We start from the raw sequence: 57671 nt of genomic DNA, 5'->3' as shown, positions 1-57671 counted from the left end.
TGGCAATCGCTGCGCAGTCAGGGTTACGCTCGTGTTCGCATCGACGGACAAACCGTTGATCTGGAAGACGCCCCGGCATTGGACCCGCGACGACGCCAGACCGTCGAAGTCGTCGTCGACCGCATGGTGATCAAGCCCGACGAACGGTCGCGAATCAGCGACAGTATCGAGCAAGCATTGTCGCTTGGGATCGGTGTCGCGACGGTCGCCGTCGCCGACCCTGATCGCGAAGAACGTCACTGGGACACGATCACACACAGCCAGCACCTCGTGTGCGGAAGTTGTGGGCGATCCTTCCCCACGCTGACGCCACACCACTTTTCATTCAACAGCGCCGTCGGCTGGTGCCCCCAGTGCGAAGGCCTTGGCAAACAGCGTGGAACCAACCCCACAGCACTGCTCGATTCACAGCGGATGACGCTTTCCGAAGGCGTGTCGCTTTTGTGGCCCAACGTCGAACACGAAGTCTCGCTCTGGTTGCTTCGAGCTTTATCACGGCAAACAGGGATTCCGATCAATGTCCCTTACGACGAACTGACCTCGACTCATCGACGGATTCTGTTCCACGGACTCGGCAGCCGCTGGATCGAAGTCACTCATCGCGACGCGAAACCGGAATCCGATTCGTCGCAGCGACTGTTCCGGTTTCAATTCAAAGGCTTTTATCCGGCGTTGGAGGAAGCGTCACGTTTGACACCGGGGCTCCGCGGCAAACTGGAACAGTTCGTCGACGAGATCGATTGCAGTTCCTGCCATGGCGCACGACTTCGCGAAGAGTCGGCAGCATGCCGTTTCCGTGGCATGACGATCGCGGACCTGGTTCATATGCCACTGGAGCGGTTGGAAGAAACCGTCAAAACCTGGAAACTCGACCGGCGTGAGAAGAAAATCGCCGGCGAATTGATCCGCGAAGTGACTTCGCGCGTCAAGTTCCTGTTGGACGTCGGCTTGAACTACCTGACGTTGCACCGCGGTGCCGCGACACTGTCGGGCGGTGAAGCCCAACGGATTCGTTTGGCAGCCCAACTCGGCAGCGGCTTGTGCGGGGTGTTGTATGTCTTGGACGAACCGACGATCGGATTGCACCCACGTGACAACCTGCGACTGCTTTCGGCACTGCATCGTCTGCGTGACCTAGGCAACACGTTGCTGGTTGTCGAACACGACCGTGACGTGATCGCGGGCAGTGATTACCTGTGTGACTTTGGCCCACGCGCGGGACGACACGGCGGACGCATCGTCGCGTCAGGCGCCCCCGATGCGCTGACTCCGGCCAACGAAAGCGTCACCGGCGGCTACATCCAAGGCACCAAACACATCCCCATTCCTTCGGCCCGTCGCCCGGTCTATACCGCTGGCGGCCAACCGATGGTCAGCTTCCTGTCGCTTTACGGGGCATCCGATCACAACTTGCAAGACGTCGACTTGAAGTTGCCAATTGGTGTGATGACCGCCGTAACAGGACCCAGCGGCAGCGGCAAAAGCACGCTGATCGAAGGCACGCTGTATCCGATTTTGGCGAAACGTCTGCACCGATCCAGCGAAAAGCCCGGTCGCTTTGACCGCATCGAAGGCATGCGTCACATCGACAAAATCATTCGCGTCGATCAGTCGCCCATTGGCAACACGCCCAGCAGCAACCCCGCGACCTACACCGGCGTTTTTGATCTGATCCGGAACCTGTTCGCGTCGATCCCCGAAGCAAAAGAACGCCGCTTCACCGCGCGAACGTTCAGTTTCAATGTGAGCGGCGGACGATGCGAAACCTGCGAAGGCAGCGGTCAACGCAAAATCGAAATGCACTTCTTGCCTGACGTCTGGGTCCCCTGCGAAGAATGCGACGCGAAGCGTTACAACGAAGACGTCTTGGAGATCAAGTACCACGGCAAATCGATCGCTGACGTGCTGGAAATGTCCTGCGGCGATGCCGTCGAACTGTTCGCATCGGAACCGAGGATCGTTCGCATCTTGCAAACGTTGTGCGATGTGGGGCTGGACTACGTCACCATCGGTCAATCCGCGCCGACACTCTCCGGTGGCGAAGCCCAACGGGTGAAACTGGCCGCCGAACTCTCACGTCCCGGAACAGGTCGTACGCTGTATCTGCTGGACGAACCGACGACCGGGTTGCATTTTGACGATATCGCCAAACTGCTGGAAGTGATTCAGCGTCTGGTCGAACTCGGCAACACCTGCGTCGTGATCGAACACAACTTGGACGTGATCAAGTGCGCCGACTGGGTCATCGACATGGGGCCAGGTGCGGGCGTCAATGGTGGCCAAATCGTCTTCGAAGGCACGCCAGAACAACTCGCCGCCACCGCCAAAGGACGCAAGCCGGACAAGGTTTCCGTCACCGCACCTTTTGTGGCAGACGCGCTAAAAACATCACCATCATCCGACGCCATCGATGATGTCGATTCGGATGATATGGAAGATGACGTCGAAGAAACATCGGCCGCATCCGATCCGCAGGAACCCGCCACGGTCACTGCTGCCAAAGAATCCTCTCCTGGAAGCGAAGTTTGGAAAGTGCTCGGTCGCAAGTGGCATTCGATGCACAAAGGATTCGAGAACAACGCCAAGCCGGATTGGCCGATCAACTTGCCCGATCGGCTGTTCAATCAGATCGAAAAAATCGTCGGTGACGAACGAATCAAGATGGCGGCTTCCAATCGCGTCGACGTGGTCGATGACGACGGCAAGGTCCGATTGTCGATCCGCACTCGTGATCTCGATGCGGTCAAAATTGTTTCCACGGAGACGCTCGATCCGAGCGAAACCGATGAGTTGAACCAAGTCAAAATCACGGTTCACGACAGCGACGACGAAACGATTCTGGCAATCAACCGCCTCGGCCAAGCAACCAAACCGGCACTCCGGAGGTTCCTGCAAAAGACCCTAGAATCCTGATCACAAGCAAGCAAACCAGCGGTACCGCAACATGTTTTGGGCCGAAGCCCCGGTCCGTTACCCAAACGGCCGATCGCAAAACAAACCGCTTCCAGCATCACAAACGCGTTCAAACCGCCGAGGCCGCAGGGAACCGCAGAGCTCAATCCCTAAAACCCTCTGCGTCACTCCGCATCCTCTGCGGTAATCATCCCGGCATCGTTTTTTGGGCCGAAGGTCCAGCCTATTACCTAGCCCGGTCCGCAGGGCCGGGAACCCAAACCGATCAATCAAGCTGAGGGCCGAAGGTCCGGTCCATTACCCAAACGACCGATCGCAAAACGAACCTCGTCCAGCACCCAAGAAGAGTTCACACCGCAGAGTCCAATCCCCAAACCCTCTGCGTCACTCCGCGTCCTCTGCGGTAATCATCCCGGCATCAACTTCTTGGGCCGAAGGTCCAGCCCATTACCTAACCCGGTCCGCAGGGCCTGGAAACCTCGAATCCAAGTTTCCAACCACTCTCTAGCGGAGTGTGACGTAACCTTTTCTAACGAACAGCCTGCGTTTGGGATCACCGCAGTGCCTCTTATGCCTCGTTACGAAAAGACGTTCCCAAATGCGCAGCTCTACACATTGGATTGTCATCGCATTGACGATCGTCTTCTACGCACTCAACGAGTCCACCACGGCAATCGGTTCAAACACTCGAACTGCCTCTGCGACAAATTCGGCCCAACACTTTGCTGAACGCGCCGTGAGCAGTACAGCGGCTTCCTCTGAGCCAACAGCGCCGGAAGCGGATGGTGGAAAACTCAACCAAGTAGAAGACGATCCGGAATCAGCGTTGGATCGCGTCCTTCTTGACTACCACGAAAGCATCAACAAGCTGATCGGGCTGGCACACACGCCGTACAGCGACGAAGCCGCTGCAAGACTCGTTCAAATCTCCGCCGACCAGGGACATGCGTGGGCCCAGGTAGTCATGGGCTGCTTGCACGTGAAGGGAAAAGGTGTCTCACAAGACTTTGTGAAGGCCGCAAAATGGTTTCGCTTGGCTGCGGAACAAGAACGTGCAGATGCGCAAAACTGCCTTGGGATCATGCACCAAAGAGGAATCGGCATCAAATATGATCCTGTTTTGGCTGTCTCGTTGTTTCAAAAAGCCGCCGATCAAGGCCTCGCCGACGCACAATACAATCTTGGAAGAGCTTATCGACGTGGCGAGGGCATCAGCCAAAACCATTACGCTGCGGTCGATTGCTTCCGACTCGCTGCCGCAGACGATCACCGCTCGGCTCAATTCGAACTTGGATGGATGTGTCACCATCGACTTGGTGAAGCCGGAGACGATGCCGACGCCGTCCAATGGTATCGACTCGCCGCCGCCAATGGCTCCGTTTCAGCGCAGTACAACCTTGGGTACATGTACGACCACGGATATGGCGTCGACGCTGACATCGACCGAGCGATCTCACTGTACCGACAATCGGCTGCCAAACAGGACGCCTATGCGGAAAGGGCACTTGGGTTGGCGTATCGTGATGGCGAGGGCGTGCCGCAGGACGATGTCATCGCTGTTGAATGGTTTCGCAAGTCTGCAGAACATGGCTACTCGTTCGGCCAAGGTTCTTTTGCCGAGATGTACCTCGACGGGCGCGGCGTCCCACAAAGTGATCAAGAAGCTGCGAATTGGTTTGAAGCTGCGGCGGTCCAAGGTCACACATGGTCTCAGACGAATCTCGCTTGGATGTATCTAGTAGGTCGCGGCGTCCCTCAAAATACCACCCGTGCACTCCTGTGGCTGCAGAGGGCTGCGAACAAAGAAAACGTATGGTCCCAACGAGAACTCGGCCACCTGTTTTTCTGGGGCAAGCTTGTACCACAAAACGATACCGAATCGCTCAAATGGTATCGCAGGGCAGCAGAAAATGGCGATCCAACCGCTCGGTACATGATGGGGTTGATGCTTGCCGAGGGACGCGGCGTCAACGCAGATGATAGCGAAGCGATCAAGTGGTACCGACTCGCCGCCGAAGACTCATTCCCTGCCGCGTTGAACAATCTCGGCATGATGTATCAAACAGGCAGAGGCGTCCCGCAAAACGCATTGACCGCAAGTGAATGGTATCGCAAGGCCGCCGACCAACAATTTAGCCTGGGGCAGACGAACTTAGGATTGATGTACCTGTATGGCAAAGGCATCGAAGCCAACGAGAAGCTCGCCGTTGAACTATTGCAAAAAGCCGCAGACGCCGGAGAAGAAACAGCCCAACTGGCACTCGAGCAACATGCCGAAATGCAGGGCGCCATCGGCAAACAACAACAGCGTTCACTGTTGATCGGGGCCGTCGCACTCTTGGCTTTGTTCTACATGATCGGTCGCACCGTTCTCCGGCAACCAGACGCAGAATTCACGCCGGTTATGCAATAATCGCCACAGCACATGATCGATCTTTTGGGCCGAAGGTCCAGCCTATTACCTAGCCCGGTCCGCAGGGCCGGGAAACCAAGCCGATCAATCAAGCTGAGGGCCGAAGGTCCGGTCCGTTACCCAAACGACCGATCGCAAAACGAACCTCGTCCAACATCCCAAAAGAGTTCAAACCGCAGAGATCAATCTCCAATCCCCTCTGCATCACTCCGCGTCCCCTGCGGTTTACCATCTGCGTCAACTTCAATCTTGGAACACGAACTTTGTGTACGGCTCGGTGCCTGATTTCATGATCGCCCGGCTCAACTGTTTGACTTGCCAAACTTGCTGCCCGTCATAGGTTGCGCTGGTCGCCAAAAAGTTCGACCGCGCGAGCGAATAATAAAGCTTGTTGACGCCGCCTTCGTCACGAAACTCCAGCAACAACAAGGCTTCGGGATCGGTCCCGCGGGCGAACGCAAACAAGGCTCCTTGAACCGCATCGCCAACCGGTTCCTGGAAACGATAAAGTGGCTGGGAGAGCATTCGCAATCGATCCACCGACCCGTCTTTATTCACCATCTCCAAGGCAAATTTTTTTGCGATCAAACGCATCTGGGTCAAACGGATTGCGGTGTTTTGTCCGCCAGGCGGAGACATTGGAACGGGTTTCCACTGCACGCCTGGCTTAGCACACGTCCAATCGCTCTGATCGTCGCGAGTCCCGTGGATTGGCTGCGTGACTAGCGATTGAAACTCGTGGGTGCTGTGCGTGTAAGGACGGTACCACTTGTAGATCGACGCGATCGCCGCCGGTCGCCCCTGATCCGTCCAGACATACACGTCGCCATAAACCTCTCCATGCTCGGGATCGGTCCACGTGAGAACCGGCTCCCGTCGCAGCTCAAGCACCCGCCCTTCCACCTCAAGCGTGTACGACTCGGCAATCTCGGCCGCAAGGCTGCTGAACTGGGCAGCCGAGTCCGCATCTTCAGCCGCGAGGATGCCGCAACAATAAACGGCAGCGACTGCCGCAATCACGAGACGATCGATCATCGAACCACCATGAGGATCAAAGGGCGAATCAGACGAAGCCATCATAAGACGTCATGTCTGATTTCTCAAGGTTTTGACCGCCCGATGTTGATCACTGCCCATTTTCCGGTGCCGGCAGCCCTTCGTTTTAATCGGCGGGTGTTATGCCTGCAGTGGCTCGCGTCCTAGCATTCGTCGCGAATCGGCAAGTTGCCCGTAGTGCATCATCGGGTGCATGGTCAAGATTTGGCAGCACGCACCGATCGTTCCCATGACCTGCTCGCGCCCTTCGGGACAATTCTTGCTAGGCGTTTCGAGATCGGCGTCGGTCAAGCCTTCGAGAAACTTCAACGTATTCGCACGCACTTCATCCGACTTTGCGCGGACTTCGTCCCATGACGGGTAGTCGGCCAAGTCGGTTGACGGTTCTTGGCGTGCGCCGAACGCGTCTTTCCAATGCGCGAGCGGGTTGTCGTTTCCTTGGATCACAAACTCGACGATGCTGGCTTCGCCAAACGCCAAATGCCCCAAAATCCACAGCGGCGGGTTGCCACCTTTCGATGTGGGCGACTGCATCGGGGCGTCTTTCAAATCATCAATCAATGCCAACGTCATGGCACGACTGACTTCTAATCCATGACGAATGTAGGCAAGCGTTGACATAGAAACTCTCCTAGAACTTGGACAGCAACAGGGGACGAACAAAAGAACTAAACAGCCGGCTGCATCAACGATTCGACGTAGCCGCGGAAGTGATTCACGCACTGCGGGATCAACGAAGGATCACGGCGTGCTTTGGCGAGCAAGATCGCGCCTTCGAGTGACGCGATAAAGTGATTGGCAAGCGAGCTGACGAAGGTGTCGTCTCGATCCGGCATCGCATCGCCGATCAAACGAGAGACTCCGTCGCTCCACACTTGGAAATAGCCGGACGCTTTGTCCCGCACATCAGGATGCGTCTCCGAAAGCTCCAGCGCCAGTGCCCCCAGTAAACAACCGTGGGGCGCACCTCCGGAGTCAGGCAACGCGGCCATGAAATCCAAATAGGTCATCAACCGCTCGCGAGGATCCGGCTGGTCGGCAAATCCAGACTGCCGCGCACGCTCCTGCACGGCGGTCATCCAGTGGTCCAACGACGAACACGCGGCGTCCTGTTTGGACTGAAAATGATGGAAGAAGCTGCCCTTGGAAACCGAGGCACGATCGCAAATCGCGCCGACTGATGTCCCGCCATATCCACGTTCAAGGATCAGCTGACAGACAGCAGAAATCAGATTTTCACGGGCACTTTCGACCATTCTCTCCTCCAGACCGACCGGTTGGTACGCTGAAAAGATACCGACCGATCGGTATGGCCGTCAAGAGGTTCTGGTTCGGCTGACCGCGCGACGAGATTTCCCACACGGGCTTCGTCAGCCATTAAGATCAATCGCTCCCCACCAAACTCCCGCCGACACAGAGTTCACCATGCACCGATTGCTTTTCCGAAGACACCTGATCGCGATTTCGATAGCCGTCGCTGCTTGCTGTAGCTCTGCATCCGCAGACGACCACGCGCTGCACGAGTTCACCACAGAGGCAATCTCTGACACGTATTTCTCCGAAGGCGCTGGTGCGGGCGACATCAACGGCGACAGAATCATCGACGTTGTTTATGGCCCGTACTGGTTTGCGGGTCCGGACTTTCAAGCCAAACACGAGATTTACCCGCCGAAGCCTCAAGACCGAAACGGCTACGCGGATCACTTCTTCGCTTGGGTCGATGACTTCAGCGGCGACGGGCACCAAGACGTTTTCGTCGTCGGATTCCCCGGCACACCGGCTTACGTTTACGAAAATCCTGGCCCGCAACACACATCTTCTGACGGCGCTGGCGACAAGCATTGGGAAAAACACCAAGTCATCGACTGGGTCAGCAACGAGTCGCCTCAATTGGTCGACATGGTGGGTGACGAACGAGTCGAGTTGCTTTGTACTCGAGATGGCATGTTCGGTTTTGCCACGATCGAGTGGGGGCCTGGGATTCAAACCTGGGAATTCCATCCGGTGTCGCCGCAGATGACCGCCACGCGATTTGGCCATGGATTGGGTGCAGGCGACATCAATGGCGACGGACTCAGCGACATCTTGCACCCGGGCGGCTGGTTCGAGCAGCCAGCGGAAAACGCATTGACGTCGCGTTGGAAACATCACCCGGCCAAACTGACATCGTCATACGGTGGTGCCGAGATGTACGCGTACGATGTCGACGGCGATGGTGACAACGACATCATCACCAGCGAGGCGGCTCATGATTTTGGGCTGTCGTGGTACGAACAAATTCGCGACGGCGAGTCGATCCGGTTTGAACGCCATCCGATCATGGGATCACACCCATCGGACAACGCTTTTGGAGTACTGTTCAGCGAACTTCATTCGGTCGCCTTGGTTGACATTGATGGTGACGGACTGAAAGACATCGTGACCGGAAAAACGTATTGGTCACACCATCGCCAAAGTCCGATGTGGGATGCCGGTGCAGTGGTGTATTGGTTCAAGCTGCAACGCAAGCAAGATGCGGGTCAACAAGTCGCTGTCGAGTGGCTTCCTTATCAAGCCGCCGCCGATCCAGGCATCGGACGCCAAATCACGATCACCGACCTGAACGCGGATGGCCAATCGGACATCGTCCTAGGCGGGATGAAAGGCGCCCATGTGTTAACGCACCAAGTCCGACAGGTTAACGAGTCCGAGTGGTTAGCAGCACAACCCAAACGCTACAGCGGGCCAACGATTCCACCGATTGATAACGCTAAGCAAACGCGTGGTCCAAAAACCAAGTTTGATGACGCGACAAACAGTGCGGGCGATGTCATCGAAGCGGAAACGCTAGCGGTGGAAGTCACCAGCGGCGCGGCCCGACCACAAGCAATGAATGGTTTCCAAGGCGATCGCTGGAGCGGCGACACGCAGCTTTTTTGGTCGGGTGCCAAACGTGGCGACACGATGACGATTCGGTTGCCGAAGACGAAGCATGATGCTGAAAGCGATGGCAAGATGGAACTCGCCGCTGTCATGACCTGCGCTCGAGACTATGGCATTGTCCAGTTTTACTTTGATGGCGAGAAGCTTGGCGAACCGATCGACTTGTTCGATGCAAACGTGGTGACCAGTGGCCTGGTCACGCTCGGAACGGTTGAGATCGAGAACGATCGACCGCATACGGTGACAGTCCAAATCGTGGGTGCGAACCCAAAGGCCGCGAAAGCCTGGATGTTCGGCCTGGACTACATCAAATTAACGCCGACGAAGAAATGACATTGCGGTGTGCAGGGGCAAATCGATTGACCAGAGATGACGCGGCCGAATTGGACGCGGCCATCGGTAAATGAAACGTTGAACGCCGTCGGCCCCTCCGGGGCGAATGCGTCTTTGCGCGTTCGCTCTCTTGGGGCTCCCGCCCCAAGCTACCGACGAAGACTCCTCCGGAGCCAAGACAGCAAGGCATCAAATCCAAACAACAATCGATCGTCGTGCAATTCCCGCATTGATCGATCGCTCCGGTGGCCCGAGTCTCAGCAACGCGATCGCCCCGGAGGGGCCGACTTGGATAGCTCGGGGTGGAAGCCCCGAGATGGCGTCCCCAACCAAACGCAAACGCCCCGGAGGGGCCGGCGTCGGTTGGGCAATCCCATCAACGTCGGCCCCTCCGGGGCGAATGCATCTTTGCGCGTTCGTTCTCTTGGGGCTCCCGCCCCAAGCTACCGACGAAGACTCCTCCGGAGCCGAAGAAATTTAGGACGTCAGTCCAATATTGAATGAAGGTGTCGCCGAGGGGAACGTGATGCGTGTGATTGGGCGAATGAAACGTTGAGTTTGATGAGGCCGAATCTCCGACCGACGCCAACCCCAACCGACAATGACGTTGGTCGTTTGCACGACGAATAACCAGCGATGACATCGACGATCGCCCCGGAGGGGCCGACTTAGATAGCTCGGGGCGGAAGCCTCGAGATGGCGTCCCCAACCAAACGCAAACGCCCCGGAGGGGCCGGCGTTGGTTGGGCAATCCCATCAACGTCGGCCCCTCCGGGGCGAATGCATCTTTGTACGTTCGTTCTCTTGGGGCTCCCGCCCCAAGCTACCAACGAAGGCTCCTCCGGAGCCGACGAGACATCGAACGTCGCCCATACATCAGACGTCGGACACACATCAACGCATACCAAACATCAACGTCGGACCATCCGATGCCGAATCCAAATTTGCGTTTCGAGGGCTCGAGGTTTTCACCCTGAGACACCGTCAAAAGCTCTTCTGGAGCCGAAACAATTTCGGCTTCAGCCAAACATCAACGCGATTAGACGCCAGCCAACTTGTTAGCCATGACTGGATCGTTGGCAGCGACACGCATTGGGTCGGCGCCCAAGGTGCCTCGCAGACGATCGACGTAGTCTTCCGACTCGGCGTCAGCCAATTGCTCGGTCGCGTATTTCAAGCGCGCTTCCAAATTCAGTTGAGCCATCGGCGGATGCTCACCCAAAGATTCGGTGTAGTGCTTGATTCGCTTGATGCAATCTTTCCAGTGCTGCACGTCGCGGTCACGTTGTTCCACCAAACGTCGTTTGTACCAATCGCTGTTCAACATGTTTTCGAGCGTAAACAGATCGCGAACTTCCGGATCGGCAATCGTTTTGCCTTCGTAAGTTCCCTTGACCAAGATGCTCAGGATTGCACGCAGCGGCGGGCAAGCGAGTTCGTAGCCGCCGTCTTCGAAATAACGTTTGGCGACACGCTGTTGTGCTTCGGCGATGTGCAGAATCCCGTCGGCGTAAGACTCCATGTCTTGCAATTCCGGCTTCAGGATCTCTTCGCTGAACACCTTGCTGGGGTTATCAAACACCCGCGCCATGTACTTGCGAACGAAGCGGTTGGTGATGCGGTATCCCAATCGGCTGGCGGGGATCGATTGGCCTTCGTGTTCGAAGTCCTCGACCTTTTCCAGCATGCCGTCTTCGATCATCCTGTCGGGGCGGCGTTCCTCTGGTGTCAAACGGCACCAGATCTCCGGAATCAACAGCGAGATATCGTGCCCGACTTCATAGCGAGGCCCGACGTGACCGGCAGCGGTGCTGAACCCGCCCAGTTCGGTCAAGATCATCGCGACGATCATGTTGTTCAAATCGGTGGACGGCATCAACGCGTTGAACGGGCCCTTGGTCAGAGCGCCTTCGCTGCCCGCACCGGTCGTGCTGGGGCTTTTGCCGGTCAACGAGCACAGGTAGTCCATCACCAACTCGGGCAGCTCTTGATAGTGCAGCGGCGAGTACACGGCCAATGAACGGATACCGGTTTCCTTGTCTGGTGGGTTGTTGCGACGTCCGCCCAGGACAGCGCCCACGGGAATATGGATCGGCTCGTCGGCTTTGAGTCCACGATGGAACTGGATCCCGCGCCGAGCCACATAGGTATCGCGTGCGTTGACCAAGTCAGGACGGTCTTGCAGGTACCGTGGGTTCTTGGTGTGCTTGCCGTCAACGATCCGTGGGTGCGCGGTGCTGACAACGTAGCTGTCGCCGCGTTCGGCGGCTTCTTCAAGCAACTCTTGAACTGGCTCGGTGAATTTGTCGAATTCGATCGTGTCGTCGACAACCTCTTGGACTTCTTCGGTGGTCAGCGGGTGGAAGTTGCTGATGAAGTTGCCGGGTTGCGACAAGTCAAATTCGGTTTGTTTGTCCAAGCCGCGATGGATCGCATCGTCAGGGCGTTGGAACAAACGGTACTCGCAGTTCTCGACAAATTTGTAGCTATTGGTTTCGTCGACATTCAGTCCGACGTTGTCCAATTGCGACGCGGGTACAACGGTACTGGCGCTGATGTCGTCTTCGCGCTGGACCTTGGCCGCGGCGATGAAGTCTTGACGCAGTTTGAACGTCCGCCAACGGTTGTCGTCCCAACCGACACGCAGGTAGGTTCCGACCAAGGATCGGTCACCGATTTTCAGCTCGTGACCGGGAACGCCGTTGACGATGTCCACGCCGAAACGCTCACGCCAGTTTTCGTCGTGAGACTCGCCGGTGAAACGCTTGATGATCAAGGCCATCGAGTAAACGTGTGGCGGGATCGTTCCCAACCATTTGTTATACGCGTCGTTGTATTCTGGCGACGGGGTCAGCAATTTGATCACGCTACCAAGGCTGCGTTTCGGATTCAAAACGCTGCGGCTGGGGCCATCGGTGTAATCGGTCCGCCCGGTGTACGTGTCGCTCCAGCGATCCGAGTAGTCGCGTTCGAAGATTTCGTCCAGCTTGGCAAAATCGTTTTCGAGCTCGCCGATAAAGATCGGGCCGTAGAGCATGTAGTCACGAAGGCTTTTGCTGATCTCGCTTTTACCGCCACCGCTGACGGTGCAGGGCTTGTGACAGAAGATGCCTTCGCCGACGGTTCCGACCAAACGCCAAGACGGCGCGTTGGGGTGCTTTTCCAATCGGATCTTGTAACCGCTTGGTGCGATGTAGATCTGTTCGGGGCTCAAACGGATGCGATGTTCTTCGCCATCGCGTGTCCATTTGATGCAGCGTTCGGCGAGTGTCGCTTTCGCATTTTCGGGAATGTAGATGATCGTGTCATCGTTTTTGTCGACGCCGTAGCCTTCGGGCTGGGCATCAACAAACTCGGCATAATCACGTGCGACGTCGTCGAAGGTGCGGCCGTTGTAGCGCTGGCTGTTGACTTGGAATTCTTCGCCCAAGGAATACGACGCGAATGCCAACGCACCGCCGGCGTGTTCCTCTTCGGCGCGGCCCATCAGGTTACAGGCGTAGCTGATTTGGGTTTTGACTTCTTTCTTGCAATAGCCGTAGTAGTTGTCCGCGATCAGCGTCACGACGACACCGTTGCGATCACGACAAGTCAGCTTGAACGCGGTTCCGTCGTTGTACTTTTCCGACTCGTCGCTCCAGCACATGCCGTCGGCCTTTTGGCGATCGGTGGCTTCGCTGATCGGAGGCAGCCCCAGTTCTTTCTTGGTGAGCTTGGTCAAGTGTGGTGCCAAGATCACGCAGCCGGTGTGACCGGTCCAACCTTCCGCATCCAGGCCAGCGTCGTTTTCTGGAATCAATGGGTCGCCAGCGTTGCCGAAGATCGATTCGACGAAGTCCAGGTTGCTGACCAAGCTGCCGGGGACGAAGAAGCGAACTTCCATTCGCTTGGCTTCGGTGAACCCGGGGACGGCTGGACAGACGAGTGGACGCAGCAGCAGCGACACCCACGTCTTTGCCGGCTCGTCAGCGTCGCTGGTGTATGGCAGCACCATCAGGTCGTCTGGTGGCGACATCGCGGCGCGGTACAAGTTGACGAACACGTTCATCGGGACGGCGCGTTTGTCGCCGGGGATGGGCAGGCCACCTTGGACAACGTGGAAGGTACCAGCCGTGGTTCGGCGGTCGGCGCGAGGATTGTTCAGGACGCCGTTCGCGAGGCGATAGGATTCAACCAAGTCGTTGGAGAAGTGGTCGCCTTGCATCGGCAGGCTCAATTCCCGAGCCATGCCGTGGCGGTCGAGAACCAGCGTTCCCGATGGAACACGCAAGCGATGGTCGCCGATTTGGTCGACGAAGTAGTGATTCAAAAACGCTTCGATGCGTTGATCGACCGGGGCGCGATGGGACGCCAGTAGACGAGCCTTTTCGCGGATACTATCAAGAATCCCGCTGGAGAACTCGGTCATCGAATTCGGGCCATCGGAGTGTGCCGAAAGCAGCCCTGCTGATGCCAGTTGCAATTCCAAGTAGGTCTTCAGATTTTCTCGTCCGACGGGGCAGCTAGCTACCGAACGGTACCAGCCCAGTGAACGCTGTAAATCTTTCGGTTCACGAAACAACGACAGATTTTCGCGGATCAGTGACATAGATGTTCGGCGGGTTAGAGGTCGACGAAGGGTACGTTCGAGCGTCAAGATAACAAATCATTGCAATTTGTTTGATGGACTAAGATCAGACCGTCTGACCGAGCCAGGCGGTGCAGGTCTGTCCAGGAGTTTGCGCGAATGGCGTAGCGTTGCCCAGTGGGCCTTTAAGTAGCTATGATGGCACTCATCCCGCCTCGCTTGGGCTTCGTGCCCCCAGACAGCTGCTTTCCTCCCTCAGAAATTTTCTTTCAAAAATACTTGCCCCCCAAACCCGCCTTGGTGGCATTTGGGTTGCAATCGGCGCCCTTGATTTGGCGATTTGCGCCGCCGATTCACCACGCGTCATCGTCTGATCGTGACGGGATTCAAACGGTTCTGACACTCGCCTCGAATATGAGTTTGATCGAATGCCGAGACGGCCCTTCAAAATCTTTCACCAGTTGATCGCGGTCGTTGCGATCAGCCTCGCCGCCCTCCAGCCAACTGCACACGGAAAGCTAGGCGTCACTCCACCTGACCAATTTCGTGTCCCGGAGGGATTCGAAGTTCAACTGGTTTACGAAGTCCCTTCGCGTGAACAAGGATCCTGGGTCAGCTTGACCGTCGATCCACAAGGACGCTTGGTCGCCTGCGATCAAGACGGGGCGCTCTATCGCATCGACGTTTCGCAAGACGAAGCGAAAGTCGAAAAACTGGATGCCGCGATCCAGTCCGCTCAAGGGTTGCTGTTCGCGTTCGATTCGCTGTACGTCAACGTCAACGGTCGCGATCAGTCAAAAAACGGTGTCTATCGTTTGCAAGACACCAACGGTGACGACCAGTTCGACAAGATCGAACACATCCTGCCGCTGCAAGGTGGCGGCGAACACGGACCACACGCGTTGATCCTGTCGCAAGACGGCAGTCGCTTGATCACCTGCGGGGGCAACATGACGAAGTTGCCCGCGTCGATCGAGCGAAGCCGCGTTCCACAGGTCTGGGACGAAGACCACTTGCTCGGTCGCATGCCCGATGCTCGTGGACACGCGAGCGATCGGATGGCACCCGGAGGTTGGATCGGTTCGTTCGCTCCCGACGGAAGCGATTTCGAATTGATCGCGTCTGGCTTTCGAAACGAATACGACATCGCGCTCAATCGCAAAGGTGAACTGTTTACCTATGACGCCGACATGGAATGGGACGTCGGGACGCCTTGGTATCGCCCGACACGTGTGAACCACGTGGTCAGTGGAGGCGAATTCGGCTGGCGAAACGGCACCGGCAAATGGCCCGCGTACTATCCCGATTCGTTTGGCGCGGCAGTTAACATCGGCCCCGGATCACCGACCGGCATCTGCTTTGGATACGGCGCAAAATTCCCAGCGAAGTATCAAAACGCGTTGTTCATTGCCGACTGGAGCTATGGCAACATCCATGCGGTACAGCTGACGCCCGAAGGCAGTTCCTATACCGGGACGTTCGAAGTATTCGCCACGGCAGCACCACTGCCGGTGACCGATTTGGCCATTCGTCCACAAGACGGCGCTTTGTACTTTGCAATCGGCGGTCGACAAACACAAAGCGGTTTGTACCGGATCGTTTACACCGGCGATGAATCCACCGCGGCGGCCCAAGACACCGAACTGACCAAACAACAAACTCGACTGGTCAACCTGCGTCATCGCTTGGAAGCATTCCATGTCGGTGAACCGAAAAAGAAAGCGATTAGCGTCGCCCTGAAGCAACTCGGTTCGAAAGACCGTGGGGTCCGCTTCGCCGCTCGCATCGCACTCGAACACCAAGGCGCTGATGCATGGAAAGGTCAGATCGCCGAGCTGGAATCCGATCAAGCTCGCGCGTTGGCTGTTGTCGCCTTGGCGCGGACCGGCAAACCGGACGACCAATCGCTCGCCTTCGAAACCCTGCAAGCCTGTGATTGGTCAGGGCTGTCCGACCAAGGCAAAATCGATTTGTTGCGTGCCTACGGATTGACCGCAATCCGACTGGGACAATTGAACGACGATCAACGTTCTGCGGTTGCCAAGCAAATCGCTGGCCAGTTCCCATCGGGCAACGATAACTTGGACCGCGAACTCGCACAGATGCTGGTCTACGTCGACGCCAAAGACGCGAGCCGCGACATCATTGACGAGATGGAATCGGCGCCCAGCCAAGAGAATCAGATTTTCTATGCACTGATCCTTCGCGAAGCATCGGGGCACTGGGACGAAGCCATGGCGGGAGACTACTTTGCCTGGTTCCGTGAACTGCAATCGGCGCGTGGCGGAATGTCGTTCGGCGGCTTCATCAACAACATCAAAAACGCGTCATTGGAACATCTTGACCCGGCTTTAAAAGACAAGCTCGCCGAGGTGATCAATCCTCCGAAAGTCATCGAAGAATCGGCGGAGCCACGTGCGTTGGTCAAACAGTGGACCGTTGACGAACTGCTGCCCGCGGTCGAACAGGACAAAACGCCTGACTTTGACAACGGGGCCAAAGTGTTCGCCACGGCGCAGTGTTACAAGTGCCACCGCATGGGCATCCAAGGCGGGATCCTAGGTCCAGATTTGACCGGTGCAGGCGGCCGCTTTTCGCCCAAGGACCTGCTGACTTCGATCATCCATCCCGATCAAGTGATCAGCGACCAATACGGCGCGACACAGTTTTTGACGGAAGATGGCCGCATCATCGTCGGCCGCGTTGTCAACATGCATGGCACCCGTTTGCAAGTGATGACGAACATGTTGGATCCGTCGTCGTTGACGTCAGTCGACCGAAACTCGGTCGAGGAAACGCGGGCGAGCAAGACCAGCATGATGCCGGCGGGCCTTTTGGACACCTTCACCGAAGACGAGATCGCGGACTTGGTTGCCTATCTGCGTGCGGGCGGCAATCAATCGCACCCGATCTATCGCAACACGACGGCTCAAAAATAAAGAGCACGTCGTTGACAGCGTTTTTTTTGCGTCATGCCATCGCCGTTGCGGTGGCATGATGGTTTGTTAATAGGCGGCGTCTTGCTTCCACACGACTGTCAGTGTTTTGAACAAGATTTTAAGGTCCAGCCAGAGCGACCAGCGGCGGATGTATTGGTGATCCCACTGCACCCGCTCTTCCATCTTGTCGATCGTCTCTGTTTCGCCACGGCATCCATTGACTTGAGCCAAACCTGTGATGCCGGGTTTCACCTTGTGCCGCAGCATGTATCCGTGGATCAACCCGCGGTACTGTTCGTTGTGGGCGGTCGCGTGAGGACGCGGGCCGACCAATGACATCGTGCCTTCGACGACATTGAACAGCTGTGGCAATTCATCCAAACTGGTCTTACGCAAAATGCGACCCAGTGGAGTGATTCGTGGATCGTCTTTAGTGGCTTGTTTGACAACCGGTCCGTTGTCACAGGTCCGCATCGAGCGGAATTTCCAGACCAAGATTTCTTTGCCGTCCAATCCGTATCGCTTTTGACGGAAGAACACGGGGCCTTTGCTGGTCAGTTTGATGCCGAGTGCGATCAACGTCATAGGGATTGCAGCGACCGTCAAACCGGCCATCGCGAGCAGCACATCGGTCGCCCGTTTGACAGCTCCATCGACGCCGAACAAAGGATTTTCAAACACGCTGACCGCAGGCAGTCCGCCCATATCGGTCCAACGTGAATGCAACAGTTCAAAGACAAAAAAGTCGGGTACGATGTAAACCGAAACGGTTGTGTCACTCAACTGATCTAACAAAAAACGGATGCGGTCTTCGGCACGCATCGGCAACGTGATCATCACCGTATCGATCTCACGTTGACGGCAACGACGAACCATCTCGGCCAAGTTGCCTTCCAATTTATGGCGGTGTGCGTGACGCCCGTTTTCTTGAAAATGATCCTTGCGATCGGATACCGATTCGGCAGGCCGATCGACCGAGCGGTCGTCATAGAACCCGACAAAGCTGTATCCCAAACTGGGGTCGTCAAGCATGTTGGAGGCGGTTTGCCGGCCCAGTTCGTTCATCCCGGCAACCGCGACGCGGCGAGCGCCATAACCATGTTCGAGCGCGGACTGCAAAATGATTCGCACGATCATTCTTGATAACGCGATCATCATCGGCGCGATCAAGAACCACACGAACATCACACTGCGTGCAAAGACTTGGCCATAGCGAGTCGCAAAGCCGATCATCGCGAGCGACATCACGGTCGTCAGCCAAGTTAAAAAGATCGCGGTGACCTCGTGGTTCGCATTACCACGGTCACTGCTGCGAGCTAAACCCGAGAGTTTGCAAAGGCACAAGAAAGTCAGTGCCGCAATCAACCCCAGCATGATCCCTGCGTCATCGACGCCGCCATGGGCAACGTATTTGATCGCGTACAAAGAGCCGACGATTGCCGCCGAATCCAAAATGGGTTGAAGAAAATCCAACGATCGTCGTTCTCCGGAAATGGGAGAGCGACGCTCAAGCGGTCGAACAGGCATGTTTTGAAGTGAGAGCCGGAGGTGCGCAATCGATCGGCCGATCGGCTGCTATCTGGGGGCACCTTCAGCCCACCACCGATTCCTAGAATCCGTGGAACTGTGCCCCCAATGGATGAACGCCGACCAGCATTCGTCAGGCAACCCTAGCTCGCACTCTTGTCCTGAGTGTCAAACCAATCCAGCCCCAAATCCAACCAAGTCGCTTGATGTGTCAGGGCTCCGCTACTAATCCGCTCTACACCGGTTTTGGCGATCGCGACGATGGTGTCGAGCTTGACGTTTCCAGAGACCTCTAACTCAACAGCCGAATTCAATTCGTCACGCATCGTGACGGCCGCATGGATGTCATCCAACGAAAAGTTATCGATCAAAACGATGTCCGGTGAAACGGGCAAGACATCACGCAACTGTTCCAACGAATCGACTTCGATTTCAACAATCGATGGAGCGGTCAGGTGTTCGACTTGGCCCCCACGCCACTGGAGCGCTTTTTTCGCTGCTTCGCTGGCGGGGACAGGGACGCCGTTTTTTCCCGCCAGTTGCAAGTGATTGTCTTTGATTAAGAAACCGTCATACAAACCGCGGCGGTGATTACGGCCGCCACCGCATGCGACCGCGTACTTTTCCAACAGACGCCAACCGGGTGTCGTTTTGCGTGTGTCGTAAACGTTTGCTTTCGATCCGGCGATCGCATCCACGTATCGGCGGACCAGCGTTGCGACCCCACAGGTGCGGCTAAGCAAATTCAAAATGGTCCGTTCGGTCGTCAGCAGATCACGGACGTTTCCGCGAAGACGCGCCATCGGCTGCCCTGGCACAAGAGGCTGACCGTCCTCCAAAAGCATCTCCAATTCCAAGTCCGCGTCGAATTCGTCGACAATCCATGGCAAGATCGCCATCCCCGCACAGACCCCGTCGACACGTGGCACGACTTCGCAACCGCCCACCAAGTCGTCTTCGATCATGCACACCGTGGTCCAGTCAATCGCGTTGGACAAGTCTTCGGCAATCGCCAAACGAACGAGCAGGCGGACGTCGTTTTCGAGGGCGTCGTCGGCGGTGACAGTCACATAGTCTTGCATCAAAAGCTCGTCGATCAATGTTGGCGAAAGCAAAGCGGAACTGACCGAGGCAGGTCTCTTTGGCAGGTCGCGGAACCTGTCGCCGATCGCTGCCCAGCTCGGTCAACGGACTATTTTGCCGGATATTGCCCTGGATGACGAGCGGGCCGGTTGCACAACCCCACGCAGGGCTAAAAGATCAAATGCGACCGCATGAACGGAGAGACGTGCCTAGCTCCGATTGCTTGGAATTCACAAGGATCCACTTCACCATGGCAGACCGTCGCCCAGAATCGACCACCGTCACCACTGGCGATTCACGGCAAGCTCAGCGACCGATGCCAGAACCGGTGATCATGAACGCGTCATTGCAACGGGCGGTCACTTGGGCCAGTGCATTGCTGATTCTGGCCGCTGGATTGTATTTGTTCTTGCTTGGCGATCGCCCCGAAGCAGTCGGAGAGACTTCGTCAACCATGTTGCAGATCGATCTCAACCGAGCGTCGGAACAGGAACTCGCGTTACTTCCGCAGATCGGCCCGAAAACGGCAAAGCAAATCATTGCCGACCGAAATCAAAACGGTCACTTCGTCAGCCTAGAAGATTTGGCACGCGTTCATGGTATCGGTGCCAAGACGGTCGAAACGATTCGCCCCTATTGCATTGTCGAGCTAGCAGGCCAATCGGGATCGCGCTAACCTTGCCTACGAAGAGGCGGATCGGGCGTGAAAACCGGCGTCGAATGCAACGCTGGCGAACTGACATGAACCCGGTGTGGCGGGTGAAACCTTGTTACAATAGGGCTCCTACCGGAAACCTTTCCCACCCGCGGTTTCTCTCCTCCCAATCCCGCCTCCCACCATTTGCAGTGTGATCATGAAGCGATCGATCACGGCCTGGGCCGCTATCGCGTCGACGTTGATTGTTGGTGCAACGTTTGCGACCTGCGACGCGGCCGAAGCTGAATCATTGGATTACGCCACGGACGTCCGTCCGATTTTGGCTGACGCCTGCTTTCACTGTCACGGCCCCGATGAAGAAGCCCGTCAAGCAGGGCTGCGTTTGGACGTCGCTGAAGACGCCGCCGCGGTGATTGACAAACAAAGTCCAGATGCGAGCGAGCTGTACCAGCGTATCGTCGAATCGGATCCCGACTTACAAATGCCGCCACCGGATTCGGGCAAACATCTTTCGGGCGAACAGATCGCCGTGATCCGCCGTTGGATCGAGCAGGGTGCCACCTTTCAAACACACTGGGCATTTGAGCCCCCGGCTCGCCCAGAGATCCCAACGGTTGGCGATGCCGACTGGGGTCACAACAGCATCGATGCGTTTGTGCTCCAGCGACTTGAAGCGGAAGGACTGCAACCATCGTCGCAGGCTTCGGCAACAACGCTGATCCGTCGTCTATCGCTCGACCTGACGGGGTTGCCGCCCGAGCCCGAGTTCGTACGACAATGGACGGCGAAGCTTCAAAACGACGGCGACGAAGCCTACGAAGAACTGGTCGAGCAATTTCTCGGCAGCCAGCATTATGGCGAACACTGGGCACGTTGGTGGCTGGACGCGGCACGCTATGCCGACTCGGATGGCTACGAAAAAGACAAGCCGCGTGAAGCTTGGTTCTATCGCGACTGGGTGATCCGGTCGCTAAACCAAGACCGTCCCTACGACGATTTCCTCATTCGCCAAATCGCTGGTGACCTGCTCCCCGATGCGACTCAAGAGGATCATGTCGCAACCGGGTTCTTGCGGAACTCAATGGTCAACGAAGAAGGCGGCGCCGATCCCGAACAGTTCCGCATGGAAGCGATGTTCGACCGCATGGACGCCGTTGGTAAAGCGATCTTGGGATTGACGATTCAGTGCAGCCAATGCCATTCGCACAAATACGATCCACTGACCCACGAAGAATACTATGGGCTGTTCGCGTATTTGAACGACACGCATGACGCGATCATCCCCGTCTACACCGAATCGCAACAACACCGCCGTGATCAAATCCTGCAACGTCTGGCCAACCTACGCGAGGATGCCAAACGCGACCTCGACGATTGGCAAACCAAACTCGCCGCTTGGGTCAAAGAAGCATCCGCGCGGCCAAAGCCTCAATGGCAAACCGTCGAACTCGAGTTTTTGGATCGAACCATCGGTGGCTCAAAGTTCCTGCCTCTGCCAGATGGGTCATACCTCTGTCAAAGCTACGCGCCGACCAACTTCAATCCGCAGGGAACCGGCAGCTATCAAGGTCAACGTCTGACGGGACTGCGTCTGGAACTGCTGATGCATCCCAACCTGCCCAAGGGAGGCCCCGGTCGGAGCCTGGAAGGGACCTGGGCGCTGAGCGAATTGACAGCCGAAGTCACTCTGTCCGGTTCGCCTGACAAAACCATTCCGCTGAAGTTCGCTCGTGCAGCGGCAGACCGATCACCAGCCAAAGCCGACTTGAAACCGCACTATGACAATCGCAGTAAAACGCCGCGATTCACTGGCGGCATCGACTTTGCCATCGACGGTGACTCGACGACCGCCTGGACCAATGAAGTCGACACACCGGAAAGCAATCAACCCCAAGTCGCTTGGTTTGAACTCGCCGAACCGATTGAAATCCCAGACGGCGAATCGGCGACTTTGGTGGTCCACTTGGCGCAGCGACATGGCGGCTGGAACAGCGATGACAACCAGACGTTCAACATCGGACGATTCCGGGTGTCGGCCACTGGCGATGCGATCCCACAAACGAATCCATTGCCAGTTGCTGTTTCCGAAACGATCGAAATGCCGATGGACCAATGGTCGGACGAGCAACACGATCGAGTCTTCACGCATTGGTTGTCGACTGTCCCGGAAGGTGCCCAGTGGACCGAATCGATCGCCGCGGCTTGGCAAGGTCACCCCAGCGCGACGACGCAACTGACGTTGGCCAAGCGGACCCTTTCGCGTCCAACGCACCTACTCAATCGGGGTGATTTTTTAAGCCCACGGCAAACCGTCGAACCGCATGTACCTGCGTTCTTGCATGACTTGCCGGAATCCGACGAAGCGCCGCGATTGCAACTCGCCAGGTGGTTGGCATCACCGCAGTCGCCGACGACTTCGCGTTCGATTGTCAATCGTGTTTGGCAACGGTACTTCGGTACGGGCATCGTCGAAACCAGCGATGACCTGGGCACACAAGGATCACCGCCAACACACCCTGCGCTACTCGATTACCTGGCAACCGAATTGGTTGCACAGGACTGGAGCCTGAAATCGCTGCATCGTTTGATCGTGACCAGCTCGACCTACAAACAGTCTTCGGATGTGTCACCTGAATTGCTTCGGGATGATCCACAAAATCGCTGGCTTGCCCGCGGCGCACGCTTTCGAGTTCCAGCGGAAACCGTTCGTGACATCGCGTTGTCGGCAAGCGGTTTGATGAGCGACACAGTGGGCGGCCCCAGCGTTCACCCGCCGGCCCCAGAGTTTCTATTTGTCCCGCCGGTCAGCTATGGTCCCAAGGTCTGGGACGTCGATACGGACGACAATCGCTACCGCCGTGCACTTTATACGTTCCGCTTCCGCAGCGTTCCGTACCCGATGCTGGAAAACTTCGATGCGGTCCCCGGAAACCTCTCCTGTGTCCGCCGCAGCGTCAGCAACACCCCGATGCAGGCGCTCACGTCTTTGAACGAACCTTTGTTCATGGAATGCTCGATCGCGATGGCGGCCAAATTGATCCGTGAGGTTGAAACGGATCACCAAAGTGCTCTCGACCGTCTGCAACTTGCATTCATGCGATGCCTCGGGCGCAAAGCAACGAATGCTGAACAGCAAGTCCTAACTGCGTTCCTTAATCAACAAAAAGAACGGCTAGACGGACAACAACTTTCGGCCGACGAAATCCTGACCGCCGGGAAACTGCTCGACCTCCAAGGCCTTGATCGCGACGAATTGGCGAGCTGGACGTTGCTGTGCCGTGTGGTCCTGAACCTCGACGAAACCATTACACGAGAGTAAACGATGAGTCTGCCGATTGAAGAGTTGAATCGCCTCCGGGCGAATCTGGTTTCACGACGTTGGTTCATGCGTGACTGCGGCGTCGGCTTAGGTGCGATCGCCGCGTCCCAATTGCTGAGCGAAGACCGCCCGGCCGCGCAAGCCGCTTCGCCATCGGTTGCGTCTGACCCACTTGACGTTCGCCAGCCGCATTTCCCGGCGAAAGTCAAGAATGTGATTTACCTGTTCATGGCCGGTGCCCCCAGCCATTTGGAGTTGTTCGACAACAAACCACAACTGGCAAAGTTCGACGGCACCCTTCCGCCGGCAGAACTGCTGAACGGCTATCGTGCCGCATTCATCAATCCCAATTCGAAACTGCTGGGGCCGAAATTTTCTTTTTCGCGTCACGGGGAATGCGGTGCAGAAATCAGTGAGGTCCTGCCACATACCGCCGGCGTCGCGGACGATTTGACGATCGTCAAATCAATGAAGACCGACGCGTTCAATCACGCGCCCGCTCAAATCATGATGAATACCGGCAGTCAGCTGTTCGGCAAACCCAGCTTGGGATCATGGAGTTTGTACGGCTTGGGCAGCGAGTCAAAAGACCTGCCCGGATTTGTCGTCTTCAGCAGCGGTAGCAAAGGCCCCAGCGGCGGCAATAGCAATTGGGGCAGCGGATACCTGCCGACCGTTTACTCCGGAACGCAACTGCGGAGCGTCGGCGACCCCGTGTTGTATCTGTCCAATCCGCCAGGCATTGATTCGCAAGCACAACGCGACGCCTTTGACGCGATCGGCCAGTTAAACCGACAGCACTTGGCCGAAACCGGTGATCCGGAAATCGCGACTCGAATCAGTTCGTTCGAGATGGCTTACCGGATGCAATCGTCAGCGCCAGAGCTGATGGACATTCGCAGCGAAACTCAATCGACGCTGGACCTGTATGGTGTCGATCCAGACAAACCGTCGTTTGCGAAGAACTGCTTGTTGGCGAGGCGGCTCGTCGAACGTGGGGTTCGATTTGTGCAGTTGTTTCATGAGGCTTGGGACCAGCATGGCAATTTGGTCGGTGGCCTAAAACAGAACTGCAACGACACCGATCAGGCATGTGCGGCTCTGCTTAAGGATCTAAAACGCCGAGGCCTGCTGGAGAACACGCTGGTGATTTGGGGCGGGGAATTTGGACGCACGCCGATGGTTCAAGGTGGAGGCAACGATGGTCGCGATCACCATCCCAATGCGTTCACGATGTGGATGGCTGGCGGCGGCATGAAACCGGGTGTGACGTATGGCGAAAGTGACGAGTTCGGTTTCAATGTCACCGAAAACGGCGTGCACGTACGAGATTTGCACGCCACGATTTTGCATCAACTCGGATTTGACCATCGCCGATTGACTTACAAGTTCCAAGGCTTGGAACAGCGACTTACCGGTGTGGAACCGGCACGCGTCGTTCACGAAATCCTGGCCTAAGGTTTCTTCATTCCCCCACGCTATTTGTTGATTTCGCCGAAACCGCGAACGAAAATCCGTCGGACGCCTTTAGGCTTCGGCAATCAGCAGATTGTTTGTTCTCCCGATTCACCGTGATTAACCGACCTATGACTGCACCGATTTCAGGGATTTTGACGCCCAACATCACCCCTGTAGACCGACTGGGTCGAGTCGACGAAGACACCTTGCGTGCGTACGTCGACTGGTTGATTGAAAAAGGTGTCGACGGGCTTTATCCCAACGGCAGCACGGGAGAGTTCGTACGCTTTACGCCCGAAGAACGCCGACGGATTGTTCAGGTTGTAACGGAGCAAACGGCCGGCCGCGTACCAATTTTGGCTGGTGCCGCCGAAGCGAACGTGAAAGAAACCATCGAAGCTTGCGAAGCTTATGGTGCGATGGGTGTACGAGCCGTCGCGATCGTGGCGCCGTTTTATTACCGGCTGAGCGACCAAGGCGTCTACGCGTACTTTCGTGAAATCGCTGACACCGTGTCCGTCGATGTAACGCTGTACAACATTCCGCTTTTTGCATCCCCCATTTCCGTCGACACCGTCGTCCGCTTGGCGTCAGAATGTCCACGCGTTGTTGGCATCAAAGACAGTTCTGGTGACCTGCCAAACATGATGCGGATGATCGCACAGATCCGGCCACTACGTGAAGATTTCTGCTTTTTGACCGGCTGGGACGCAGCCTTGGTCCCAATGTTGGTCGCCGGCGCGAACGGCGGAACCAATGCGACCAGTGGGGTCGTCCCAGAGTTGACGCGCGCGATCCACCGCACCGTTGTTGCGGGTGACATCAAACAAGCGATGAAGCTGCAGTACCAGTTGCTGCCACTGTTTGACGCGATGATCTCGATTGGCGAATTCCCCGAAGGCTTCCGTGCCGGCGCGCGAAGTCGTGGCTGGGACCTGGGACCTGGACGAGTGCCACTTTCCGAACAACAAAAATCAGCTGTCGCAAGCGCGCAGCGCCAAATCGATTCGTTACTTGATCAGTATGTCGAGTCGCCAAAGGAAACGGTGCCCGTTCAAGCCGTTGAAAAAATTGTTGCGCAAGTCATCTCGCAGTTACGCCTACAACAATAGCCAGAGTGAAACCGAAATCGTTTTTGGGGCCGAGGCGTATGGATGCAACCATCACAAGACGTTTTATCGTAGCCTTCGTGATGATGGTAAGCCTGGGAAGCAGCACGCCAACGGCCTTGGCGTGGGATCCCGCGATGCCGGTTGCTGATGGCGACGAGCCGCTAGAATTTCGACTGAATCTGCTAACCGAAAGCAGCGGCCTGGCATTTTCGCTTCGCAACTCAGCGTACGTTTGGACACACAACGACTCGGGTGACCTACCGCGACTGTTTTCGTTTGACGAACACGGCCAGCCCTGTGGGCGATTATTTCTAAGAGGCGTCAAAGCAATCGACTGGGAAGACATGGATTGCTTCGACGACGAAGGTCCTCGCTTGTTGATCGCCGATGTGGGCGACAATGACAACAACCGCGATTCGGTTTCACTGTATTTACTAAACGAACCCAACCCGACCGCGAAATCACGTCTGCTCGCATCACTGCATCTGACGGTCACCTATGCCAACGGCCCTCAAAACTGTGAAGCCGTGGCGGTCGACGTCCACAACCGACGCATCCTATTGCTGGGCAAATCGGCAATTCTCGCCACGCTGCACGAAATCGCTTTGCCTTCACTGGATGAATGGCCCGAAGAATCACGCGACCGCAAAAAGGCGAAACACATCGCCGTTAAAACGACCATCGTCCGCAGGCTACCGATCCCGCTGGCGACTGGCATGGATATCTGCGAACGAACCGGCGATTTGTGGATCAGCAGCTATCTCAACGCCTATCAGTACAAATCCGCCATTGAAGGCGACCTCTTTACGCGATTGGGCGGAATGCCCACGATTGTTGAACTTCCAAAGTTGAAACAAATCGAAGCAATCGCGATCGACGGTTCGGACAGGGTCTGGGTCTCGAGCGAAGGCCTGCCTGCCCAGATGCAACGTGTGAAATGAGTTCGGATGACGCCCGCGCGATTCGCTGCACTTCTCTTGATGACCCACGACTTGCTGACTACCGCAACCTGAAAAACCGACCTGCGGGACGTCAGCGCGGCCGTTCACACTTTGTCGTCGAAGGCAGAAAGCTGGGCGAGCGTCTGATTCAAAGCGGTTTCCCGATTCGATCAATCCTGGTCGAAGAAGGATTCGATTTGACGCAACTGCCGCTTCACCTTCGGCAACGGACCGGGGCAGACTTTCCGATTTACGAGCTGCCCGAAGAACTGATCAGCGAAATCGCGGGGTTTCATTTTCATCGCGGCCTGCTGGCCAGTGCAAACCTGCCGGACGATGTCCCGCTAGAGCAACTCGATCACGACGCCGTGTCGCTCGCCTTTGTCGGTATCAGTGACATGGAAAACGTCGGCAGCATGTTGCGTTCGGCAGCAGCATTCGGGATCCGACAGATCCTGGTTGACTCGCGAAGCGTCGATCCGTTTTCCCGTCGTGCGATGCGAGTCAGCATGGGAGCAGCATTGACGATGCGGGTATTTCGGCTGGGAAACGTTGCCGACGACTTGGCTACCTTGGCCGACCGCCGCTTCCATACGCTCGCAGCGACGCTGGCTGACGATTCGACCTCGATCGAAACCTACCGAACGCGGTACAATCACGGCGACTATCCGTGCGTCTTGGTGATGGGCAACGAAGGGCAGGGGCTGCCGCCAGCCGTTCAACGTGCGTGCAGCCACCGCGTGCGGATCTCCATGCGACCGACCGAACAAGGGGCTCCGCTGCTGGACAGCTTGAACGTTTCTGTAGCCGCAGCAATCCTGATGCACGACCTAACCAAACCGAGCTAACGCGTCTACTTTCACGGACGAAGGCTTCACCGCATTATCATGCCGAATCGCCTCATTTTTCCCAACGCACTCTCCATCGTCTGACATCATGCTGCTGCACTGCCTTGGCACCGCTGGTTACCATCCAAACGAGCAGCGTCACACGAGTTGCTATTTTCTGCCCGCAGAGGGAATCATTCTGGATGCCGGAACGGGCATGTTCCGCGTTCGCGAGCTGATCCAAACCACTTCGCTCGACATCCTGCTCAGTCACGCGCATCTCGATCATATTGCCGGACTGACGTTTCTGCTGGACGTGCTTTATGGCAAAGGCGTCGAGAAGGTGAGGATTTGGGGAGAGCAGGAAAAGCTCGATGCGATCCGCACCCATCTGTTCTCGTCATTGGTCTTTCCAGTCGAGTTGGACGCGCAGTGGTGCCCGATCGACGGGCAAAACGAACTGACGATCAATAACTGCAAAGTCACTTGGCGAACGCAGCCACACCCAGGCGCAAGCATCGGATATCGGATGCAATGGCCAGGCGGTCCGACGCTGGTTTATTTAACGGACACGACGGGACAAATCGACCGCCATGCAGATAGCTTCAACGCGGACGCAGATCTGCTGATGCACGAGTGCTACTTCCAAGACGACCTCAAAGCACAAGCAGAAAAGACCGGACACACGTACTGTGGGCGTCTGGTGCAAATCGCACGATCGGCAAACCCCAAACAGTTATTGCTCACTCATGTCAATCCGATCGATCCGCAGCCGTCGGCGATGCTGGATGAAGTTGCGGCCGGTCTGCGGGACACAAACATCGGGGTCTCGCTCGCCGAAGACCGAATGCAGGTTTGCTTTGGAACCTAGCGGGCAATCCGAATTGTCCTGGCAAACAACAGGCGAGTCAGAACGCGATTGAAAAAAACTTCGCCACCCCGATTAGGACCATCGTGGCGACCGCAGAGGGCCCGCCGGACGCGAGACGAAGGGCGGCAAGCGGATTTGGTGAACGACCCACAGCGATTGTGAAGAAAATTCGGCAGGCAAATTCAGAGCAATCGAAGCCTGTTGCGACTCAGACCGATGGACAAAAACGCCCTTAAAACACGCATCAATTGCGATTGTCAGCGGGACGGGTGGGTATCGTAGACGTGTGGAGAAGACCGGGGTGTCAGTCTAAAAACGGACAAACAGGCTCATGAGGCGAGGCGATCCTGCCGAATCTTTGCGTACCTGCCGAACCAGAGTCGGAATCAGGTTGTCGGAGCGTTAGCAATAAACGTCACACGAATTGCGGCCAGTTGGTGCTGAAACCGGCTTGCCCCAAAACGATCGATTGCTAAACTCTGCCTCTTCCCAGCGACCGCACTGGTTGCGATCGGGAATGTCGGCTTTGGCGACAAACCATTGCTAGCGTAGCTCAGTTGGTAGAGCAGCTGATTTGTAATCAGCCGGCCGTGGGTTCGAGTCCCTCCGCTAGCTTGACCAACCTGGGTAGACACGAGCGGAACAGTCACCTTAATGTGGCTGCCTGACTTGCGGGAAACCTGACGAAGACGACAATTCCTAGAGAACGCATCACAGACTGACAACACGGAATCGCGAAGAAGAACATTCGTTTTTAGCGAAACGAAATGGGGGTTTGCCCGAGTGGTTAAAGGGGGCGGACTGTAAATCCGCTGACTATGTCTACACTGGTTCGAATCCAGTAGCCCCCACTAGCGAAGATGAAACTGAAAGGCAGGAGCACTTGTGTTCCACAATCATCTTCGTCGTGGAATGCCTTTCAGGAAGCGGGTGTAGCACAATGGTAGTGCAGCAGCCTTCCAAGCTGAATACGAGGGTTCGATTCCCTTCACCCGCTCTTCAAATACCGTCGATCCATCGACGGCCTAGTAGGGTACGGCTGGCTCTAGCCACCAACCGACTTTTGCTGCTGTAGCTCAGTGGTAGAGCACTTCCTTGGTAAGGAAGAGGTCATGGGTTCAAGTCCCATCAGCAGCTTGTCGGGCGGGCGAGACGTGAGACAACTTTCGCGGATTTTAAAAACGAGAAAGTTGGTATCGATCTTGCTGATTTTTTGCAATCAGCAATTGCAAGGATCGCGACTTTTCGCAACAACTACGCACCCTCGCCGGTGGTGGTCAACAACGATCCGCTGACCGGCCCATGTAAAGCAATTACCACAGCGTCCGTGGTGGACGTTCGTGGATACGATTTTCTGTCTGTTTAGAAGAAAACGTTCGGTCGTTGCGACCGTCGACAGGGCGATATTCCGTGGGTGTGAACGCGGCCGCTGTGTTGATGGGCTCGCCTGAGGCGTATCCTCGGGCCGGTAGCAGATCGCCGAACACAGGTGAGTAAGAAATGGCCAAGGCACAATTTGAACGGACCAAGCCCCACGTTAACGTCGGCACCATTGGACACATTGACCACGGTAAAACCACAACCACTGGCGCTATCCTAGCCGTCCAAGCTGCAAAGGGACTGGCTCAAGCGAAGGGTTATTCGGACATCGCAAAGGGCGGTACGGTCCGTGACGCGACCAAGACCGTGACGATCGCTGTAGCTCACGTAGAATACGAAAGCGACAACCGTCACTACGCTCACATCGACTGCCCAGGTCACGCCGACTTCGTCAAGAACATGATCACCGGTGCGGCCCAGATGGACGGAGCGATTCTCGTCGTTTCGGCTGCTGACGGCCCAATGCCCCAAACGAAAGAGCACGTTCTGCTCGCTCGTCAGGTCGGTGTTCCTTACATCGTTGTTTACCTGAACAAGTGCGACTTGGTCGACGATCCAGAATTGCTGGAATTGGTCGAACTGGAAGCTCGCGAACTGCTCAGCAAGTACGACTTCCCCGGCGATGACGTTCCTGTCATCCAAGGTTCGTCGCTGCCAGCGTACAACAACCCTTCGGACCCAGAAGCCAGCAAGTGCATCAGCGAACTGATGGACGCACTGGACGAGTACATTCCTGAGCCCGTCCGCGAAGACGACAAGCCATTCTTGATGGCGATCGAAGACGTCTTCTCGATCGAAGGTCGTGGTACTGTTGCGACCGGTCGTATCGAGCGTGGTGTGATCAAGGTTGGTGAAGAAGTCGCGATCGTCGGCCTGAAGCCAGACTCGACCAAGACCATCTGCACCGGCGTTGAAATGTTCCGCAAGGAAATGAACGAAGGACGCGCTGGCGATAACGTCGGTTGCCTTCTGCGTGGTGTAAAGCGTGAAGAAATCCAACGTGGTCAGGTTCTGGCCAAGCCAGGATCGATCACCCCTCACACCAAGTTCGAAGCTGAAGTTTACTGCTTGAGCAAAGACGAAGGTGGACGTCACACCCCGTTCTTCAGTGGCTACCGCCCACAGTTCTACTTCCGTACCACTGACGTGACCGGAACTGCGAACCTGGAAGGCGCTGAAATGTGCATGCCCGGCGACAACGTCAAAGTCACCGTTGAACTGCACAAGCCAATCGCGATGGACGATGGTGTCCGTTTCGCGATTCGTGAAGGTGGACGCACCGTTGGTTCGGGCGTCGTCACCAAAATCATCGAGTAATTTCGGCCGACCGATGGGGTCGGTGCTCGACACCGACCAAATCTTTTGAGAAAACCACCGGAGAGCCAACGGACCGTCTGTCGGGTCGTTGGTTCTCGGCGTTAAGATAGCTGCCCAGGACAGGTCGTCATTTGTACCTGTTCTGGACATCAAGGAGTGTAGCTCAATTGGCAGAGCTCTGGTTTCCAAAACCAGCGGCTGGGGGTTCGAGTCCCTCCACTCCTGCTTTTTAACAGCTTTCGTGCTGCTCTGGTGCCAAGACTCTAGTTGCCAGTACGATCTGCCTGTTAACACCCATGGCAGTCTCGTTTTGCCGCAGATCGTCGGATCCAACGCCATCCCAGGATCCTTGGAACAAGTCTCCCTTCAGACACACCCGTTCGTGATCTCGGTTAAAACTTGGCGGCCATTATTCCGTCGGCCAAGAATCGGCCACTAACCACACAAGGACATACCGTGTCTCGAGAAATCGCCGGGAGTAACGCGAATTCGAATGCAAGTGGCAGCTCGCTCGTTAGCGAACTGTTCCACGCGTCTGTATTCAAGCCCAACCAAGGCCGTGTTGTCCGTCAATTGACGGCACTGTCGATTTGGGTCATCGTCGCGCTCGGATGCTGGTCGCTCTACTCGACGCTCGATGGCGTCTCCAGCAACAATATGCTGATTGTTGGCGTTCCCTTTGCCATCGTGTTGATCGGTTTTTGGTTTGCGTTTCGGTTGGTAAACTGGCCCATGTTCGCTGACTTTCTGATCGCCGTGGAAGCGGAGATGAAAAAGGTCACTTGGCCAGCACGCGACGAAGTCAAGCGAGCCTCGATCGTTGTGATTTTGACGATCGTAATCCTCGCCGTGTCGCTGTTTTCGTTTGACATCTTCTGGCAAGCGTTCTTCAATCTGCTTTGGGCAACCGCCTAAAACGGCCGTCACATTGCGGATCACAAAGAACGGCAATCGCCAAACCACCATCAGTCCATCGCACCAATAACTCATTTCATGTCGGAAGAACAGCAACCTATCGAATCCGATGACCCCGAATTGAACTCGGACATTGAATCGGTCGAAGACGAGGTCGTCGAAGCTGACGATCAAGCCGACGTCGATGAGAATGCATCCGATGTCGATATGGACTGGTACATCCTCAAGGTCGCGTTCAACCGCGAAGACTCCATCGCGGACGCCCTGCGCAAACGCATCCGCATGGAAGGTATGGAAGAGTTCTTTGGCGATGTTGTCGTTCCCAGCGAAGACGTCGCAACATTTACTCGCGATGGAAAGAAACGTATCACCAAGCGTAAATTGCTTCCTGGCTACATCATGGCCCGGATGGCAATCAACGATGACACTTGGTTTTTGGTGCGGGAAACCGGCGGGATTAGCGATTTCACCGGGTCAGCAGGCAAGCCAATGCCGATGGACCCCGCCGACGTCGATCGGTTCATCAATCGCCCCGAAGCGGAAGACGAAGAAGACCAACCCATCAAAGTTGGCATCCCATTCAAGGTGGGCGATCGAGTTCGCGTCAAGGAAGGCAACTTCGAAAACCAGGAAGGCGACGTCGATTCGGTCGACGAAGCAAACGGTCGCGTCACCGTGATTATCAATATTTTTGGTCGGAGCGTTCCGATGGAGTTACACCACTGGCAAGTTGAGCCTCTGTAGTTAACCTATCGGCCTCTCCAAATATTAACACAACGTCTAGAAGACAGATAAAGCAGTCATGGCAAAGCAAGTTACCGGCCAAGCAAAATTCCAGGTTCCCGGCGGTCAAGCAACTCCCGCTCCTCCAGTCGGTACCTCGTTGGGTAAATACGGTGTCAACCTTGGACAGTTCGTCCAAGCATTCAACGACCGTACCAAAGAGTACAACGGAACCCCGATCCCCGTCGTCGTCACGGTTTACAACGACCGTAGCTTCGAGTTCATCACCAAGAGCCCTCCAGCCGCTTCGCTGCTGAAGCAAGCTGCCGGAATCGCAAAGGGCAGTGGCGTTCCTCACATCGAAAAGGTCGCGAAAGTCACTCGCGCTCAGTGCGAAGATATCGCAACCAAGAAGATGGCTGACTTGAACGCTCGCAGCATGGACCAAGCCATCCGCATGATCGAAGGCACCGCTCGCAGCATGGGCATCGAAGTCGAAGGCTAGTTCTTCGCACACCGCTCAGCGTAGCTTTTGCCACGCTTAGAATCCATCAACCGCCCGGCGAAACGCGAAAGCGTTTCGTCAGGGCGGTTTGTTTTTGGTCCGATCCAAGACGCCAAATCACCTCCCCGTTCGTCAGCAAAGATCTGTGACGCTACCGCCGCAACGAGCAATGCTTTCCCATGCCGAGGTCTTGGCGTCGCTGGAGCCAGTTGCGAACGAGGTGCTTTCGATCGCCGGAGCCAACGCGCGGGAAATCGAATTGGCAATTCGGGAAAGAGTCGATCCGGATCAGGTTACGTTTTTGTCAGCCGTCATTGGATTGCAGCCGAAAGCACATCGAAAATTCGGCTCTGGGTTTTGGTGGTGCGATGAGCGTTCTCTTGCCCAGGCAACCCATCAGCGAGTGGCGTCGCTCAAAGCAAGCTGGCTTTCCGGGTTCAATGTCTTCGACATCTGCTGTGGGATTGGTGCGGATGCGCTAGCGACGGCGCGGTCGTTGGGCCGGGGGAATTCGTTGCTGGCGGTCGATTCGGATCCGCTGACTGCCGCCATGGCGATGCGGAATCTTGCCATGCATTTACCGGTTGATGCCCAATGGCAAGTGAACTGCATGGATGCGGCCGAGGTCCAGCTTCGATCAGAGAGTTTGATTCATCTCGATCCTGATCGACGGACAAAGCAAGGACGGAAAACGCGGCCCGAGGACTATTCGCCGTCATGGGAAGTTGTCGAAACGCTGATCAACCAGTGCGATGGAGCGGTTGCCAAAATTGCCCCGGCCGCCGACATCGAAGACCATCCAAATCGACACCGCGTCTGGATTTCCTATTCAAGCAGCGTTCGTGAGCAAACGATCCTGACGGGACGGGCAATTGAATCGGCAAGTAAAAGCTTGTCGTTGGATTTGCCAATCGGCGGACGAAGTGCTGTCATCGTTTGCAAACAAACAAGCCATGTCTTCGCTGCGGACCGAGCCCGTTGCGAAGCCAGCCAGATCGGCTCGTCAGTTACCGACATCAAGAGTCCGCTGGGCTATATCATTGCCCCGGATCCTGCGATCCGCGCGGCAGGTTTGACGGAAGCTTTTGCCGAGCGACACGGATTGTCGACGCTCGGTGGCCCTGCAGGATTTCTTACATCAGACACACCTGTCGAAGGACCACTAGCGATCTGCAGACCTGTTCTGTGGAGCGGTAGCAGCGATGACCGAAAGCTACGTCGCACGCTTCGCGACCTCGACAGCTACCCCGCAAGTGTGAAAACCCGCGGGGCAGCCGTGGACGCGAATACTTTGGAGCGACGTTATCGAACTTGTGGCGAAACACCGGTCACGCTTTGGATCGGCAAAACTGGGAAACGACAATACGCCGTCATCAGCGAAGCCTGAGTCAAACGGAGTCTACTCCGCAGTTTCCGGCTTCGGTTCTTCAAGGAAGAACGATAGAACACTTCCCACCAGGTATGTTCCCAGCGCAACGGCCCCCGCGGCAAATGCCGCATCGTGTGACGGGATAACCGTAATCAGCCAAGCCGTCACGGCCGCGAATGATGTCCCGATCATTCGACCACCGATGTTCGCGGCAAAGCTTTCGCCGGTACCGCGAAGGTGCAACGGGAAAACCTGAGGCAGGTAGTTGCCCCAAAAGCTGAACTGGGCCACCGTCAACAACCCGGCAAAGAAAATCCCAAGTTTCAGCCCCATGAGCCCGCTATCGATCGCGACGAAATAAACGAGCGGCACCACGATTAAACCTGGCCATTGAAAGAGCCGCAGCAATCGACGTCGACTGACGACATAGATTGCCATCGTGGCGAACACGAACCGCCCGATCAATCCGCCGATTTCTTGGTAGCCGTTCACCGTCGCTGCAGTTTGTTGTTCAAACTGCTTCCGCTGTGGTACAGACATCGACTCCGTTTGGCTTTGTACGTCTTCTAGTCCGGGGACGATCGAAGGCGTTTGCTGAAGCGCACCGAATGCCGCACCGTAGCTGCAAGCGAACATCAAGGTTGTCACGATGGTTGTCTTACGCAATTCCGGTGAAAACAACTCTTTCAAGCTCGGACGTCGCAATTGCCCCGCCAACTTTTTCTCTTGCCACTTCGGCGACTCGGGCAAAAACGGACGCACCAGAATCAGGGGCAACGCCGGAATCACACCTGAGATCACCGTATAACGCCAAGCTTCGTGTCCGCCCGCAATCTCGGGAAGCGATGTCGCGTAGCGGATTGCCAACAAGTTGGCTGCCGTTACCAACAAACCACCGATCGAACTAAACGCTTGGGTGTACCCGAGCGCCGCCTCACGCTGTTTGGCATCGTCAAACAATTCCGCCAACCATGCCACAGCGGCGACGAATTCGACGCACACGCCAACGAAAACGAGGCATCGACAAACCAGCAGCATCGGTAGCGATGTCACGAAACCACAGGCAAGTGCGGCAAACGCGTACAACAAGATGCTGAACGTCAACACACGTCGACGGCCAAGCGTGTCGGTCAAATAACCGCCGCCCAGTCCAACGATCCCGCCGATCATCGCAGGCACAAAAAACAATACACCGCGCCAATACTCGAACTCAGGCGTGCCGGGCGCGATCCCACCCAACTCGGCCAACGCCGGACGCAGAATCAGCGGCAGCATCAGAAGTTCGTAGATATCAAACGCGAACCCAACGGCGGCAATAAAGCAGACGATCCATTTCGTCCTTGTTGAAATCATCACTGGCTTACACTCACGTTGTCGATAAAGATTTCTGCGCGGGTCGCATTTCCAAACAATCCGGGACTGCCGTTTCTGTTCGGTGACGGGTCAGTTGCCGTGACCGTCCAATCGCTTGGTTCCGCTTCGTCGCGTGGCCAAACTTTTCCGTGAAGTCGCACTTCGTTGGTTTCCTTGTCGTTTTCGATTTGTAGTTTCAGTCGGTACCAGGTTCCTGCTTTCCATGTGACCGGAGCACTCTTCGCCATCCGCAGTTGAGCAGCCCAGGTGCGAATTTGAAGCTGTTGTGATTGCCCCATCAGGTCGAGAACGTAGCGTTGACCGATCAGCCCCATGTCTGGCAAACCGTCTTCGCTAGCTCCCGCCATCACATCGGCCGAAATCGTGTAGCCATTCATTTCGGTTGATCCGAACCACGTTTGGCTGCGTGTTCCTTTTGGGATTGTCGAGATTTTGACCAGTACGGGTTCGCCATCGACAACACGCGTTTCGTGCCGATAGCGTGCGCCAATCCAAGTGATCGGCACTTCGCCAGCTGAAAAATCAAAGGCCCACGGGGTGGCCGGTGTGTAGCGGTACCGTGCGGTGCCACTGACATCGCCAAGCCGGGCTTTGACAACGATCGCCTCGTGCTGGCTACCACTCGATGCAGTCAATCGGCCCTCGGAAACGGTTGCCGGCCCGGTGACTTCCAATTCGACCGATGCATTCAAGGCAACCGGTTGTCCTAGTTCGTTGTACGCATGGACTTCCAAAGGCACACTTTGTCCGGGCGTCAACAAAGCCTCGCACGGAACGATTTGCAGGTGCGTGATTTCTGAATCAGGATCCGGCGATTCGACAACTTCCGCAGTCACTGCCTGCGACAGGGATCCTACGTCCGGTGTCGACTTGACACCAAAACAGAGCAAGCCTTTCGTCGTTGGCAGATAAACCAACCCGTTCGCCGCAACCATTGATCCGCCAACTTCGGTGCCGCCGGGCAAACGCGATTTATAGAGGCTTTCAACACCCTCGTCCGTTGGCCGCAACACATGAATTTGCCCGGTGGAGGTCGCGGCGTAAATTTTGCCGTCGGCGTACAACATTGTGCCGCGCATCGCGGTGCCTAATTTCAACGGACGGCCGATTTCCTCCCCTGTAGCCGCATCGAGGACGTGCAGGCGGGAGGAATCTTCGACGACATAGACTCGCGTACCGAGCGTTTCATCTTCGACTAAAAGCGGTGAGCTCTTGCCGTTAATCAAATCCAACGTGCGCCAACGTTCCACGCTTTCCGAACCGGCAGCCGCTGCTTCACCGTCGATTGCGACCACGGCGCCCATCGCGGTACCGCTAGGGTTTTCTTCACCGTGCCCAATAAAGATTGTTCCATCCGAGGCGATGGTCGGCGAAGTGTTGATCCCGCGACGCGAAACCGGATGGTGCCAAAGCGTTTTCCCGGTGCGTGCCTGAATGCCGTACAGCTCTCCATCACCGGCACCGCCGACCAACAACCATTGCCCACCAAAGTTTCGCACGACCGGTGTGCTGTAGGTCGTGTCCTCGGGCAATGGTCGTGTTTCCGAAGCCCAAACCAATCGCCCGTCAGTCTTATCAAATGCAAAGAATCGGTGCGCCGGCCGCGCCGTCGCGTCCCAACCTGTCGTCACACCAGAAATGATGACGAGGTTTTCAAAGATGACCGGCGTGTTGGTGCGGCCACCATAAGTGCTCAGCATCCCGAACTCTTCGGAAAGTGATCGCGACCAAATCGTCTGACCATCGATGGCATCAATGCACTGCAATAAACTGCACGAGCCGAGCACATAAACGCGATCGGATGAAGGATCGCCGGTAACATTCGACCAGCCGATCCGTTCCGCAGGAAAATCGGTGAGGAAGACGTTGTAGATATTCTCCCACAGCATGCTACCGCTGGCCGCATCAAGCGCCACAACCTTTTCGGCTTCGGTCGGAGTCCCCGGCAGATGGCGAACGATTGTGAACAGTCTCCCATTCATGACGACGGGAGTAGAGATCCCTGACGCGGCTTCGCTTTTCCAGACCAGGTTCTGTTCGCCAGTTCCTTGAAGAACCAATTGATCGGGCAGGCCAGATTCCGGCGAGTGATTGTTTTGTGTTGGACCTCGCCACGATGGCCAATCGTCGGCAAACAACGACAACGGCAGACTCGCCGCGATCGAAACTGACACCACAAAAGAGTTGCGGCGCCAACCATGAAGTGTGTTCAAGTGACACTCATCAAGAGGAAGGGGGGGAAGGTAGCAGGCGTTTGATTGCCGGAGAGCAACCAGGGGCCGGTAGCATCAATTGTGCCGGCCGAAGATTTGAAACACCGGAAAACGCAAATGTTCTGCCGAGCAGGACAAAAAACGTCCAGAAATTACATTCCCAAATGCTTGCAGGGGCTGAGCTACGCAGCCGACTTCGCGGACAAGCAAAACAACGAGAGAGAGTTTTCCAGCAGTGGAAAACTTCTTGCCGCATACGCAGCAAAGCGGGGCGTGCGAGATGCTGAAAACACCAGTTGGGAGGCCCGCCGATGTGGGGCAGACACGGCAAACCTGAATCCCCAACTGGCACGTGGAAGATTAATCAAGTGATCATACAAATACTACGAGGCTGTCCGTACACCCTCAATGACATCCTGGGATACACGAAGAACAACCCCTCCATTTGATGCAGAGTCGCTTCGGGTCAAAGTCGCTTTCAGCTAGCCCAGAGTTGCTCAAGACAAACGGGGCAGCGTACAGCTTGACCGGTTTCCGTCCGACCGAGCAGCTTCACTGGCTCGATCGGATTCATCTCATTGGGGTTGGGCTGAACAAAGTTTCGAAGGCAAATCGCACCAAACGTTCTGATTTCTCAGTCAAACAAGCAATCGGGTCGACGATCGGATCAGGTCATCCGCCGTTTGGTCCGTCAGATGCGTACTCGCCAGTTTCCAGTGCGAATGTCTCGCACGAACGAAACCTCTAAACCAAAGGCGATACGATGAACTGGGATCAAATCGAAGGAAAGTGGAAACAGGTCAAAGGCCAAGCCCAACAGAAGTGGGGCGATCTTACTAATGACGACCTCGATCGAATCGATGGTCACCGTGAAGAACTTGTCGGACGTGTCCAAGAGCGTTACGGCATCGCGAAGGAAGAAGCGGAACGTCAAGTCAAAGACTTCGAAACCGCATGCAAGTGCTAGTCTGCCTGACAGCTGACCGGTCGACTCGATCGACCAAAGAGTAACGAGAGCCACCTGCTTGATTGGACAACCGGATGAAGATTGATCTTAGTGATGAAGTGATCTTGGTGACTGGCGGAAGTGAAGGCATCGGTGCTGGCATTGCAAAATGCTGCGCCGATTGTGGAGCCAGGGTGGCCGTCCTGGCTCGGGACCAGCGGGAACTTCAGGATGTCGTCGACGAAATCGAAAGCGACGGCGGCTCGGCGATGTTGGTTGTGGCTGACGTCACCGATGAAACCGAGATGAAGACCGCGATCGAGCAAGTGGTGGAGCACTTTGGGAAATTGACCGGATTGGTAGCTAACGCGGGTACCAATGGGACATGGACGCCGATTGACGAGATGTCACCCGAAGAGTGGCGGAGCACCATCGACGTCAACCTAACCGGTACGTACTTGGCCATCCATTTCAGTGTGCCTTTTATGCGCCACGCTGGCCGTGGGGGAATCGTGATCATGTCTTCGATCAACGGAACTCGCACGTTCAGCAACGAAGGTGCCTCGGCCTATGCGTCGAGCAAAGCAGGGCAGTACGCACTGGGAAAGATGCTGGCCCTCGAACTGGCACCGTCGAACATTCGCGTCAACGTTGTCTGCCCCGGGGCAATCACTTCAGGGATTCACGCCAAAACGGAGCGGGACGACTTGGAAAAGATTGAAACGCCAGTCGAGTACCCCGAAGGTGATATCCCATTAACTCGCGGTGAATATGGAAAGCCACATCAAGTCGCTGAATTAACCGCGTTTCTTTTGAGCGGATGCAGCGGGCACATCACCGGATCCCCTGTGTGGATTGACGGCGGTCAGTCGTTGATCGTATAAGCCCCGAGTAGATTCTGTCCGCCGAATTTCAGCATGATCTTCGTTGTGAATCGATGAATTTGCCGAGATTGCGGGCCGCGAACGAACCTGATCCGTTGACGTTTCGTAACGAGCCGACGAAACTGGATTTGTTCCTTGGTCGGACCAGAATCCCAGACAGCTCTCCGAAAGGCAGCCGCCTGCACTCCCTGGTGGGTGGCATGCAACTGCCAATCGCTTCACTGGCGAATCACTGCCGGCATACCATTGAACGCATTCCGCCACCTGCTCACCTGGACAACCATCGTGGTGTTGCTGACCAGCAACATTGCCGGTTTGGTGCATGTCGGATGCCTGCAGTCAAACACTTGTTGCTGCTCGGACGTCTGTGACGTCACTTCTTCGCATCGCGATTGCGATCTCGCCGATACTGACCACTGCCAACGCGACTTGTCGGTTTCGTTGCGTGAACTTCGGGAACGTCGGGCGAGAGCGTTTGCGGACTCGACTCCTTCGGAATCACCGAGTCAGCATGATTCGGAACATTGCAGCATCTGCCAGAGTTTCTACACGTCGCGATGGGGCATGCTCCTATTGCCAAGCGTGGAGGTTTCTGACTCGACCGCACCTGAATTTTCAGGTCGTGTCGCTGAGCGAGTCGCCGCAATTGCAGTTCGTAGCGACGACAACTTTCTGCGTGGACCGCCATCGAACGCAACAGCCTGACCGATTTGGTCGGGCGAAGCCGTTTGGTTTTGCAGCTGTTGTCGTTTGATCTGAGGTACGCTCTCATGGCCATGGTCCATGATGCGCCCAAAGGCAATCACTGGTTGGTGCGTTTGCTGACGACCGACTATTGCCCTGGCGCGAATCGTTTTTTGTATTGGTTAAAAGAACCAGCCGGTTGGTTTTGTTGTGCGACACTAGCATCGGCACTGATCGGTCATTCGGTCTCGCCGATCGGTTGGACGCTGGCAGCTTGTCTGTTGACGCTTCTTGTTGTCGGAATGGCATGGCCTTGGGTCGCGGTTCGTTCTGTCCAGTGCGAGCTTTCTCCGGACCAGGACCGCGTCCACGAAGACTCATGCTGCCAGTTCACGCTGACCGTCACCAATCGACTGCCAATTCCCGTTTGGGGACTCGCCATCGATGGTTTTCTTGAACAACAAAAGCAACCTCTCGATGGCCAGTCGATGCCGACCGTGGCGTTGGCGTTTGTACGTGGCTGCTCTCGCAGCACCTACCGATTCGAGGCTCATCCACAAGTACGGGGGCTGTACCCGACCGAGGTGACATTGATCACCTGTGCGTTTCCGTTTGGGATTTGGACGGCGAAGAAACCGCTGACGAAAGCGGTTGGCATCACAGTCTGGCCAAAGGTCTATCCCATTGGAGGTCGAATTGCTGCATGCGGAAGCGTCTTGTCCCAGGAAGGCAACGGACAGAGAAGAGGGATGCGAGGCGACTTCACTGGTGTACGTGACTATCAAACCGGTGATTCGATCAAGCATATCAACTGGGTCGCTACCGCACGCAATGAACGCCTGATCGTCACCGAACGCGGTGCACCGCAATGTCCTCAAGTCGTCGTGTCTGTTGACACTTCATGCGGCGCATCACCCGAGGCTCTTTCGGATCGCATTCGGGTCGCGGCAAGCCTGTTGGTTAATTTGCATCAATCGCAAGTTCCCTTGCAGGTCGAAATCGGTTCCAAGGCATTCGTCCCGCGTCGTGGCTATCAAGGTCGCGTTCAAATCCTTGATCAACTCGCAAAGGTTCCATTGCTGGGCGATCGTTCGCGATCGCAGCAAGCCCTGTTCGCGTCCGCTAGACCGCGTCCGGAACATTTGATTTCGTTCTCTGCAAATGCCGCCACCGTGATCACGATTTCGTCGAATGCGGAAGGCAATCCAGTGCTCTGCACCATGGATCTAAACAGCGCACATCGACGCACCGCATCCCATCGCCATCACACGATCGATCGGCAGGATGATTTGGCCCGACAACTGAGCACCTTCTGGACGGAGCGAGCTGATGCTATTCAAGTCGCGTAGGCTGCTCGAATCGGTATTTCTAGCAGTCGTTTCGATCGCATCTGTTTTTCAACTTCGTGCCCCAGCCGAACTGCAATCGCTGTTGTGGTCAGAAGCGATACTGATCACAGCTTTGCTGTTGGCGAGCCTCCTTGGAAGCAAACGTGTCCGCCGTGTTTGCGTGATCGCAATCCCATCGGCACCCGTTCTGTTTGGCGTTCTAGCAAGATTCCTCGGACAACCGGTCGCATTCGAACTGACCGCGTTTTCCACGCTGGGCTGCCTCGCGTTGGCGCTTGCTTGTCAAACAATCAAACCTCGCTATGTCGGCTTGTCAGTTGTTATCAGTGGATTTTTGGTCCTGTTTTCAAGTTCAATCAGCGACGATCGATCCGCTTTCGTTTTTCCGCTGCTTTGGATGGTCGGCTGTGTTTGGCATCTGATCGCAAACCGCTGGGAACGACTGGATCTGGCAATCCCAGAAAGCGTAACCCGCTCGACGATCAATCGCCCCGCTGCCGTTTTGTTCTCGGCGATTCTGTTATTTGGAACAGCCTATTACGCGAAACATCATACGCTTCATACGAGCAAGCTTGGCCTCGGAATAATGCCGACCAGTGGCGGATCAAAGTGGTCGGATCCTGCCGCGCGAAATGGTGTCGGCACTGGTGACGCCGCGATCGCCGCAAAGGATCACGCAGAGTCCTTTGGCGCTGTGGATACGGATGTCTTTATCGAGTCGACCGAATCGTCACTGTTTGACATGTTCAATGACATGGTTGGCGAGCCCAAAAAGCGAACGAAGTACGAACAGCGGCAGGCTCTCGCAAATCAAAACCTTATCCCTTCACACGAACAGACGTCCAAAAGCGAGCAGGGCAGCAGCTCGTTCTCCACCGACCGTTCGGCGCCACAGGAACACAATCACTTTGACAACGTCGTCAACGACAGTGTTTTGCAATGGGAAGGCCCGACCGGGATTCGTTTGGCATTACATCGCTACGACGAATTTGATGGCATCGTCTGGACTTCGTCCGATCACGAATCAGCCAATCGGGTTCATCACTCAACGATTGACGGCAACGATTGGTTCTTTGATCCGAATTCACAGTCGTGGCGCAACACCGGCGAAATCTCCGTCGGACTTGTCAAAGTCTTGCGATTAGATTCACCCAGAATTCCAGCGCCGATGATGACCGCAGGACTACATGTCAAAGACATCAACCGCGCAGACTTCTTTGAAATCGCGGAAGACGGTTGCTTTCAGATGCCGGGCCGTGACAAAGTTCCACCGTTGACCGTGTTTCACCTCGCCTGTGGTTGCATCAGCGAGGATGACATTCGTAGTGGCTTGACGGCTCAACACGCATCGCTCGATTCACAACAAAGTGACTGGCAACAGCTGACACACTCAATCACCCGAGACCTGTCAGGCGACTACGAGAAACTGGATGCGGTGATCAAGTACCTACGATCCGAATTCACGTTTGATCGGGCTTCGGTGCCTCGTGATGGCGTTCCGCTGCAACGCTTTGTGCAGTCGCGAAGTGGTGGAGACCACTTGTTCGCCACGGCAGCCGCAGTGGCAGCACGTCACCTAGGCCTTCGGTCTCGGCTGGTTACAGGGTTCTATGTGCGGCCGGATTCGTTTGAATTCGCAGCCGGACACGCGTCAGTCTTGCCTTCCGACGTCCACGTCTGGGCCGAAGTCCAGCTTGACGATGGACGCTGGTTCGAGATCGAAGCCACGCCCGGGTATATCGCACCGGACTTCAAAGCGTCACTCTGGCTACGTTCGCGACAAGCAGCGGCCATGTATTGGCCGCACGGATTGATGACGCTTTGCATCACATTGATGGTTGTATTCACGCGTCAGCGGTGGATCGATGTATGTCTTGTTGCCCGGTGGAAAGCGGCATGCTGGATGTCCCCGCGACACAAATATCGATTGGCGATTCGAACCATTGAATCGCGAGCCCGGATGCTTGGCATGCCCCGAATGATCGGCCAGACACAGCGTGAATGGATTCGATCGTTGACACAAAGCGATCAATTAATTCTTTCCAACGCGATGCAATTCTGTGACATCGCCGACCACTTGTCATTCGGCTCCAGCGCCAGTGACAACGCCCCATCAATCTGCACCGAAGCGGCCAAACAACTCGTTCGCACTCTCGATCGCCGCACTCTCGCAAGACTTTTAGCCCACCCAACATCATGAGTCCAACCACGACTTCAGAAACGATATCGCCGCTGACTTCGCCAGAGCGACTGCAGCAACTGCGCAACCGTCTCTGTGGCACGCTTCTTGGAAAGCAACGCCAGATTGACTTGGTGATCGCTTGCCTATTGGCCCGAGGGCACTTGTTGCTTGACGACCTGCCAGGAACCGGGAAAACGACACTCGCCAAAGCGATCGCTGACGCACTACATGGACGATTGTCGCGTGTCCAGTGCACGCCGGACTTGATGCCTGCGGACATCACCGGTTTCAGTATGTTCAACCAGAAAACCCGTGAATTCGAGTTTCATCCCGGTCCTGTTTTCGCAGATGTACTGCTTGCCGACGAACTGAACCGTACAACGCCTCGAACGCAAAGTGCTTTGTTGGAAGCGATGGCGGAACGTCAAGTTTCGATCGACGGTAAAGTCCATCCATTGACGCCAACCTTCTTTGTCATCGCGACCCAAAACCCGATCGACTCGCTCGGGGCCTACCCGCTACCGGAAGCCCAACTCGATCGATTCACAATCAAGCTGCGAATCGGCTATCCGGATCGGCAAGCACAACGTGAAATCCTCCGTCGCCAAATCAAGTCTGCTGGCAACGACCAAACACATTCGATCACCGACTCGACATCGCCGTTGACGCTCCAAGAACTTCGTGAGCTTCAAGATGAAACTCAGGGCATCGAGGTGCACCCTCGCGTCAGTGACTACTTGATTGACTTGGTCGAAGCCACACGTAGCGATCCGGCGATCGAGCTTGGTGTCAGTCCGCGTGGCATGTTGCACTGGCAAGCCATCGCGCAAGGCTGGGCAATGCTTCAAGGGCGTCGCTTTGTGACCCCAACCGATGTCGTTGATGTTGCCAGACCGGTGCTTTCGGTCCGACTGTTAACACATGGTGAAGCGGTCGAAGACGTGATTGATCGCCTATTACACACCGTTGCCGCACCGGAGTACGGGGCATGAGCGGCACGAGAAGCATCTATTCAATCGTTGGTGTTCTCGTCAGCGCGTTGCTGACCGCAGGTTGCACATCGGATGATCGAGATCACCAGTCACATTTCGACCATGACCATCTGGTTGTCGAGCATTGGCCAGACGACCTCACAGACGTGTCTCGCAAGATTCGCAAAGAACTCGATGCGACCAAAGATGCTTCGGGGGAGAAATCTGCATCGATCGACAGAATTCGAGAGTTGGTCAGCTGGGGACCAGAATTCGCAGCCGACTCGGAACTGACGGAACGGCAGTGGATCCCGATCGCCGATGCCAGCACTGCCCTGACGAAACGGCTCGATACGCGGGAGGCGATTCTTACTCCGGAGGATCGCGACGCGGTGCTCCGCTTTTGCGACTTAATCGATCGCGCCGCCACCAGCCTGGCCATTGAAAACACAACGGTTGAAGCGAGCGAACTCCCAACAGGAAACTCGTCATGAACCCAGCAGTTCAACTCTTCGTCGGCGGCTTCACACGATTTGTCCAAGGCTTCTGCGCAGCCGCGCCAACGCTATTGGTCGGACTGTTTATCGCCGCGATCCTTCGTTACTACGTTGGCCGAAACGGCACACGCCGGTTATTTGGCGGCGACTCGATTCGACAACTGCCGCAATCCTGGTTGATCGGGATGCTGTTACCGGTATGCTCGATCGGCGTATTACCGATTCTTCGTGAAATGCGTCGCGCCGGAATTAAACCTGGTGCGATGTCAGCATTTGCGCTTTCGGCACCGCTCTTCAATCCGCTTTCGCTGCTCTACGGGCTGACATTAAGCCGCCCTTTGGTCATCATCCTGTTCGCAGCCGGATCGCTGCTGATCGTGACCGTTTTGGGTTTGGTCTGGGACGCGATCGACAGACGTTCCAAGCTGACGAGTGCGTCGCCAAGCGTCCCTGACGAATTGCACGTCATCGGACTACGTCGACTGGCAGCGATGCTGATGCAGCTCGGCCGAGAAACGACAGGGCTGACGATGCTCTCTGTCGCGTTGGCGCTCTTCGGTTTATTCGCGCTCGCGGCTGTGCTTCCGTTCGGTTCGATGCAAACGAGTGTCGAACAATCCGATCCATGGGCACCGCTAACAATGACCGGAGTCGCGGTGCCTGCCTACGCGACTCCGATGCTGGCGATGAGCCAACTGGGGATGATGTTTCAACACGGCAATTCCCCAGGCGCCGCATTCGCATTGTTGATCCTTGGAACAGGATTGAACCTCGCAACGATCGTTTGGTTTGGGTCGCAATTTGGATGGAAGCCAACGTTGATCTGGGGCACATCGCTGCTGACAATCGTCTTGTCGCTTTCGTATGTGATGAATCAGCCGTTGATCCCACCCGGAATTCAACCCGCAGGTCACACTCACGCCTTTGATATCTACTCCAACCCTCTGTCCGACTATCACGACAATGCATGGCGAACGTTTTGGGAAACGGTTGAGAACAACAGCGGCCTAGCGGAGACGCTCTCCATCGTCGGAATCGCTCTGCTTGGAACCTTCGGTCTGTTGCTTCGAATCCTTGGTTTAGATGAATCAAAACTATCGGCCAGTCCCGCCGCCGGCGGACTCGACCGTGTTGTCCCACGAAGTGTGATGGGGACGACAATGTTATCGGGCTTGGTTGCCTTTAGCGTCGTCGCGTGCTTTGCGTACTATCCATCGACCGAAGAATGCTTGGCGGAAATTTCGATCGCGCGAGCAGAATGCTTGTCGGCTTCAATGAGCGGCAATACCGAACATGCGTTGTTCTGGTTGCCGGTTTGGGAAGATTGGAGTCGCAAACTAGAAGTCGGTACCTTTTTGCGCCGTGGCACGCTTCGCCGATACCAGCAGATGCAAGGTTATTTGATCCGCAAGAAGTTAGAGTTGCTCGAACACGAGCTTGAACATGACGAAGTCCATCAGGACGAGGTGCTCGACATCGTGCATGAGATTTTAGCAACCAATCGCCGCTGGGTCGCATCCTTTAAACCCAGCAACTAACCGCTGGAGTCTAGGCTTTAGCCGATTTTTTGCTCTCCTCAATCGCCAGCCCTGTTCGAATCCCCAATCATTCGATGATGCTGATAAACTGAGAAGGTCTTCGTCCGAAATCAGAAGTCATCAAATGAGATGAGTCTCTTCGACTATGTACCGTTGGCGGCGTTTATCATACCAGCAACGCGCGGAGGTATTGGCTGACCGCCGAAGACGGAATCACCCCTGCCACAGCGTGCCGCATATCGAATCTGATTGCACCTCGCTCTACATGCTGACTGCAGCGTGCTTTGAACACAGCCCAATCATTGGTAGCTCTCCTGAACGGATTGGCGAATTTGAATCGGACTTGCTGGAAGTCATCAACCAGCACGCCGATCGAGTATTCGTTTGGTGTGTGCTTCCAAACCACTACCATGTATTAGTTGAATACCACTGATCTGACAGCAATGTTGCGTTCGATTGGTCAATTGCACGGCCGAACATCGTTTTATTGGAATGGTGATGACAAGCAGCGAGGGCGAAAAGTTTGGCACAACGTCGCTGAAACGGCGATGAAATCGGAAGGACATTTTTACGCCTCTGTGAACTATGTATTGCACAACGCTGTTCATCATGCTACGTCGAGAAATGGACCGACTGGCCGTATTGCAACGCACGTGATTACCTGCAGGAACAGGGACGTGAACGTGCTTTGGAAGTATGGAAACAGTATCCACTTCACGACTACGGAAAGTCTTGGGATCCACCTGAATTATAAATTCGTGACGACGCTGGCTCTCTCGATTTTGCAGGGGAGACGTAAAAATCGGCTAAAGCCTAGACTCCAGCAACTAACCATCGAAGGCGTTTTTTAGTGCGGCGAGATCGAGCTTGGTCATTCCATTCATCGCTCGCATCGCTCGATTGCGTTTCTCATTGCCTTCGTCGAGCAACATTTTTGTGAACGGCTCGGGAACGATTTGCCAACGTACACCGTATTTGTCCTGCAACCAGCCACAGACAATCTCGGCTCCGCCATCGGCGGTGAGTGCGTTCCAGTACCGATCCACTTCGGCTTGATCGGCGCAATCAACCGACAGCGAGACACGTTCGTTGAATTCTTTTTGCGGGCCGCCGTTGAGTGTTTGGATTCGCATGCCAGCGATCGTGAATTCGACCAACAGTACATCGCCTACTTGTCCGCCTGGCCAATCAATGGGTGAACGCATCACATAGTCGATCGACGAATCGGCGAATAGCGAGGTATAGAAAGTCGCTGCTTCTTCTGCTTGCCCATCCAGCCAAATACACGGAGCAATCTTTGGTTTTGCCATTTATCATTCCTTCTTTTTAGAGAATCGATCGACGTTGCCTTCGCCGTCTGAAAAAACGCAGTGCCGCCTTTCAGGCTCGGCAGACACTGCTGGGGCAGCAACAAGCTGCTAGAACATCAGTGGAGCTTTGCCGAGGGCGCGTCGTGCATCGGCAACTTGTCCGCAGTGAAATGCGAAATGGTTGGTCATTACCAACAGCGTCGTTGCCGCGTTTGGAAAGAACTGCGCGATCATTTCTTCTGTCATTCCTGGCGGCGGCGATTGGAGTGGTTGCTCCAGGTCCGATTCGGCGAGGCCGTCGAGCATTGCCAGATTCAGTGCCCGTTGTTTTTTGTACTCGTCCATCAACGTGTCGAATTCTGGATACTTGGACGCGTCGCTTGATGGGACTGTTGTGGCGCCGAACAGTTCATGCCACTGATTCAGTGTGGTCGATTCTCCCGTGATCATGGAACGAAAGATTTCTTCGACGATCGCCAAATGACCAATCACCCAGAGCGGATGGTTACCGCCCAGCGAAGTCGGTTGCACCAGCGGCGTCTCACGCATGTCGGCGATGATGGCCAAGTGAACTTCGTTCATGTTCAAAACGTTTCGAATCAAATCTGCGGCTTTCATTTTCGTCCGGTGCCTAAGAGCGAGAATCAGAAGCGGTCACACACCGGAACTTGGTCGATTGGCAAGCGACCGGTTCGACAGTACTTTCGAAAAGAAGTTTCGGTAGAAGGCGAATGCGTTTTCATCGCTTCGCCGCTTGCAGCGACACGAATTTTTGCCCCGCCAAGTCATGAAAAACGGGCGTGGCACCGACGAGCGGACCGCGCATGAAAAAACCCCGCTTGTCACGGGGTTTCTTCGATGCGGCCGAGAGGACTCGAACCTCCACGGGATTAACTCCCACTAGGCCCTCAACCTAGCGCGTCTGCCAGTTCCGCCACGGCCGCGTGGTCACTGGACGGAGAAGTTTCCGAGAAAGTTCGTCTCTCGTCAACCTCCCTACGCCGCGTTTGTTCATTTCCCTTTCATTCAGCGAAACGAAACCATACGACCGCGTTTTTCGTCGTTTCTGGAGCGTCGAAACGGGCCTCAAACGTCGGAATTTGTGAAACCGCAGAGATCCCGGGACGCAAAAGAAGCAGTAAAGCACGCTCCTTTCGCGATGCGAAAGCCGATGCTCGAGAATCATCAGGATGCGGGATGGAGTTTTGATTCCCCCCCGCACCCTGAAAGAGATCCCGCTGATGGCTATAATCCATCCTCGGTGGGGAGTTCAACCTCGCCGCTCGCCCGATCGCGTTGGCCCCGAACTGGCTAGGTCGCCCTGAAATTGCGACGGCCCAACAAGCCTGCACACCCAAAGGAAGGGCATCGTCGTGGACCGATCGACCGCACCCCGAAGCAGATCGATTCCAAATTGTGAGCCAGACCATGACTCAACCACTCGACGAATCTGAACCGGATGACGCAAGCCGTGACGATACCGTTGACTTCGAGCTGCAGAAAACGCCCAAAGATCCCGATCGGCCCCGTCCGGCAACACCTTTGACGTCGGCACTGAGCGGTAGCAATGAACCAACGCAGATGTCAGGTTCACGAAAATCGGATGCGTTGACCCGCATGCCAGTCAAACTGGAACCGCCCACTCGCGAAGATTCGATCGGCCGACTCGGGCACTACGAAGTGCTCAACATCGTCGGATTCGGAGGGATGGGTGTCGTTGCACGCGCTTTTGATGAGCAATTGCATCGCAACGTCGCAATCAAGGTCATGTCAGAGCGGCTGATAACCAGCGAGCGGGCCCAGAAACGATTCTTGCGTGAAGCTCGCGCCGCAGCGAGTGTGAATCATCCGAACGTAGTAACCATCCATGCAGTCTCCGAGAAAGACGGCATTCCGTTCTTGGTGATGGAGTTCGTTGACGGTCAGTCCCTGACCGATCGCATCAACCATGACGCACCAATGTGTCTGGAAGATGTACTCCGCATCGGCGCCCAAATCGCCTCGGGGCTGGCCGCGGCTCATCGCCATGGAATTGTCCATCGTGATGTCAAACCCGGAAACATCATGCTGGAAGACGGTATTCAGCGCGTGAAATTGTCGGACTTCGGGCTGGCCAGGCTGCTGGTCGAGAACTCGGACTTGACCAGCATGGGCGATATGGTGGGAACGCCGTCCTATATGTCGCCTGAACAGGTCGAAGGCGAAGAACTGACCCCGGCAAGTGACTTGTTCAGCCTTGGATGTGTCCTGTATTCGATGTTTCGCGGATCCAGTCCGTTCCACGCGGGCTCGTCATACGCAAGTGCCAACCGTGTGCAAAATTTTGACCCACCGCCGGTCTCGTCGTTTGTTGATGGAATACCACCCGAATTTGATCACTTGATGTCGACGCTGCTTTGCAAGTCGCCAAAAGGCCGTCCTCGATCCGCGAAACAAGTTGCCGATTTATTGTTGCAGTGGTCCGCACAGTCACACCAACAACGGATGCCAGCCCACAAAGACGCGACAACCATCCGCCGCCGTCAAACGGCCAAAGAGAATTCGTCTGACCAAGCTCTCAAACGGGCTGCCGCAGTCCTTCTAGCACTCGGTTGCTTGGCAATCGGCACTGGGATCTGGCATTGGTGGTGGGAACCCAATCGCGACACCAGCGGACCGACAGTCGAAGCTGTCCCAGCCTCCAACGATACCGCCGTCCCCGATCGACTTGATGACGGAATCATCGAGGTGAATCCGGATGGCGGGGAAGCAGAGACTCTTCGCGAAGCACTTGCGATCGCGGCGCCACACACCGTGATTCGTCTTTCCGACGGGATTCATTTCGGCCCTTTCCAAATCAACGAAAGCAATCGTCTCGAAGGTCTGCGGATTGAGGGATCGCCTGAATGCCGACTTCTGGGCCCGCTTGATCAACCGGTGTTACAAATCAACGGAGTGAAACGCGTCCAGCTCGACGGGGTTACGGTTGAGGCATCCAGTATCCAATTGGCAATTCATGTTTCTGGCGAATGTGAAGGCCTCACTCTCCAAAATCTACATCTTGTCTCCAAGAACCCCAAGACTCACCGTGTCGGTCAAATTCGATTTGATTTGGGCGCGTCCGGATCAGAAGACGAACCAATGCAGGTCCAAGATTGTGAGTTTGATGCCGGAGCGGTCGCCGTCGTCATCGGATCGCATGACCCGAGTGAACCACCAGTGCGTCACCTGCATGTTCATCACAACCAAATTCGAGCCGAATCGATCGACTATGGAATACCGGTCGTGATTCAAGGCCAAGTTCGATCGATCCTCGTCGAACGCAATTGGATGTCGCGGTCACGAGGCGGGATCAGCTTTCTCTTTCCAATCGCGCGATGTGCCGAACGCACCGTTGTGCGATTCAATACACTCTCACAAACCGATGTTGCCGCATACTTCAATGATTCGGATTTGGATCAAGACATACGGTTCGACGACAACTTGATCGCCGACGCGACGCAGTTCCATACGATCAGTGGCGATATCGAACGCTACTTTCAATGGTGCGCCGAAAACCAATGGGTCGAAACACGATCGATCTTAACACCGATTATCAAAGAATATTTTTCGGTATTGGATTCATCGAAACTGCAATCCGTCCTGCCAGACTCGCCGGACTATTTGGTGCCGATCGAAGGTGAATCGGGAAATATTGCCGGTGTATTTGCGCAGGGTGGCTAAACTGGCTGCCGTAACAGACAGCAATTCCTACCAAAGTGATTGGCACCATGTCTTGGCAACTCTCTGGCGAAGGCTCTCAAGAGTCGACTGAATTTAATGATTTCTACCGCCGAACATTGAATGATGGTCCGATCAGCGAAGCATCGATGTCGAGTGGATCGATGTATGAGACTTCGATGTATGGAGGCTACATTTACCCCGGTCCTACGCCGGAAAGTTCAATGTATGATCGGTCGTTGAACTTTGATCCAAGCTTCGATTCGAACAGCCAATACTACCAACCAAGTGCAATTTACCAGCGTTCCGCGTCGTTGGGATTCCGCTCCTTTCCTGGTAGCGTTTCAGACCTAGAATTGGCGAGCGACGATACTTGGCCGGTTGGCCGACCGCTAAAAATTGCGCACCTCAATGCCGCGTTGATTCCCGCGGGAATCGAATACTGGTTGGCAGCGTTGGCGCGTTACAGCAACCCTGCGCGATTGCAGTTTTTGCGAAGTGTGATCATCACTGATTGGATTGACCCTCGCCAAGTTCGCCGGATGGGAATGCCTGTCGAAATCGGCGGACGTGAAAGCGTGCAACAAGCCGCCCGCGACTGTGACATTCTGTTTGTCTCCGATCCCGGTCCACAGTCGCTCGCGGTGTGCGAGTGGCTAAAAGAATCACCGCCGCCGATTTCGATTTTTGTCGCCCACGGTGATGCGGCCTACACACGCGATCGACTATCGAAAGTCGGTGACGCGATCGACCACATCATTGCGGTAACCGACCATGTTCGCGATGAAGTTTGCGAGGGCTGGCCGGTATCTGTTGTCCTCAACGGAGTCGACCCACACCGCGTCGTTCGCACTCGCCCCAAAGCAGTCTCGCGAGAACAGTTTGGCTTTTCGAATGATGATTTTGTCGTTGGGTTCGTCGGACGGTTCAGTGAAGAGAAAAACCCCAATCTGGTTCTTGATGCGGTCGCCCGTTTGCCACGTCATGTCAAAGTCCTACTGGTCGGATATGGGCCGATGCTAGATGGCTTGTTGCAAACGGCAATGAAACGGATCCCCGGCCGCTTCGTCATCACAGAAGGCAATGGTGATTTGGGTGACCACTATGCGGCAATGGACACGTTAGTCATGCCATCGCGATTCGAAGGCTATGGACTGGTCGCAATGGAAGCGATGATGGCAGGCGTCCCCGTCATCGGGACACCATACGGGATGGTTGCTGACTTGGTCACCGATGGCGTCAATGGGATGGTTGTCGCCCCCGAAAGCAAACAGATTTCTGCCGCGATCGAAAAGCTCGCGAGCTTTCCCAATCTTCGTCAAGCGATCATCCAAGGCGGCTTCGAACTGGCAGAACAGTTCGGTTATGCGAGCGAAATGGCACGCAACTACGAGGACTTGCTTGCGGATCTTTGGATGAAACATCAACGCCAGAATCCGCAGGGGTAATGCGATGCCGATCGGTAGTTACATGGCGATCCCGACGCTCGCGACGGAGTTGATTCACCAGCAACCGAAAACCGTCCTCGACTTGGGAATGGGCTTTGGGATGATGGGTGTCGCCGTGCGTCAATGGTTGGATCTTGGAGTCCATCCATGGAAAACACACGTGTCCGGGGTGGAGGTTTGGGCGTCTTATCGAAATCCCGCGTGGGACTTGTATGACGTGGTGTTTGTTCGTGATATACGCGAACACCTCCAGCTCGACCAACAATCCTATGACATGGTGTTGATTGGCGACGTGATCGAGCACTTCGAAGACACCGATGCCGAGTTGGTCCTGCGGGCCGCGATGAACTTGGTCGGCCCGCGGGGCAGCTTGCTGGTGATCACGCCGGACGCGGCGATGGAGCAGGGGGCGGCACACGGAAATCCTTACGAATGCCACCGGTCTGTTTGGACCGCCGAACGGTTACGTCAAAGTGGTTTTGACATTCTGATTGATGCGAATCATCCCCAGCTCCCGCCCGCCGTTCCGACGGTTGTCGCGCGTTGGAAACCATCGGAACCGAATTAGCGAAACGACAGCGGACTATGCCTTTTTAGCGAAGGCTCGTTTCAATTCATCCAAGCTCGTCAATCCGCGAGCGACCGTCAACACGGCTTCCGTTTGCACGCCGTGGAAACCTTCCGACTTTGCGATCCCGTTTAGCCGTCCCATGTCTTGGGTTTTGGTGATCGCATCGCGGAGCTGCGGGCCGGGGATAAGCAACTCGAAGATTGCGATTCGGCCGAAATAGCCACGCCCGTGGCAAACTGGGCACGGTGTGATCGGCGCGGGTCGGCCGTTTTCGTCGACCTGTTGTTCTGGCGGCGGTGGAATAAACGGTTGGTATAACAACGCGACGCGTCCCGGCGGGATGCCGAGCTGCTGTAGCAATTGCGGTGGCGGCTGGAAACCGATCTTGCAGTTATCGCAAAGTCGGCGAACCAATCGCTGACCAAGAACACAGGCAACGCGACTTGCGATTCGCTGGCGTTGATCGGCGTATTGGGCAACCAACCGGGCGAATCCTTCGACGGCGTTGCTGGAAACCATCCGGGTGACAATTTTCTTGTCCAAGTTCTCGACTTGGTCGAGTGCCATGGAGAACGTTTCGCCATCGACCGGATCGGGAAACATATACACATCGGGCTCTTTTAAGATCGCCTTACGCAACGCTTCGTAAGGTGTCAGCCCAGTCGATCCGCCGTAGAAGTTCGGATTGATGTTGATGATTTCTGGTTCCGGCCGTGACTGCTCCTCGAAGGATTGAAAGTCACGCACCAAACGGTCGGCCGCGCCAATTGCGATATTCCAGGATGTTGTCAGGCCTTCGCCCTTGGGGGCGGTGAGCAACGCGATGTCGCCGTCGGAGTTGAGATGCTGTTTCAGCGTCGCGACCATTTTGTCACGCATGCCAAGATCACTAAGCGTCTCGAACGGAACTTGCTGTGCCTCCAATCGCATCAGAACACGCTCACCAGTCGGAACGCCTTGCGATTGCAGCAGGACCTCGTACTTTTCTTTCTTCAGTTTCGCTTTGACCGCGCCGGACTGTGCGCTTCGGCGGTCGGCGGGGTTCATCAAGCACAATTGCTTGAGCGTGATCAACATCGCGTCGGCACTTTCACGATCGAGCGGCGGCAGTTGTTCCCACTGGCCATCGATCATGTACCGGATGGTGCTACCGGCGGCGGTGAAGTCAAACAGAACTTGGGTCGCTCGCGATTGAATCGCGTGGGAAACCTGCCCAGCGGCGATCGCAAAGCCAGCCCCCTGCCGTGCCCCGATCAACAACGCCTGGGCTTGTGAATTGTCGTTCAGTTTGGGAGTGAATTCGACCGGTGCGACCGACTGCCAAAGCTGAGGCTGAACATCTTGTGGCATTAAAATGCAGAAACAGTGAAAAGGGGGCGGACTGGTAAGCCTCTCGGCACACTACACCATAACTTACCGAGAGTAGCGGCGTCATCGAAGCCGACATCCGAACATTTGCAAAGTGCTAAACATCGCCCGTCGGGCCGGCATTTTCCGGCCCAACGCCCGCGACAGATCGTTCGGACTGACAGAATCCCTGGCCGACAGACTTCAGGCCTTACAGAATCCCTGGCGCTTTGACGTCGATACCCTTGAGAGCCATTTTGAGGGCATCCTTGTTGGGGGCGACGGCGAACGCAGTTGGACGATCGATCAATTCGTCGTCGATCAGACCTTTCAAACTCATCGTAAAGTCCTGCATTCCGTCTTCGGCACCGATACGGATAGCGTCGGGCAGCTTTTCGTCCTTGCCCTCCAAAACCAGCTTCCGGATCGTGGGGTTGAATGTCATCACTTCACACGTAGGCACCCGCGAGACACCTGGCTTGATGCTCTTGAGCAGTTTTTGGGCAACGATGCCTTTCATATTGAACGCGATCGCACTGCGGATCGCGTTGTGCATTTCCTCGGGGAACAAGTCCAAAATACGACCGATGGTGGTCGACGCACTCGCCGCGTGAATCGTCCCGAATACCAAGTGACCGGTTTCGGCCGCGTGAATCGCCGTCATGAACGTTTCTTCGTCCCGCAACTCACCGACCAGGATGATGTCGGGGTCTTCACGAACGGCATGCTTCATCCCGATGTTAAAGTCTTTGACGTCTTGGCCCATCTCGCGTTGGTTGATCAAACATTTATCTTCGGTGAAGATAAATTCGATCGGGTCTTCGAGCGTCAGGATGTGCTTGCGATAAATCGAGTTGATGTAGTTCAGCATCGAACCGATCGTCGTACTTTTACCGCTACCGGTGACCCCGGCGAGCAACACCATTCCCTGTTCGAAGTGACAGAGTTGCTCGATCGAGTCGGGCAGGAACAGGCCGCGGAAATCGGGGATGAAGTTGTTGATCCGGCGGGCGACCAAGCCGATGTTGCCGAGCGACTTAAGCATGTTGACCCGGAAACGCCAGCGGGTACCGTCGACGTCGCAGAGGTATGCAAAGTCAGCACCGCCTTCCTCTTCGAAAATCAGCAGGTTTCGCTGGTCCATCATCGGCAGCAACAGATCAACCATTTCCTCCGAATCGATGGGGCCACGGTTGAGCGGTTTCAGCTCACCACCGACACGCACCATCGGCGGCTGGCCCACTTTCATGTGCAAGTCGCTGCCCTCCAGTTTGACCAAAGCTCGGAAGAACTTGTCGACCTCGAGGGCGTCGCGTTTTTTCAGCAAGCTTTGGCGAAGCCGATCCTTGACCGCTTCCATGGTGGTCGGTTGTGAAACGCGAGGAGCCGGAGGAGCTGATTTGCCGTTGCTGTGAGCCATTGAGTATTTGTGCTAAGTGCGAAAAGGTCGTGGCAATTCCGATAGGCAATCCGCAACAGCGAATTTGGATCGGTCGCAGGGATTGTCGGG

The 57671-nt window shown here is 55.8% G+C and carries 40 protein-coding genes and 6 tRNA genes (1 of these 46 running past the window's edge); 33 read left to right on the top strand and 13 right to left on the bottom strand.

Annotated features, from left to right (window positions below):
- Both uvrA and CGZ80_RS01110 read left to right on the top strand, forming a co-directional pair.
- Positions 1 to 2913, top strand: the final stretch of a protein-coding gene (uvrA, locus tag CGZ80_RS01115; protein ID WP_094410934.1) for an excinuclease ABC subunit UvrA. The gene continues 3474 nt to the left of window position 1, outside the view; 2913 of the gene's 6387 nt are visible here — the last part of the coding sequence; its start codon lies off the left edge, out of view; the stop codon is at positions 2911 to 2913.
- 598 nt (positions 2914 to 3511) lie between these two features.
- Positions 3512 to 5326, top strand: a complete 1815-nt coding sequence (locus CGZ80_RS01110) for an SEL1-like repeat protein (RefSeq protein ID WP_094410933.1) — start codon at positions 3512 to 3514, stop codon at positions 5324 to 5326.
- Between the two features lie 243 nt (positions 5327 to 5569).
- Here the strand turns inward: CGZ80_RS01110 and CGZ80_RS01105 are convergent, their stop codons facing one another.
- The 3 genes from CGZ80_RS01105 to CGZ80_RS01095 form a co-directional block, all read right to left on the bottom strand.
- Complete coding sequence (locus tag CGZ80_RS01105; protein WP_094410932.1) at positions 5570 to 6361, bottom strand: hypothetical protein; 792 nt, start codon at positions 6359 to 6361, stop codon at positions 5570 to 5572.
- A 141-nt stretch (positions 6362 to 6502) separates the two neighbouring features.
- Positions 6503 to 7003: a DinB family protein gene (locus CGZ80_RS01100; RefSeq protein WP_094410931.1), complete on the bottom strand. Its 501-nt coding sequence runs from the start codon at positions 7001 to 7003 to the stop codon at positions 6503 to 6505.
- 47 nt (positions 7004 to 7050) lie between these two features.
- On the bottom strand, positions 7051 to 7638 hold the full coding sequence (locus tag CGZ80_RS01095; RefSeq protein WP_094410930.1) for a TetR/AcrR family transcriptional regulator: 588 nt from the start codon (positions 7636 to 7638) through the stop codon (positions 7051 to 7053).
- Between the two features lie 169 nt (positions 7639 to 7807).
- On the opposite strand from CGZ80_RS01095, the gene CGZ80_RS01090 reads away from it, so the two are divergent.
- Complete coding sequence (locus CGZ80_RS01090; RefSeq protein WP_094410929.1) at positions 7808 to 9637, top strand: FG-GAP repeat domain-containing protein; 1830 nt, start codon at positions 7808 to 7810, stop codon at positions 9635 to 9637.
- Positions 9638 to 10676: 1039 nt separating this feature from the next.
- Here CGZ80_RS01090 and CGZ80_RS01085 read toward each other — a convergent pair.
- Complete coding sequence (locus CGZ80_RS01085) at positions 10677 to 14225, bottom strand: hypothetical protein (RefSeq protein ID WP_233148158.1); 3549 nt, start codon at positions 14223 to 14225, stop codon at positions 10677 to 10679.
- 407 nt (positions 14226 to 14632) lie between these two features.
- On the opposite strand from CGZ80_RS01085, the gene CGZ80_RS01075 reads away from it, so the two are divergent.
- Positions 14633 to 17143, top strand: coding sequence for a c-type cytochrome (locus CGZ80_RS01075; protein ID WP_094410927.1), 2511 nt, complete (start codon positions 14633 to 14635; stop codon positions 17141 to 17143).
- A gap of 66 nt (positions 17144 to 17209) precedes the next feature.
- On the opposite strand, the gene CGZ80_RS01070 is transcribed toward CGZ80_RS01075, so the two are convergent.
- Complete coding sequence (locus CGZ80_RS01070) at positions 17210 to 18616, bottom strand: undecaprenyl-phosphate glucose phosphotransferase (RefSeq protein ID WP_233148157.1); 1407 nt, start codon at positions 18614 to 18616, stop codon at positions 17210 to 17212.
- A 197-nt stretch (positions 18617 to 18813) separates the two neighbouring features.
- Positions 18814 to 19752 carry a carboxylating nicotinate-nucleotide diphosphorylase gene (nadC, locus tag CGZ80_RS01065; RefSeq protein ID WP_094411030.1) on the bottom strand — a complete coding sequence of 313 codons (939 nt, stop codon included), beginning with the start codon at positions 19750 to 19752 and terminating at the stop codon, positions 18814 to 18816.
- Between the two features lie 251 nt (positions 19753 to 20003).
- On the opposite strand from nadC, the gene CGZ80_RS01060 reads away from it, so the two are divergent.
- The 17 genes from CGZ80_RS01060 (at position 20004) to CGZ80_RS00980 (ending at position 35166) form a co-directional block, all read left to right on the top strand.
- Positions 20004 to 20429, top strand: a complete 426-nt coding sequence (locus tag CGZ80_RS01060) for a ComEA family DNA-binding protein (protein ID WP_158222498.1) — start codon at positions 20004 to 20006, stop codon at positions 20427 to 20429.
- A 178-nt stretch (positions 20430 to 20607) separates the two neighbouring features.
- The gene (locus tag CGZ80_RS01055; protein ID WP_094410924.1) at positions 20608 to 23730 is read left to right on the top strand and encodes a DUF1553 domain-containing protein; all 3123 of its coding nucleotides are present in this window, start codon (positions 20608 to 20610) and stop codon (positions 23728 to 23730) included.
- 3 nt (positions 23731 to 23733) lie between these two features.
- Positions 23734 to 25188: a DUF1501 domain-containing protein gene (locus CGZ80_RS01050; protein WP_094410923.1), complete on the top strand. Its 1455-nt coding sequence runs from the start codon at positions 23734 to 23736 to the stop codon at positions 25186 to 25188.
- A 128-nt stretch (positions 25189 to 25316) separates the two neighbouring features.
- Positions 25317 to 26300 carry a dihydrodipicolinate synthase family protein gene (locus tag CGZ80_RS01045; protein ID WP_094410922.1) on the top strand — a complete coding sequence of 328 codons (984 nt, stop codon included), beginning with the start codon at positions 25317 to 25319 and terminating at the stop codon, positions 26298 to 26300.
- Between the two features lie 80 nt (positions 26301 to 26380).
- Entirely contained in the window at positions 26381 to 27241 is an 861-nt protein-coding gene (locus CGZ80_RS01040; protein ID WP_143543678.1) for a hypothetical protein, read from the top strand.
- Complete coding sequence (locus CGZ80_RS01035) at positions 27238 to 28089, top strand: TrmH family RNA methyltransferase (RefSeq protein ID WP_094410920.1); 852 nt, start codon at positions 27238 to 27240, stop codon at positions 28087 to 28089. The genes CGZ80_RS01040 and CGZ80_RS01035 overlap by 4 nt, the downstream gene beginning before the upstream one ends.
- A gap of 88 nt (positions 28090 to 28177) precedes the next feature.
- Positions 28178 to 28939: an MBL fold metallo-hydrolase gene (locus CGZ80_RS01030; RefSeq protein WP_094410919.1), complete on the top strand. Its 762-nt coding sequence runs from the start codon at positions 28178 to 28180 to the stop codon at positions 28937 to 28939.
- Between the two features lie 542 nt (positions 28940 to 29481).
- A tRNA-Thr gene (locus CGZ80_RS01025) sits at positions 29482 to 29554 on the top strand.
- A gap of 154 nt (positions 29555 to 29708) precedes the next feature.
- Positions 29709 to 29790, top strand: a tRNA-Tyr gene (locus CGZ80_RS01020).
- Between the two features lie 75 nt (positions 29791 to 29865).
- A tRNA-Gly gene (locus tag CGZ80_RS01015) sits at positions 29866 to 29936 on the top strand.
- Positions 29937 to 30004: 68 nt separating this feature from the next.
- A tRNA-Thr gene (locus CGZ80_RS01010) sits at positions 30005 to 30076 on the top strand.
- A 363-nt stretch (positions 30077 to 30439) separates the two neighbouring features.
- Positions 30440 to 31636, top strand: coding sequence for an elongation factor Tu (tuf, locus tag CGZ80_RS01005; RefSeq protein WP_094410918.1), 1197 nt, complete (start codon positions 30440 to 30442; stop codon positions 31634 to 31636).
- Between the two features lie 152 nt (positions 31637 to 31788).
- A tRNA-Trp gene (locus CGZ80_RS01000) sits at positions 31789 to 31861 on the top strand.
- A 231-nt stretch (positions 31862 to 32092) separates the two neighbouring features.
- Positions 32093 to 32551, top strand: a complete 459-nt coding sequence (gene secE, locus CGZ80_RS00995; protein WP_094410917.1) for a preprotein translocase subunit SecE — start codon at positions 32093 to 32095, stop codon at positions 32549 to 32551.
- A 78-nt stretch (positions 32552 to 32629) separates the two neighbouring features.
- Positions 32630 to 33295, top strand: a complete 666-nt coding sequence (gene nusG / locus CGZ80_RS00990; protein ID WP_094410916.1) for a transcription termination/antitermination protein NusG — start codon at positions 32630 to 32632, stop codon at positions 33293 to 33295.
- A gap of 58 nt (positions 33296 to 33353) precedes the next feature.
- Positions 33354 to 33779, top strand: coding sequence for a 50S ribosomal protein L11 (gene rplK / locus CGZ80_RS00985; RefSeq protein ID WP_094410915.1), 426 nt, complete (start codon positions 33354 to 33356; stop codon positions 33777 to 33779).
- A gap of 169 nt (positions 33780 to 33948) precedes the next feature.
- Positions 33949 to 35166, top strand: a complete 1218-nt coding sequence (locus CGZ80_RS00980; RefSeq protein WP_094410914.1) for a hypothetical protein — start codon at positions 33949 to 33951, stop codon at positions 35164 to 35166.
- Positions 35167 to 35178: 12 nt separating this feature from the next.
- On the opposite strand, the gene CGZ80_RS00975 is transcribed toward CGZ80_RS00980, so the two are convergent.
- Positions 35179 to 36501, bottom strand: a complete 1323-nt coding sequence (locus CGZ80_RS00975; protein ID WP_094410913.1) for an MFS transporter — start codon at positions 36499 to 36501, stop codon at positions 35179 to 35181.
- Complete coding sequence (locus tag CGZ80_RS00970) at positions 36501 to 38696, bottom strand: PQQ-binding-like beta-propeller repeat protein (RefSeq protein WP_233148156.1); 2196 nt, start codon at positions 38694 to 38696, stop codon at positions 36501 to 36503. The genes CGZ80_RS00975 and CGZ80_RS00970 overlap by 1 nt, the downstream gene beginning before the upstream one ends.
- A gap of 802 nt (positions 38697 to 39498) precedes the next feature.
- Here CGZ80_RS00970 and CGZ80_RS00955 point away from each other — a divergent pair.
- The 9 genes from CGZ80_RS00955 to CGZ80_RS28185 all read left to right on the top strand — a co-directional run bounded on the left by CGZ80_RS00955 (position 39499) and on the right by CGZ80_RS28185 (position 48219).
- Entirely contained in the window at positions 39499 to 39702 is a 204-nt protein-coding gene (locus tag CGZ80_RS00955; protein WP_094410909.1) for a CsbD family protein, read from the top strand.
- A 74-nt stretch (positions 39703 to 39776) separates the two neighbouring features.
- Positions 39777 to 40565, top strand: a complete 789-nt coding sequence (locus tag CGZ80_RS00950) for an SDR family oxidoreductase (protein WP_094410908.1) — start codon at positions 39777 to 39779, stop codon at positions 40563 to 40565.
- 246 nt (positions 40566 to 40811) lie between these two features.
- Positions 40812 to 41270 (top strand): hypothetical protein, encoded by a 459-nt coding sequence (locus CGZ80_RS27470; protein WP_143543677.1) that lies wholly within the window; start codon positions 40812 to 40814, stop codon positions 41268 to 41270.
- Positions 41271 to 41335: 65 nt separating this feature from the next.
- Positions 41336 to 42598 (top strand): DUF58 domain-containing protein, encoded by a 1263-nt coding sequence (locus CGZ80_RS00935; protein WP_094410905.1) that lies wholly within the window; start codon positions 41336 to 41338, stop codon positions 42596 to 42598.
- Positions 42579 to 44798, top strand: coding sequence for a transglutaminase-like domain-containing protein (locus CGZ80_RS00930; RefSeq protein WP_094410904.1), 2220 nt, complete (start codon positions 42579 to 42581; stop codon positions 44796 to 44798). Before CGZ80_RS00935 ends, CGZ80_RS00930 begins: the two co-directional genes overlap by 20 nt.
- Positions 44795 to 45772, top strand: coding sequence for an AAA family ATPase (locus CGZ80_RS00925; protein ID WP_094410903.1), 978 nt, complete (start codon positions 44795 to 44797; stop codon positions 45770 to 45772). The genes CGZ80_RS00930 and CGZ80_RS00925 overlap by 4 nt, the downstream gene beginning before the upstream one ends.
- Positions 45769 to 46245, top strand: coding sequence for a hypothetical protein (locus tag CGZ80_RS00920; RefSeq protein WP_094410902.1), 477 nt, complete (start codon positions 45769 to 45771; stop codon positions 46243 to 46245). The genes CGZ80_RS00925 and CGZ80_RS00920 overlap by 4 nt, the downstream gene beginning before the upstream one ends.
- On the top strand, positions 46242 to 47786 hold the full coding sequence (locus CGZ80_RS00915) for a permease (protein WP_094410901.1): 1545 nt from the start codon (positions 46242 to 46244) through the stop codon (positions 47784 to 47786). The genes CGZ80_RS00920 and CGZ80_RS00915 overlap by 4 nt, the downstream gene beginning before the upstream one ends.
- A 229-nt stretch (positions 47787 to 48015) precedes the next feature.
- A complete protein-coding gene (locus CGZ80_RS28185; RefSeq protein WP_198953600.1) occupies positions 48016 to 48219 on the top strand; it encodes a hypothetical protein in 204 nt (67 codons plus the stop codon).
- Positions 48220 to 48613: 394 nt separating this feature from the next.
- On the opposite strand, the gene CGZ80_RS00905 is transcribed toward CGZ80_RS28185, so the two are convergent.
- From CGZ80_RS00905 to CGZ80_RS00895, 3 genes are all read right to left on the bottom strand, one after another.
- Positions 48614 to 49096, bottom strand: a complete 483-nt coding sequence (locus tag CGZ80_RS00905; protein ID WP_094410900.1) for a VOC family protein — start codon at positions 49094 to 49096, stop codon at positions 48614 to 48616.
- A gap of 108 nt (positions 49097 to 49204) precedes the next feature.
- On the bottom strand, positions 49205 to 49714 hold the full coding sequence (locus tag CGZ80_RS00900; protein ID WP_094410899.1) for a DinB family protein: 510 nt from the start codon (positions 49712 to 49714) through the stop codon (positions 49205 to 49207).
- A 241-nt stretch (positions 49715 to 49955) separates the two neighbouring features.
- A tRNA-Leu gene (locus tag CGZ80_RS00895) sits at positions 49956 to 50040 on the bottom strand.
- 484 nt (positions 50041 to 50524) lie between these two features.
- Between CGZ80_RS00895 and CGZ80_RS00885 the strand changes: the two genes are divergently transcribed.
- The 3 genes from CGZ80_RS00885 to CGZ80_RS00875 are packed head-to-tail and all read left to right on the top strand — an operon-like array spanning position 50525 to position 54811.
- On the top strand, positions 50525 to 52798 hold the full coding sequence (locus CGZ80_RS00885) for a serine/threonine-protein kinase (RefSeq protein ID WP_094410897.1): 2274 nt from the start codon (positions 50525 to 50527) through the stop codon (positions 52796 to 52798).
- Positions 52799 to 52845: 47 nt separating this feature from the next.
- Positions 52846 to 54243, top strand: a complete 1398-nt coding sequence (locus tag CGZ80_RS00880) for a glycosyltransferase family 4 protein (RefSeq protein WP_094410896.1) — start codon at positions 52846 to 52848, stop codon at positions 54241 to 54243.
- Between the two features lie 4 nt (positions 54244 to 54247).
- Positions 54248 to 54811 carry a class I SAM-dependent methyltransferase gene (locus CGZ80_RS00875; protein ID WP_094410895.1) on the top strand — a complete coding sequence of 188 codons (564 nt, stop codon included), beginning with the start codon at positions 54248 to 54250 and terminating at the stop codon, positions 54809 to 54811.
- Positions 54812 to 54826: 15 nt separating this feature from the next.
- Here CGZ80_RS00875 and CGZ80_RS00870 read toward each other — a convergent pair whose 3' ends face one another.
- Both CGZ80_RS00870 and CGZ80_RS00865 read right to left on the bottom strand, forming a co-directional pair.
- Entirely contained in the window at positions 54827 to 56164 is a 1338-nt protein-coding gene (locus CGZ80_RS00870) for an ATPase, T2SS/T4P/T4SS family (protein ID WP_094410894.1), read from the bottom strand.
- A 208-nt stretch (positions 56165 to 56372) separates the two neighbouring features.
- Positions 56373 to 57521: a type IV pilus twitching motility protein PilT gene (locus CGZ80_RS00865; protein ID WP_409994530.1), complete on the bottom strand. Its 1149-nt coding sequence runs from the start codon at positions 57519 to 57521 to the stop codon at positions 56373 to 56375.
- Positions 57522 to 57671: the final 150 nt, after the last annotated feature.

This window comes from Rhodopirellula sp. MGV (genome assembly GCF_002251265.1).
Lineage (GTDB): Bacteria > Planctomycetota > Planctomycetia > Pirellulales > Pirellulaceae > Stieleria > Stieleria baltica_A.
The sequence above is the reverse complement of the archived record's forward strand: the minus strand, read 5'-3'. Positions and strand labels throughout refer to the sequence as shown.

Excerpts from the sequence above, each read along its gene's own strand:
- CGZ80_RS00935 (WP_094410905.1), top strand. The coding sequence starts at position 41,336 with ATGGCCATGGTCCATGATGCGCCCAAAGGCAATCACTGGTTGGTGCGT.
- CGZ80_RS00920 (WP_094410902.1), top strand. The coding sequence starts at position 45,769 with ATGAGCGGCACGAGAAGCATCTATTCAATCGTTGGTGTTCTCGTCAGC.
- CGZ80_RS00880 (WP_094410896.1), top strand. The coding sequence starts at position 52,846 with ATGTCTTGGCAACTCTCTGGCGAAGGCTCTCAAGAGTCGACTGAATTT.
- CGZ80_RS00885 (WP_094410897.1), top strand. The coding sequence starts at position 50,525 with ATGACTCAACCACTCGACGAATCTGAACCGGATGACGCAAGCCGTGAC.
- CGZ80_RS00925 (WP_094410903.1), top strand. The coding sequence starts at position 44,795 with ATGAGTCCAACCACGACTTCAGAAACGATATCGCCGCTGACTTCGCCA.
- CGZ80_RS00870 (WP_094410894.1), bottom strand. The coding sequence starts at position 56,164 with ATGCCACAAGATGTTCAGCCTCAGCTTTGGCAGTCGGTCGCACCGGTC.
- CGZ80_RS01110 (WP_094410933.1), top strand. The coding sequence starts at position 3,512 with ATGCGCAGCTCTACACATTGGATTGTCATCGCATTGACGATCGTCTTC.
- CGZ80_RS01050 (WP_094410923.1), top strand. The coding sequence starts at position 23,734 with ATGAGTCTGCCGATTGAAGAGTTGAATCGCCTCCGGGCGAATCTGGTT.
- CGZ80_RS01040 (WP_143543678.1), top strand. The coding sequence starts at position 26,381 with ATGATGGTAAGCCTGGGAAGCAGCACGCCAACGGCCTTGGCGTGGGAT.
- CGZ80_RS01105 (WP_094410932.1), bottom strand. The coding sequence starts at position 6,361 with ATGATCGATCGTCTCGTGATTGCGGCAGTCGCTGCCGTTTATTGTTGC.
- CGZ80_RS00915 (WP_094410901.1), top strand. The coding sequence starts at position 46,242 with ATGAACCCAGCAGTTCAACTCTTCGTCGGCGGCTTCACACGATTTGTC.
- CGZ80_RS01055 (WP_094410924.1), top strand. The coding sequence starts at position 20,608 with ATGAAGCGATCGATCACGGCCTGGGCCGCTATCGCGTCGACGTTGATT.
- CGZ80_RS01045 (WP_094410922.1), top strand. The coding sequence starts at position 25,317 with ATGACTGCACCGATTTCAGGGATTTTGACGCCCAACATCACCCCTGTA.
- CGZ80_RS00950 (WP_094410908.1), top strand. The coding sequence starts at position 39,777 with ATGAAGATTGATCTTAGTGATGAAGTGATCTTGGTGACTGGCGGAAGT.
- CGZ80_RS00905 (WP_094410900.1), bottom strand. The coding sequence starts at position 49,096 with ATGGCAAAACCAAAGATTGCTCCGTGTATTTGGCTGGATGGGCAAGCA.
- CGZ80_RS01100 (WP_094410931.1), bottom strand. The coding sequence starts at position 7,003 with ATGTCAACGCTTGCCTACATTCGTCATGGATTAGAAGTCAGTCGTGCC.
- nadC (WP_094411030.1), bottom strand. The coding sequence starts at position 19,752 with ATGCAAGACTATGTGACTGTCACCGCCGACGACGCCCTCGAAAACGAC.
- CGZ80_RS01075 (WP_094410927.1), top strand. The coding sequence starts at position 14,633 with ATGCCGAGACGGCCCTTCAAAATCTTTCACCAGTTGATCGCGGTCGTT.
- tuf (WP_094410918.1), top strand. The coding sequence starts at position 30,440 with ATGGCCAAGGCACAATTTGAACGGACCAAGCCCCACGTTAACGTCGGC.
- CGZ80_RS01060 (WP_158222498.1), top strand. The coding sequence starts at position 20,004 with ATGGCAGACCGTCGCCCAGAATCGACCACCGTCACCACTGGCGATTCA.
- rplK (WP_094410915.1), top strand. The coding sequence starts at position 33,354 with ATGGCAAAGCAAGTTACCGGCCAAGCAAAATTCCAGGTTCCCGGCGGT.
- CGZ80_RS00980 (WP_094410914.1), top strand. The coding sequence starts at position 33,949 with ATGCTTTCCCATGCCGAGGTCTTGGCGTCGCTGGAGCCAGTTGCGAAC.
- CGZ80_RS00900 (WP_094410899.1), bottom strand. The coding sequence starts at position 49,714 with ATGAAAGCCGCAGATTTGATTCGAAACGTTTTGAACATGAACGAAGTT.
- CGZ80_RS01035 (WP_094410920.1), top strand. The coding sequence starts at position 27,238 with ATGAGTTCGGATGACGCCCGCGCGATTCGCTGCACTTCTCTTGATGAC.
- CGZ80_RS01085 (WP_233148158.1), bottom strand. The coding sequence starts at position 14,225 with ATGTCACTGATCCGCGAAAATCTGTCGTTGTTTCGTGAACCGAAAGAT.
- CGZ80_RS00975 (WP_094410913.1), bottom strand. The coding sequence starts at position 36,501 with ATGATTTCAACAAGGACGAAATGGATCGTCTGCTTTATTGCCGCCGTT.
- nusG (WP_094410916.1), top strand. The coding sequence starts at position 32,630 with ATGTCGGAAGAACAGCAACCTATCGAATCCGATGACCCCGAATTGAAC.
- CGZ80_RS01095 (WP_094410930.1), bottom strand. The coding sequence starts at position 7,638 with ATGGTCGAAAGTGCCCGTGAAAATCTGATTTCTGCTGTCTGTCAGCTG.
- CGZ80_RS00875 (WP_094410895.1), top strand. The coding sequence starts at position 54,248 with ATGCCGATCGGTAGTTACATGGCGATCCCGACGCTCGCGACGGAGTTG.
- CGZ80_RS01090 (WP_094410929.1), top strand. The coding sequence starts at position 7,808 with ATGCACCGATTGCTTTTCCGAAGACACCTGATCGCGATTTCGATAGCC.
- CGZ80_RS01030 (WP_094410919.1), top strand. The coding sequence starts at position 28,178 with ATGCTGCTGCACTGCCTTGGCACCGCTGGTTACCATCCAAACGAGCAG.
- CGZ80_RS00955 (WP_094410909.1), top strand. The coding sequence starts at position 39,499 with ATGAACTGGGATCAAATCGAAGGAAAGTGGAAACAGGTCAAAGGCCAA.
- CGZ80_RS00865 (WP_409994530.1), bottom strand. The coding sequence starts at position 57,521 with ATGGAAGCGGTCAAGGATCGGCTTCGCCAAAGCTTGCTGAAAAAACGC.
- CGZ80_RS00930 (WP_094410904.1), top strand. The coding sequence starts at position 42,579 with ATGCTATTCAAGTCGCGTAGGCTGCTCGAATCGGTATTTCTAGCAGTC.